This is a genomic window from Herbaspirillum sp. VT-16-41 (genome assembly GCF_001994935.1).
In the GTDB taxonomy this organism is placed as follows: Bacteria; Pseudomonadota; Gammaproteobacteria; order Burkholderiales; family Burkholderiaceae_D; genus Herbaspirillum; species Herbaspirillum frisingense.
Genome location: NZ_MUXB01000108.1, coordinates 1 through 57,671, shown reverse-complemented (window position 1 = coordinate 57,671; position 57,671 = coordinate 1). Strand labels below are relative to the sequence as shown.

General features: G+C 64.1%; 41 protein-coding genes and 1 tRNA gene (1 of these 42 running past the window's edge). 23 read left to right on the top strand and 19 right to left on the bottom strand.

Annotated features, from left to right (window positions below; translation table 11 throughout):
- The 7 genes from BTM36_RS13955 to BTM36_RS13925 form a co-directional block, all read right to left on the bottom strand.
- Positions 1-1,019, bottom strand: the 5' portion of a protein-coding gene (locus tag BTM36_RS13955) for a CTP synthase (protein ID WP_006464011.1). Its footprint begins 634 nt before the window's first position; 1,019 of the gene's 1,653 nt are visible here — the first part of the coding sequence; its start codon is at positions 1,017-1,019; the stop codon falls past the left edge of the window.
- 200 nt (positions 1,020-1,219) lie between these two features.
- Positions 1,220-2,029, bottom strand: a complete 810-nt coding sequence (locus BTM36_RS13950) for an alpha/beta fold hydrolase (protein ID WP_174616855.1) — start codon at positions 2,027-2,029, stop codon at positions 1,220-1,222.
- A gap of 98 nt (positions 2,030-2,127) precedes the next feature.
- The gene (locus BTM36_RS13945; protein ID WP_077236759.1) at positions 2,128-4,617 is read right to left on the bottom strand and encodes a DNA internalization-related competence protein ComEC/Rec2; all 2,490 of its coding nucleotides are present in this window, start codon (positions 4,615-4,617) and stop codon (positions 2,128-2,130) included.
- The gene (locus BTM36_RS13940) at positions 4,617-5,423 is read right to left on the bottom strand and encodes a TatD family hydrolase (protein WP_077236758.1); all 807 of its coding nucleotides are present in this window, start codon (positions 5,421-5,423) and stop codon (positions 4,617-4,619) included. The genes BTM36_RS13945 and BTM36_RS13940 overlap by 1 nt, the downstream gene beginning before the upstream one ends.
- Before the next feature lie 356 nt (positions 5,424-5,779).
- The gene (gene argE, locus BTM36_RS13935) at positions 5,780-6,952 is read right to left on the bottom strand and encodes an acetylornithine deacetylase (protein ID WP_077236873.1); all 1,173 of its coding nucleotides are present in this window, start codon (positions 6,950-6,952) and stop codon (positions 5,780-5,782) included.
- Positions 6,953-7,043: 91 nt separating this feature from the next.
- Positions 7,044-7,754: a lipoprotein-releasing ABC transporter ATP-binding protein LolD gene (gene lolD / locus BTM36_RS13930; protein WP_006464016.1), complete on the bottom strand. Its 711-nt coding sequence runs from the start codon at positions 7,752-7,754 to the stop codon at positions 7,044-7,046.
- Positions 7,747-9,012 carry a lipoprotein-releasing ABC transporter permease subunit gene (locus tag BTM36_RS13925; protein ID WP_077236757.1) on the bottom strand — a complete coding sequence of 422 codons (1,266 nt, stop codon included), beginning with the start codon at positions 9,010-9,012 and terminating at the stop codon, positions 7,747-7,749. The genes lolD and BTM36_RS13925 overlap by 8 nt, the downstream gene beginning before the upstream one ends.
- A gap of 333 nt (positions 9,013-9,345) precedes the next feature.
- Here BTM36_RS13925 and BTM36_RS13920 point away from each other — a divergent pair, with 333 nt between their 5' ends.
- The 4 genes from BTM36_RS13920 to BTM36_RS13905 all read left to right on the top strand — a co-directional run bounded on the left by BTM36_RS13920 (position 9,346) and on the right by BTM36_RS13905 (position 16,238).
- Complete coding sequence (locus BTM36_RS13920) at positions 9,346-11,490, top strand: ATP-dependent helicase (protein WP_006464018.1); 2,145 nt, start codon at positions 9,346-9,348, stop codon at positions 11,488-11,490.
- Between the two features lie 92 nt (positions 11,491-11,582).
- The gene (locus BTM36_RS13915; RefSeq protein WP_077236756.1) at positions 11,583-12,662 is read left to right on the top strand and encodes a hypothetical protein; all 1,080 of its coding nucleotides are present in this window, start codon (positions 11,583-11,585) and stop codon (positions 12,660-12,662) included.
- On the top strand, positions 12,659-14,353 hold the full coding sequence (gene recJ, locus BTM36_RS13910; RefSeq protein ID WP_077236755.1) for a single-stranded-DNA-specific exonuclease RecJ: 1,695 nt from the start codon (positions 12,659-12,661) through the stop codon (positions 14,351-14,353). The genes BTM36_RS13915 and recJ overlap by 4 nt, the downstream gene beginning before the upstream one ends.
- Before the next feature lie 199 nt (positions 14,354-14,552).
- Positions 14,553-16,238 carry a diguanylate cyclase gene (locus tag BTM36_RS13905; RefSeq protein WP_077236754.1) on the top strand — a complete coding sequence of 562 codons (1,686 nt, stop codon included), beginning with the start codon at positions 14,553-14,555 and terminating at the stop codon, positions 16,236-16,238.
- Here BTM36_RS13905 and BTM36_RS13900 read toward each other — a convergent pair.
- Entirely contained in the window at positions 16,180-16,905 is a 726-nt protein-coding gene (locus tag BTM36_RS13900; RefSeq protein WP_077236753.1) for a hypothetical protein, read from the bottom strand. The two genes, BTM36_RS13905 and BTM36_RS13900, sit on opposite strands and share 59 nt — an antisense overlap.
- Positions 16,906-16,989: 84 nt before the next feature.
- A complete protein-coding gene (locus BTM36_RS13895; RefSeq protein ID WP_077236752.1) occupies positions 16,990-18,945 on the bottom strand; it encodes a PhoX family phosphatase in 1,956 nt (651 codons plus the stop codon).
- A 177-nt stretch (positions 18,946-19,122) separates the two neighbouring features.
- Between BTM36_RS13895 and prfB the strand changes: the two genes are divergently transcribed.
- The 6 genes from prfB (at position 19,123) to BTM36_RS13865 (ending at position 25,458) form a co-directional block, all read left to right on the top strand.
- Positions 19,123-20,227 (top strand): peptide chain release factor 2 gene (prfB, locus tag BTM36_RS13890; protein WP_139347154.1). Its coding sequence is split into 2 segments (ribosomal slippage): positions 19,123-19,203 and positions 19,205-20,227, totalling 1,104 coding nucleotides; the frame shifts between segments, so codons are not numbered across the junction.
- 75 nt (positions 20,228-20,302) lie between these two features.
- Positions 20,303-21,844 (top strand): lysine--tRNA ligase, encoded by a 1,542-nt coding sequence (gene lysS / locus BTM36_RS13885; RefSeq protein WP_077236751.1) that lies wholly within the window; start codon positions 20,303-20,305, stop codon positions 21,842-21,844.
- Positions 21,845-22,185: 341 nt separating this feature from the next.
- Positions 22,186-22,857, top strand: a complete 672-nt coding sequence (locus tag BTM36_RS13880) for a glycine zipper 2TM domain-containing protein (RefSeq protein ID WP_077236750.1) — start codon at positions 22,186-22,188, stop codon at positions 22,855-22,857.
- A gap of 440 nt (positions 22,858-23,297) precedes the next feature.
- Positions 23,298-24,209 carry a carboxylesterase gene (locus tag BTM36_RS13875; protein WP_006464028.1) on the top strand — a complete coding sequence of 304 codons (912 nt, stop codon included), beginning with the start codon at positions 23,298-23,300 and terminating at the stop codon, positions 24,207-24,209.
- Positions 24,210-24,361: 152 nt separating this feature from the next.
- Positions 24,362-24,844 (top strand): DUF4118 domain-containing protein, encoded by a 483-nt coding sequence (locus BTM36_RS13870; protein WP_241811690.1) that lies wholly within the window; start codon positions 24,362-24,364, stop codon positions 24,842-24,844.
- A 179-nt stretch (positions 24,845-25,023) separates the two neighbouring features.
- Positions 25,024-25,458, top strand: a complete 435-nt coding sequence (locus tag BTM36_RS13865; RefSeq protein WP_077236748.1) for a histidine kinase — start codon at positions 25,024-25,026, stop codon at positions 25,456-25,458.
- Positions 25,459-25,462: 4 nt separating this feature from the next.
- On the opposite strand, the gene BTM36_RS13860 is transcribed toward BTM36_RS13865, so the two are convergent.
- Positions 25,463-26,938, bottom strand: coding sequence for a PLP-dependent aminotransferase family protein (locus BTM36_RS13860; RefSeq protein ID WP_254427004.1), 1,476 nt, complete (start codon positions 26,936-26,938; stop codon positions 25,463-25,465).
- Positions 26,939-26,988: 50 nt separating this feature from the next.
- On the opposite strand from BTM36_RS13860, the gene BTM36_RS13855 reads away from it, so the two are divergent.
- Complete coding sequence (locus BTM36_RS13855) at positions 26,989-27,819, top strand: GNAT family N-acetyltransferase (protein ID WP_254427003.1); 831 nt, start codon at positions 26,989-26,991, stop codon at positions 27,817-27,819.
- A 9-nt stretch (positions 27,820-27,828) separates the two neighbouring features.
- Here BTM36_RS13855 and BTM36_RS13850 read toward each other — a convergent pair whose 3' ends face one another.
- Entirely contained in the window at positions 27,829-28,737 is a 909-nt protein-coding gene (locus BTM36_RS13850; RefSeq protein WP_006464033.1) for a LysR family transcriptional regulator, read from the bottom strand.
- 228 nt (positions 28,738-28,965) lie between these two features.
- Between BTM36_RS13850 and argC the strand changes: the two genes are divergently transcribed.
- The gene (gene argC / locus BTM36_RS13845) at positions 28,966-29,898 is read left to right on the top strand and encodes an N-acetyl-gamma-glutamyl-phosphate reductase (protein ID WP_077236745.1); all 933 of its coding nucleotides are present in this window, start codon (positions 28,966-28,968) and stop codon (positions 29,896-29,898) included.
- A gap of 228 nt (positions 29,899-30,126) precedes the next feature.
- Positions 30,127-30,354, top strand: a complete 228-nt coding sequence (locus tag BTM36_RS13840; RefSeq protein ID WP_006464035.1) for a hypothetical protein — start codon at positions 30,127-30,129, stop codon at positions 30,352-30,354.
- Between the two features lie 95 nt (positions 30,355-30,449).
- Here BTM36_RS13840 and BTM36_RS13835 read toward each other — a convergent pair whose 3' ends face one another.
- The 6 genes from BTM36_RS13835 to BTM36_RS13810 are packed head-to-tail and all read right to left on the bottom strand — an operon-like array spanning position 30,450 to position 36,830.
- A complete protein-coding gene (locus tag BTM36_RS13835) occupies positions 30,450-31,475 on the bottom strand; it encodes a TRAP transporter substrate-binding protein (RefSeq protein WP_006464036.1) in 1,026 nt (341 codons plus the stop codon).
- A gap of 50 nt (positions 31,476-31,525) precedes the next feature.
- A complete protein-coding gene (locus BTM36_RS13830) occupies positions 31,526-32,650 on the bottom strand; it encodes a zinc-dependent alcohol dehydrogenase family protein (protein WP_077236744.1) in 1,125 nt (374 codons plus the stop codon).
- 53 nt (positions 32,651-32,703) lie between these two features.
- Complete coding sequence (locus BTM36_RS13825; protein WP_077236743.1) at positions 32,704-33,543, bottom strand: CoA ester lyase; 840 nt, start codon at positions 33,541-33,543, stop codon at positions 32,704-32,706.
- Complete coding sequence (locus BTM36_RS13820; RefSeq protein ID WP_077236742.1) at positions 33,543-34,733, bottom strand: CaiB/BaiF CoA-transferase family protein; 1,191 nt, start codon at positions 34,731-34,733, stop codon at positions 33,543-33,545. The genes BTM36_RS13825 and BTM36_RS13820 overlap by 1 nt, the downstream gene beginning before the upstream one ends.
- A gap of 40 nt (positions 34,734-34,773) precedes the next feature.
- Positions 34,774-35,940: an acyl-CoA dehydrogenase family protein gene (locus BTM36_RS13815; protein ID WP_077236741.1), complete on the bottom strand. Its 1,167-nt coding sequence runs from the start codon at positions 35,938-35,940 to the stop codon at positions 34,774-34,776.
- Positions 35,941-35,969: 29 nt separating this feature from the next.
- Positions 35,970-36,830, bottom strand: a complete 861-nt coding sequence (locus BTM36_RS13810; RefSeq protein WP_077236740.1) for a MaoC family dehydratase N-terminal domain-containing protein — start codon at positions 36,828-36,830, stop codon at positions 35,970-35,972.
- A gap of 267 nt (positions 36,831-37,097) precedes the next feature.
- Between BTM36_RS13810 and BTM36_RS13805 the strand changes: the two genes are divergently transcribed.
- On the top strand, positions 37,098-38,099 hold the full coding sequence (locus BTM36_RS13805; protein WP_077236739.1) for a LysR family transcriptional regulator: 1,002 nt from the start codon (positions 37,098-37,100) through the stop codon (positions 38,097-38,099).
- Positions 38,100-38,104: 5 nt separating this feature from the next.
- Here the strand turns inward: BTM36_RS13805 and BTM36_RS13800 are convergent, their stop codons facing one another.
- Entirely contained in the window at positions 38,105-38,869 is a 765-nt protein-coding gene (locus BTM36_RS13800; RefSeq protein WP_006464046.1) for a sulfite exporter TauE/SafE family protein, read from the bottom strand.
- A gap of 265 nt (positions 38,870-39,134) precedes the next feature.
- On the opposite strand from BTM36_RS13800, the gene BTM36_RS13795 reads away from it, so the two are divergent.
- From BTM36_RS13795 to BTM36_RS13765, 7 genes are all read left to right on the top strand, one after another.
- Positions 39,135-39,923 (top strand): SDR family oxidoreductase, encoded by a 789-nt coding sequence (locus BTM36_RS13795; RefSeq protein WP_077236737.1) that lies wholly within the window; start codon positions 39,135-39,137, stop codon positions 39,921-39,923.
- A 146-nt stretch (positions 39,924-40,069) separates the two neighbouring features.
- A tRNA-Ser gene (locus tag BTM36_RS13790) sits at positions 40,070-40,159 on the top strand.
- A gap of 667 nt (positions 40,160-40,826) precedes the next feature.
- The gene (locus tag BTM36_RS13785) at positions 40,827-43,379 is read left to right on the top strand and encodes a PD-(D/E)XK nuclease family protein (RefSeq protein ID WP_217349588.1); all 2,553 of its coding nucleotides are present in this window, start codon (positions 40,827-40,829) and stop codon (positions 43,377-43,379) included.
- Complete coding sequence (locus BTM36_RS13780; RefSeq protein ID WP_217349587.1) at positions 43,376-46,777, top strand: exodeoxyribonuclease V subunit beta; 3,402 nt, start codon at positions 43,376-43,378, stop codon at positions 46,775-46,777. The genes BTM36_RS13785 and BTM36_RS13780 overlap by 4 nt, the downstream gene beginning before the upstream one ends.
- A 4-nt stretch (positions 46,778-46,781) precedes the next feature.
- Entirely contained in the window at positions 46,782-47,960 is a 1,179-nt protein-coding gene (locus BTM36_RS13775) for a DUF6361 family protein (protein ID WP_077236734.1), read from the top strand.
- Positions 47,950-49,806: a phospholipase D family protein gene (locus BTM36_RS13770; protein WP_077236733.1), complete on the top strand. Its 1,857-nt coding sequence runs from the start codon at positions 47,950-47,952 to the stop codon at positions 49,804-49,806. Before BTM36_RS13775 ends, BTM36_RS13770 begins: the two co-directional genes overlap by 11 nt.
- Positions 49,796-52,957, top strand: coding sequence for a helicase-related protein (locus BTM36_RS13765; protein WP_077236872.1), 3,162 nt, complete (start codon positions 49,796-49,798; stop codon positions 52,955-52,957). Before BTM36_RS13770 ends, BTM36_RS13765 begins: the two co-directional genes overlap by 11 nt.
- Before the next feature lie 281 nt (positions 52,958-53,238).
- On the opposite strand, the gene BTM36_RS28750 is transcribed toward BTM36_RS13765, so the two are convergent.
- The gene (locus BTM36_RS28750; RefSeq protein ID WP_217349586.1) at positions 53,239-54,144 is read right to left on the bottom strand and encodes a hypothetical protein; all 906 of its coding nucleotides are present in this window, start codon (positions 54,142-54,144) and stop codon (positions 53,239-53,241) included.
- Positions 54,145-55,006: 862 nt separating this feature from the next.
- On the opposite strand from BTM36_RS28750, the gene BTM36_RS13745 reads away from it, so the two are divergent.
- Complete coding sequence (locus BTM36_RS13745; RefSeq protein WP_077236730.1) at positions 55,007-55,945, top strand: DUF932 domain-containing protein; 939 nt, start codon at positions 55,007-55,009, stop codon at positions 55,943-55,945.
- 67 nt (positions 55,946-56,012) lie between these two features.
- The gene (locus BTM36_RS13740) at positions 56,013-57,020 is read left to right on the top strand and encodes a YqaJ viral recombinase family protein (protein ID WP_077236729.1); all 1,008 of its coding nucleotides are present in this window, start codon (positions 56,013-56,015) and stop codon (positions 57,018-57,020) included.
- Positions 57,021-57,671: the final 651 nt, after the last annotated feature.

Here is a 57,671-nt window from a genome sequence, read left to right as displayed (position 1 = left end):
AGACCGTCGGTACCGTTGGCTTCGATCTCTTCCGAATCCAGGTACTCGATGTTGACGCGGCTGCCGGTATGGATGCCGGCGTGGCGCAGCGCTTCGGTCAGCGACTTGTAGGACTCGGTCAGGTCGACATACTTGCCGACCATGCCGATGGTGACTTCGTGCGAAGGATTGTTCTGCGCATCGATCAGCTTGTCCCACATCGACAGATCGGCCGCCTTGGGCGACAGGCCCAGCTTTTCGCAGATGATGGTATCCAGACCCTGGTCGTGCAGCATCTGCGGAATCTTATAGATGGTATCGGCATCCCAGACAGAAATGACGGCATCGGCCGGCACGTTGGAGAACAGCGAGATCTTGTCGCGTTCGTCGTCCGGGATGCGGCGGTCGGCACGGCACAGCAGTGCGTCGGGCAGGATGCCGATCTCGCGCAGCTTCTGCACGCTGTGCTGGGTGGGCTTGGTCTTGAGTTCGCCGGCCGAGGCCAGGAAGGGAACCAGCGTCAGGTGCACGAAGGCGGTGGCGTTGCGGCCCGAGCGCAGGCTCAGCTGGCGCGCCGCTTCCAGGAAGGGCAGCGATTCGATGTCACCGACGGTGCCGCCGATTTCCACCAGCGCCACGTCAAAGCCTTCGGCGCCACGATGGATGAATTCCTGGATCTCGTTGGTGATGTGCGGAATCACCTGGACGGTCTTGCCCAGGTACTCGCCACGGCGCTCCTTGCGGATCACCGATTCATACACCTGGCCGGTGGTGAAGTTGTTCACCTTCTTCATCTTGGCCGAGATGAAACGCTCGTAGTGGCCCAGGTCGAGGTCGGTCTCGGCGCCGTCGTCGGTGACGAACACTTCACCGTGTTGCAACGGGCTCATCGTGCCGGGGTCGACGTTGATGTAGGGATCGAGCTTGAGGAGGGTGACTTTGAGGCCGCGCGATTCGAGGATCGCAGCCAGGGACGCGGCGGCAATCCCTTTACCCAGGGAAGACACGACGCCGCCAGTGACAAATACAAACTTGGTCATTACAGATGAGTGCCGAACGGCACATGCGGGAAATTCAAATTATACCCCAAAATGCGCTCGTTTTTTAAGACAGCCTGCGATAAGTGTCGCCGATGTCGCGACTTCGCCAAACTTGCAGCAGGAAAACATACTTACCGGAGCGGGCCTCTTATAGGCTTCAGCCACGGTTCAGCTTCTTGACTCTGTATGTGCAGTTTGGTTCAGCCCGGCCGGCCCTGCAACAGCTCGCTTATCATGGCGTGCGTCGCCTGGGCGGCCTGTACGGGCGACTCCATCGGGAACAGATGGCCGCCGGGAATCTGGCGGAAGTGCGGCCCCACCAGCCGGCGCGTGGCCTCCAGCCCGGCCAGCCGGCATTCCACCGAATCGGTACCGCCGACGAAGCCGATCGGCACCGGATAAGGCTGGCGCAGGACACGTCCCAGATGATGGGGAATGGTGCGATAGACCGCCGTTTCGGTCTCGCGCGAGAACCGCAGGCGCACTCCCCCACCGGCGTGCGGCTCCAGGCCGTGTGCCACGTAGTCACGCAGCACCTGCTGCGGCCAGGCCGCGAACAGCGCCTTGGCCGCATAGTGCTGGTAGGCCGCCTCGATATCGGGCCAGTGCTCGCGCCGCCGTGCCGACGCCACCGAGGGCGAGTAGCGGCTCTCATACTTGAACAGCTTGGACAGGCGCAACACCTGCGCCCGCCAGCCCGCCACGATCGGCGAATCCAGCAGCACCACGCAGCGCACCAGCTGCGGGCGTTTGCGGGCCGCCATCAGTGACAGGATGCCGCCCATGGAATGGCCGACCAGGATCACCGGCGCGTGGTAGCTGCGCTCCAGCTCCTCACGCAGCTCCCGCGCCAGGGTGCGCCAGCCGTCATCGACCGGAAAGCGCGGATCATGGGCATGGATGGCCAGGGCGCGCACATCGTAATGGACGCGCAACTGGTCGAAGAACATGCCATAGGTACCCGCCGGGTAACTGTTGGCATGGGCAAAATGCAGGATGGGAAGGGGCATGGAGACCGGGATGCAAGACAATGGCGGCAGCATAGCAAAACGGCCAGGGCCGCGAGCGTGCTATTTTCCCGCATCGCGAAATGCACCTCAGTGCAGGCCTAGCGGCCGTACCAGTAGCGCGCGTGCTGCTTGCGATATTGCTCCACTTGCAACTGGTCGCCCAGGGTCATGGTCAGCGCGCCGGATTCGTCGGTCCGCAGACGGCGTATGCCCAGCCGGCCATAGCGCTCGTAGACATCCGGCCTGGGATGGTTGAAGCGATTGCGGTACCCGACCTGGAACACCGCCAGCTCCGGCCGCACCGCCCGCAGGAAGGGTTCGGTGGACGAGGTGCCGCTGCCATGATGCGGCGCCAGCAGCACCGTCGAAGGCAGGCGCTCGGCCATGCGACCGTTGACCAGTTCGTCTTCCTGCACCGCCTCGATATCTCCGGCCAGCAGCACCGACTGCCGGCCGATCTGCACCTTCAGCACGCAACTGCGCGCATTGGGACGCCATTTGTCGCTCTCATAGCTGGCTGGCGTGGGATGCAGCATGGTGAAGCCGATGCCGTCCCAGTTCCACGACTGACCCGCCTCGCAGCGCGTGGCCAGCGGTGCTACGCGCAGGATGGGGCTATCCTCCGCCAGCGACGAATACACGCTGTCCACGGCCATGTTCTTGAACAGGGACACGGCCCCGCCCGAATGATCATTGTCATTGTGCGAGATCACCACCCGATCCAGATGATCGATGCCCCGCGCGCGCAGATACGGCAGGATCACCCGGGTCGCACCGTCCGATTCGGCGCTGTAATAGGGACCGGTGTCATACAGCAGGCGATGGCCCGGGGTTTCCACCAGCACCGCCATGCCCTGCCCGACATCGAAGGCGGTCACCCGCATGGTGCCTTCGGCCGGTGCCACGGGGGCATTGAGCAGCAGCGGCAGCCAGCCGAACAAGCCCAGCCAGCGTACCGGCCAGCCGCGCGGCGCCAGCACCAGCAAGGTGCCGCCCAGGGCCAGGGCGAACACCCAGCCATTGGGCAAGGGCGTCTGCCAGACCGCCCACGGCATGGCACTGAGCGCCTGCAGGAGATCGGCCAGCCACACCAGCAGCAGGTGCGGCACCTGCAGCACGAACTGCGCCAGCACGGTCGGCAGCACGCTACCCACCAGCGCCAGCGGCGTGATCACCAATGACACCAGCGGAATGGCGATGGCATTGGCAATGGGACTGACCAGCGAATACTGCCCGAACAGCAGCATCGTCAGCGGCACCAGGCCCAGCGTGACCACGTATTGCGCGTGGCTGGCCTCCTTGATCCGCTGCACCAGCGCCGCGCCCCAGTGCTTGCTGGCCGCGGCGGCGGCCATCGCCTGCGGCGGCTGCATGCGCCCCACCGTGCCATACAGCAGCAGGGCCACCGCCCCGAACGACAGCCAGAAACCCGGCCACATCAGCGACCACGGGTCCAGCAGCACTACCAGCGCCAGCGCCAGGCACAGCACCACCGAGACCCGCACGATGCGCCCGCGCCAGAAGGCGATGCCGACCACCACCAGCATGTAGAGCGTACGCTGCGCCGGCACGCCAAACCCGGCCAGCAACACATACAGCAGGGCCACCAGCATGCCGACGATGACCGCCACCTTCTGCGCCGGCAGGCGCAGCGGCAACTGCGCGCCGGTGAAGAAGGAGCGCCGCCACAGCCAGCTGGCCAGACCGCCGCACAAGGCCGCCAGCATGGTGATGTGCAAGCCGGAGATGGCCATCAAGTGACCGATGCCGGTGCGGTTGAAGACATTCCAGTCGGCCTGGCTGATGCCGCGCTGGTCGCCCATGACCAGCGCCGCGATCACGCCCGCATAGGGCGCATCCGGCAAGGCCTGGTCGACGCGGTCGCGCAACCAGCCACGTGCGGTATCGATCACATGCCAGGGCGTCCATACGAAGGCATCGAGACGACGATTCACCGCCGAGGCAGACGCGGAAGCCGCTGCCGGCCGCCCAACCACATAGCCGGTGGCCCGCACGTCATCCTGCAGCAGCCACAATTCATAGTCGAAGCCATCCGGATTGGCATTGCCATGCGGACGCTTCAAGCGCACCTGCAGGCGCCAGCGCTCGCCCGGCTGCAGGTCCGGCAAGGCCAGCCGCGCCGGCGCAGCCTGTTCGCCATCCTCGGTGGGCGCCTGGTAGCGCTGGTTGCCATACCAGCTCAAGGCCAGCCGTGGCGGGATGGGCGGCTTCACCCCGCCCTGCAGCACCACCTGTTCGACATCGAAACGGAAACGCAGGCCCTGCCCCGTCGGCGAAGGCAGATCGGCCACGGTACCGATGACGGTGACGTCATGCCCTTCCCAGGCCGCTGGCAGCTCCTGATCCAGGTAATAGAGTGCAAACGAAGCCGCCCACAGGAAACCCAGCCAGGCCCCACAGGTCAGCAGCAGCGGCACGCGCAGGAAGGGTTGCCAGAAGCGGCGGGCGGTGAAGGCCAGCAAGCCCGCCAGCACCAGCCCGATCACATACCACTCGATGCCGGGCAACTGCGACTGCAGTTGCAGCAGGCCTGCACCCAGTGCGAAACCGATGATCAGTGCGCGCATCAGAGACCCAGCCCGGCGTGCGCCAGCCGCGGCAGCGCGGCCTGGGCATTGGCGGTGGTGGCAGCCGCGATCTCGTGCAGCGGCATCTGGCGCAGCTCGGCCAGGACCTCGCCGATGCGCGGAATCTGGTCGGGGGTATTGATGTCGGGGTGGCGCCAGGCCGGCGAGATATCGGGCGCGTCGGTCTCCAGCACGATGGACGACAACGGCAATTCGGCCGCCAGGCGACGAATCTGCAGCGAACGCGGGAAGGTCATGGCGCCGCCGAAGCCCAGGTGCAGCCCCAGTTCGACGAAGGTGCGCGCCTGCTGGTCGCTGCCGTTGAAGGCATGGGCGATGCCGCCGGGAACGCGGATGCGGCGCAGATGCTTCAAGATGATGTCCTGCGAACGCCGCACGTGCAGCAGCACCGGCAGCTGGAAGTCACGCGCCAGCTTCAGCTGTTCGGCGAAGAAGAACTCCTGCTTTTCCCGCAGCGGCGCCTCCTTCAGGGCCGGCACGAAGAAATCCAGCCCGATCTCGCCGATGCCCACGAACAGCGGGTCTTGCAGCGCACTGGCGATGGCCTCGCGCAGCACCTGCAGGTCAGCTTCCTGGGCCGTGGGCACATACAGCGGATGGATGCCCAGCGCATAGACCGCATTGCCGACTTGCCGCGCCAGGCGCCCGACCGTGTCGAAATTGACGCGCGCGATGGCCGGGATCACGATGGCCCGCACCCCGGCCTGCGCGGCCTCGTCGGCAACGGCTGGGGAACGGGCGCCGAATTCTCCGGCGTCGAGATGACAGTGCGTATCGACCCACATGGTTTGGCTGGCCTGGCGAAAAATCGGAAACCCCGCCCACGGGAGAACGCTTCCGGATGACGACACACGCCACGGGGATCGCACCCTTGCCTGTCCGGCTTGCTTCCCCCGAAGCGCATTATTATTTTTACAGCAACTCCGGGACGCCCCGGAGCCAGAGACGGCAGTTTACCGTCTAAGCCACGCTTGCAGCCATTAACAATCGTAAAGAATTACCCCGCACTTCTTCGGATACACGGGTGAAACAAGTCTGAATGCGGACGTAAAAAAGGACGCGATCATTCGCGTCCTTTCTGTCCTTTCTGTCCTTTGTGCCCTTCACGTCCTCCCCAGTCTCAATGGACGGCAAGGCCGGATCAGGCCGGCTGCAGCGACTTGCCCAGCTTGCGCAGGAACTGCTCGCAGCGCTCCATCTGGGCCAGCGTCACGAACTCGTTGGGCTTGTGGGCATTGCCGATGTCGCCAGGACCGCAGACGATGGTGGGGATGCCGATCTGCTGGAACAGCCCGGCTTCGGTGCCATAGGCCACCTTGCGGGTCTCGCGGTCTCCCGTGAGGGCGCGCACCAGTTCGGTGATGGCCGCCTGCTCCACCGCTTCCAGCGCCGGGCTGCCGGCGAAGTTGTCGATCTCGATGCGGGCCTCCGGGAATTCGCTGCGCATCTTCGGCAGCAGCACCTCGGCGACGTACTTGTCTATCTGGGCCTGGATGTCGGCCACGCTCATGCCCGGCAGGTTGCGGAATTCATAGGTGAACTCGCACAGCTCGGGGATGGTGTTGACCGCAATGCCGCCACGGATCTGGTTGGTGGTCATGGTGCTGAAAGGCACGTCGAAGAACTGGTCGTAGGGGCCATTGGCCTTGTAGCCATCGGCAAAGTCGCGGATGGCGCAGATCAGGCGAGCCGCGTGCTCGATGGCATTGCAGCCCTGTGGCGTGAGCGAGGAGTGCGCCGACTTGCCGTGCACCTTGCAGGCGAATACGTTGATGCCCTTGTGCGCTACCACCACGTTCATGCTGGTGGGTTCACCGACCACGCAGCCGTCCACCTTGATACCGCGCTTGACGATCTCTTCCAGCATCACCGGCGCGCCGATGCAGCCGATTTCCTCGTCATAGGAAAAGGCCAGGTGGATCGGCTTGGTACGCGGCATGGCCAGGAATTCCGGCACCAGGGCCAGCGAGGTGGCGATGAAACCCTTCATGTCGCAGGTGCCGCGACCGAACAGGCTGCCATCCTTCTCGGTGATCTTGAAAGGATCGGTATCCCATTTCTGGCCATCCACCGGCACCACGTCGGTGTGGCCGGAGAGCACGATGCCGCCTTCGGTGCTGCCGGCATTGGGACCGGCCGTGGCCGGCAGGGTCGCGAACAGGTTGGCCTTGGTCTGCTCCTTGTTGTGCGCCAGCCAGGAGGAGATGCCCTGCTTTTCCAGACTGTCACGCACAGTCGTGATCAGTTCCAGGTTGGAATTGCGGCTGGTGGTATCGAAGGCGACCAGGGTCTCTAGCCATTGGCGGGTATTCATGTTCACTGACTCCATGTTCCATCTGTTCAAAAGCACACCGCCGTCTTTCATGGAGACGGCGGCGGAAAACTGCAAGCTTACCCGGATTGCGTCAGCCCTGCTGCGTCACCGCACGCAGACCCAACTCCGACAGGCGCAGCACGCGCCCGCAGCGACCGGCCAGTTCGCCGTCGTGGGTGACGATGACGAAGGCCGTGCCCAGCGTGCGCGAGAGTTCGATCATCAGTTCGAAGGTGCGGTCGGCCGTGCTGCGGTCCAGGTTGCCGGTCGGCTCATCGGCCAGCACGCAGGCCGGTCGCGTGACCAGCGCGCGCGCCAGCGCCACGCGCTGACGCTCGCCACCCGAGAGCTCGCCCGGCACGTGGGTCACGCGCTGGGCCAGGCCCACCTTCTCCAGCATCTCGCGGGCCTGCTCCTGCGCCTGGGCGCGCTTGACGCGGCGGATCATCAGCGGCATGGCCACGTTGTCCAGCGCCGAGAATTCCGGCAGCAGGTGGTGGAACTGGTAGACAAAGCCCAGCGACTGGTTGCGCAACGCGCCGCGCTCGCTCTCGCCCAGGCTGGCAAAGTCCTTGCCCTGCAGGCTGACGGTACCGGCGCTGGGGGTATCGAGCCCGCCCAGCAGATGCAGCAGGGTCGACTTGCCGGAGCCGGAAGCGCCAACGATGGCGACCTGCTCACCGTGGTAGACATCGATATCCACATTGCCCAGCACCTTCACCGAATACTTTCCCTGGGTGAAGGTCTTGCCCAGGCCGCGTGCAGACAGCACCGCCTGGCGGTTCAGGATCGAATCATTCATAGCGCAGCGCCTCCGCCGGTTTGACGCGGGCTGCCGACCAGCTCGGGTACAGCGTGGCCAGGAAAGCCAGTACCACGGCCACGCCGCCGATGATATAGACGTCCGACCAGATGAGGTCGGAGGGCAATTCGGAAATCACATAAATACTCTTGGGCAGGAACTGCACATGGAAGGCGTGCTCGATGGCCGGCACCAGCACATCGATGTTCAGTGCCACCGCCCCCCCCAGGGCGACCCCGGCAGCGGTCCCGATCAGGCCCACCAGCGCGCCCTGGATCACGAAGATCTTCATGATGGAACCGGGCGACGCCCCCAGCGTGCGCAGGATGGCGATGTCGGCCTGCTTGTCGGTGACCGTCATCACCAGCGTGGAGACCAGATTGAAGGCCGCCACCGCGATGATCAGGGTGAGGATGATGAACATCATGCGTTTCTCGGTCTTGACGGCGGCGAACCAGTTGCTGTTCTGCTGCGACCAGTCGCGCAGGTAGAGGTCACCGCTGAGGGTGCGCGCCAGCTCCTGGGTCACCTCCGGCGCCTGCAACATGTCGCGGATGCGCAGGCGCACCCCGGTGGGCGCATCCATGCGGAACAGGGTCTCGGCGTCCTGCAGGTGGATGAAGGCCAGCGAGGAATCGAACTCGTAATGGCCGGCCTCGAAGATGCCGGTCACGGTGAACTGCTTCAGGCGCGGCAGCACTCCGGCCGGGGTCACCTGCCCTTGCGGCACGATCACGGTGATCTTGTCGCCCAGGCCGACGCGCATGCCGCGCGCCAGCTCGCTGCCGAGGACGATGTCGAATGCCCCCGGCTTCAGGGAATCGAAGCTGCCCTGCTTGATCTGGCGCGCCACGTCCGAGACCTTGGGTTCTTCTTCCGGCAGCACGCCGCGCACCAGCACGCCGCGCAGGTTGTCGTCGCGCGTCATCATGGCCTGGCCGGACACATAGGGCGCCGCACCCAGCACTTCCTTGTTCTGGAAGGTCTGCTTGGCCACGCTCTGCCAGTCCTTCATGGAGCCGGAGGCGTCGAACACCTCGATATGCGCCAGCACCGAGAGCATGCGGTCACGGACTTCCTTCTGGAAACCGTTCATCACCGACAGCACCACGATCAGCGCGGCCACGCCCAGGCCGATTCCGGCCATGGAAATGAGGGAAATAAAGGAAATGAAACTGTTGCGACCGCTGCGCTTGCCGGCCCGCGTGTAGCGGATACCGACCAGCCATTCGAACGGCAGGTTTTTAATCAGACTCAAAATTGCTCCGGGAGAGGGCCTGCAAAATGTGCCGGCGAAATCCCGTCGAAACCGGACCCGCCGCACGCCAACACGGGCGAAGACAAAGCGCGAAGTTTGCCACAGAATGGACAGCCGGCCCATCCCTGGCCCCTGTCCTTCACTTGCGCACGTTCCCGCGTGCAGGCTATAGATTCACTTCTACGGCAGAGGTTCGCGGCTTGCTGTGCAAACTGTTTCATCTCCATTGCACACCGGCTGTTGCATCATGAACTGGTTATATATACAGTATCCACCTGTGCCCGCCCCTCAAAGGCGGCCCTGCACGGTCTCCACCTGAACTGCCCCTCACCCATGCTGCCAGACCTCACCCGGGAAGCGCCCGCGTCCACTGCCCCGCAGACCGCCTCTGCCGACGACCCTGCACAGGAGCGCGATCCCTTCGCCCGGCTCAATGCCGAACAGCGCGCCGCCGTCGAGCACGGTAGCGGCCTGCCGCCATCGCAGCAGACGCCGCTGTTGATCGTGGCCGGCGCCGGTTCGGGCAAGACCAATACCCTGGCGCACCGGGTAGCGCGGCTGGTGCTGGAGGGCGCCGATCCGCAACGCATCCTGCTGCTGACCTTTTCGCGCCGCGCGGCCGGCGACATGGGCCGCCGGGTGGGCCAGGTGATCCGCCAGGTACTGGGCCTGGCCGCTGGCGATGCCCCGCCGCAACTGCCCTGGTCCGGCACCTTCCACGCCATCGGCGCGCGCCTGCTGCGCGACTACGCCAGCGTGATCGGCCTGGAAGACGACTTCACCATCCAGGATCGGGGTGACTCGGAAGACCTGATGGGCCTGCTGCGCCACGAGATGGGTCTGTCTTCCACCGACAAGCGCTTCCCGCTCAAGGCCACCTGCCTGGCGATCTATTCGCGGGCCGTCAACACCCGCCAGGACCTGGCCCAGGTGCTGCAGGTCCATTTCCCCTGGTGCCGCGAGTGGGAGCGGCCACTGGGCGAACTCTTCGCCCGCTATGTGGATGCCAAGGAAGCCCAGCACGTGCTGGATTACGACGATCTGTTGCTGTTCTGGGCCGACATGCTGTCCGACCCGGAAATCGCGCAATCCGTCAGCGCCCGCTTCGACCACGTGCTGGTCGATGAATACCAGGACACCAACCGCCTGCAGGCCGAGATCCTGCAGCGCATGAAGCCCGATGGCGCCGGTGTGACCGCCGTCGGCGACGACGCCCAATCGATCTATTCCTTCCGCGGCGCCACGGTGCGCAACATCCTCGACCTGCCTTCGCTGTTCACCCAGCCGGCGCGGCTGCTGACGCTGGAACAGAACTACCGCTCCACCCAGCCTATCCTGCAGGCGTCCAATGCGGTCATCGCCGATGCCCCGGAACGTCACTTCAAGAACCTGTGGAGTGACAAACCCTCCTCGCAGAAACCGCAGCTGGTGGTCATCCCCGATGAAGCCGAACAGGCGCGCTGGGTCGCCAACCGCATCCTGGCGCATCGCGAAGAAGGGCTGACGCTCAAGTCCCAGGCAGTGCTGTTCCGCACCGCCACCCACAGCGCCGCGCTGGAGCTGGAACTGGTCCGCCGCAACATCCCCTTCGTGAAGTTCGGCGGGCTCAAGTTCCTGGAGAGCACCCACATCAAGGACCTGCTGTCCCTGCTGCGGCTGGCCCACAACCCCAGCGGGCGGATGGCCGGCCTGCGTGCCCTGCAACTGATTCCCGGGGTCGGCCCGGCCACCGCCCGCAAGGTGCTGGACCTGATGGCCGGCGCCGCCGACCCGGCCGATGCCCTGCTCAACTTCGGCGCCCCGGCCAATATCGCCCTGCAGTGGCAGGCCTTCGCCGATACCTATGCCCTGATGCGGCGCGCCAGCGCGGCCTGGCCGACCGACATCAACGCCGCCCGCGACTGGTATCTGCCGCAGTTGGAACAACGCTACGAGGACGCTGACGCCCGCGCCGCCGACATCGAGCAACTGGCCGCGCTGGCCCGGGGCTATGCCTCGCGCGAGAAATTCCTCACCGAGCTGACGCTGGATCCGCCCGAATCCAGCAGCGACTTTTCGGCGCCGCCCTATCGCGACGAGGATTACCTGACGCTCTCCACCATCCACTCCGCCAAGGGCCAGGAATGGCGCTCGGTGCATGTGCTGAACGTGGTGGACGGCTGCATCCCCTCCGACCTGGCCACCGGCAGCGAGGCCGAGATCGCCGAAGAGCGCCGCCTGCTCTATGTGGCCATGACCCGGGCCAAGGAATATCTGCACCTGATCGTGCCGCAACGTTTCTACATCACCCAGCAGACGGCCCAGGGCGACCGCCACGTGAACGCCATCCGCAGCCGCTTCATCACCCCGCGCATGCTGCCCCATTTCGAAGACAGCCTGTGGCTGTCGGCCGAGACCAATGGCGCCCGCACACCCATGCCCGAGAGCGTGCGCATGCTGGTGCGCCAGCGCGCCAAACAGGCCTGGAACAAGTCTTGAGCGGTTTTTTAAGGGCCTTAAGTCAGATAAGTGAAGCTTTGTGCAGGGGACGCCCAGGCCAAGCGGCCCGCCAGCCGCTAAAATAGCGCCCCATGAATCAACTCGACATCCTCGTTCCCTTCGCCCTGCCCCCGGCCGAGCTGGCCCGCGACCTGCTGCGCCAGAGCAAGGCCCCCGCCCTGGCCATGCTGCTGGGCCGTGGCAAGGCGACACCGCTGCAGTCGCACGACCCGTTTTCGCGGGCGCTGCCGCATGAACACTGGCTGGCCCGCCGCTTCGGCTTGCCGCCGGCCCCGCAGGATTCCAGCCCCGCTGCGGCCGCCGCATTGATGCAGGGCCTGGGCCACGCACCGGCCGCCGGTCACTGGTTCGTACTGCACCCGGCGCACATCCACGTGGCCCGCGACCATCTGGTGCTGACCGACATCGGCCAGCTGCAGCTGGAAGAGGAAGAATCGCAACGCCTGTTCGCCGCCGCCCTGCCGCTGTTTACCGAGATCGGCCATGAACTGGTGTATGGCGACGCCCGCACCTGGTTCATCCGCGCCGACGCCTGGGCTGGCCTGCGCACCTCCACACCGAGCGCCGCCAGCGGCCGCAATGTCGACATCTGGATGCCGGAAGGCCCGGGTGAACTGGCCTGGCGCAAGCTGCAGAACGAAGTGCAGATGCAGTGGTTCGCCGAGGCGCTCAACGAACAGCGCGAAATGCGTGGCCAGAAGGCCATCAACTCCATCTGGATCTGGGGCGGCGCCGATGCCGGTGCCCGCGCGCAGCATAGCTATGGCGCCCGCTTCGGCCTGCGCGGCTGGATGCGCGCCTTCGGCGATGGCGCGCAGGCCGACCAGGCCCATGCCAATGCGCATGCCCATACCAATGCGAGCCAGGTGAACGACATCCTGCGCGGGGACGGACACCGCCTGCTGGTACTGGATGCCCTGGTCGAAGCGGCCCTGGCCGAGGAATGGGGCCTGTGGCTGCAGCACCTGGAACACCTGGACCGCGAATGGCTGGCGCCGCTGCTGGTGGCGCTGCGGGCCGACACGCTGGGAGCCGTCAACCTGGTCCTGACCGGGTCTGACCGCCTGGTCGAGGTTGCGGTCACCCGTGGCGCCTTGCGGCGCTTCTGGCGCAAGCCCTCACTGGCGCTGCTGGCGGAGCGTTGCGCATGATCCGCGTCGCCACCCGCCCCTATCACCCTGGCCAGGCCGACCAACTCATCGCCGAAGGCGTCCACCCGGTCCTGGCGCGGGTCTACGCGGCACGCGGCCTGTCCACCGCGCGCGAACTGGCCAGCGAACTCAATGCGCTGTTCCCGCCCGCCGGCCTGCTCCATATCGACGCTGCCGCCAGCTACCTGGCCGACGCCATTGCCGCCGGCAAGAAGCTGGTGATCGTGGCCGACTATGACTGCGACGGCGCCACTGCCTGCGCGGTCGGCCTGCGCGGGCTGCGCCTGCTGGGCGCGCAGGTGGACTACATCGTGCCGAACCGCTTCGAATACGGTTACGGGCTCACCCCCGAGATCGTCGAACTGACGGTGCGCGAAAAGAATCCCGACATCATCGTCACCGTCGACAACGGCATCGCCAGCATCGACGGCGTGGCCGAGGCCAAGCGGCGCGGCATCGACGTGGTGGTGACCGATCACCACCTGCCCGGCGATGCCCTGCCGGAGGCGCGCGTGATCGTCAATCCGAACCAGCCGCAATGCGGCTTCCCCAGCAAGAACCTGGCTGGCGTGGGCGTGATGTTCTACGTGCTGCTGGCGCTGCGCGCCGAGATGCGCAAACGCGGCCTCTTCGACGCCCAGACCCAGCCACGCCTGGACACCCTGCTGGACCTGGTAGCCCTGGGCACGGTGGCCGACGTGGTCAAGCTGGACGCCAACAACCGCATCCTGGTGGCGCAAGGCTTGAAGCGCATGCGCAGCGGCAAGATGCATCCGGGCATTGCCGCACTGTTTCGTGCGGCCGGGCGCGAAGCCCGCCGCGCCACCCCCTTCGACCTCGGCTTTGCCGTGGGGCCGCGCCTGAATGCGGCAGGTCGCCTGGCCGACATGGCACTGGGCATCGAATGCCTGACCACCGACGACGAAGGCCGGGCCTGGGCGATCGCCCAGCAACTGGACGCCATCAACCGCGAGCGGCGCGACATCGAAGCCGGCATGCAGGACACCGCCCTCTTGCTGCTGGACGACTTCAACCCGGCCGATCGCCGCACCATTGCTGTTTTCGATGCCTCCTGGCACCAGGGCGTGATCGGCATCGTGGCCTCGCGCCTGAAGGACAAGTTCTATCGACCCACCATCACCTTCGCGCCCGGCGACGAAGGTTTCATCAAGGGCTCGGGCCGGTCGATTGCGGGCTTCCACCTGCGCGACGCGCTGGACCTGGTGTCCAAGCACGCACCTTCGGTGATGACCAAGTTCGGCGGCCACGCCATGGCGGCCGGGCTGACCATCCATGCCGAGGCCTTCGACGCCTTTGCCGAAGCCTTCGAGGCCGTGGGCCGCGACTGGCTCACGCAGAACCAGCTGGAGCGCGTCATCGAGACCGATGGGGTGCTGGAGGATGCCTATTATTCGGTGGAATTCATCAGCCTGATGGACCAGCAGGTCTGGGGCCAGGGCTTTGCGCCGCCGGTCTTCTGCGATCACTTCCGGGTGCTCAGCCAGCGCATCCTCAAGGAGAAGCACCTCAAGCTGCAACTGGAGAAAAACGGCCGCAAGTACGACGCCATCTGGTTCGGCCACACCGACGCTTTGCCCGACCACGCCCAGGTGGCGTTCCGGCTGGATGCCAACGAGTACAACGGCAAGACCACCGTGCAACTGATGGTCGAACACGCCGAGCCAGCCTGATCGTCCCGCCTCTGCCCCAATGGGCGCAAAGCCTTGCCCCGCAAGGATTGCAGCAGGGAAACAGGACATCAAGAAGGGAACAAAAAAAAGCCAACATTGTGGCGTTGCAGTGGCACAATGTTGGCTTGGAGCGACTTTCAGCCTGCCAAACTGAAGGCAGCTAGAGACCGCTCCAGACAATAACAACAAGACCAACCCGATGATGATCAAGCGCATTCACTGCAGCCTGGTGACCCGTCTCACCCTGTTCGGACTCTTGCTGATTCTGGTGAGTGCGGTCTTGCGCTACAACATCCTGATCGGCTTCCTCGAAAAGGAGCAGGCCCAGGTCGCCGCCGACCAGCAAAGCACCATTGCCAGCTACCTGGCGCAGGACATCGGCTATCGCGTGCAGGAGCGTGCCAGCTATCTGGAACGCCTGGCCAGCCACTTTCCCAGCGCACTGTTGGGCGACCGCGCCGCCATGCGCAGCTGGCTGCAGGATCACCAGCAACTGCTTCCGCTGTTCGCACAGGGCCTGTTCGTGGCCGACGGCAATGGCACCATCGTGGTCGACTACCCGACCCTGGATGGCCGGCGCGCGCTATCCCTGACCAACTACCCCGATTACGAGCGCGTGCTGCAGGGTGCGACCGTTCTGTGTCCGCCCCTGAACAGCCCTGCCAGCGGCAAACCCATCATCGCCATTCTCACGCCGCTGCGCGACGCCAGCGGCCGCATCGTGGGCGTGCTGGGCGGTAGCAGCGAACTCAATGCACCGGGCTTCCTGGACCATCTGCAACAGGCACGGCTGGGACCGACCGGCAGTTTCCTGCTGGTGTCGCCGCAGCAGAGGATGATCATCGCCTCCAGCGACGAGGCCCTGGTATTGACTCAGCTGCCGTCGGCCGGCCGGGACGAATTGATGGACCAGGCCCTGGCGGGCTACCGGGGCAATGGCGTGGGCATCGCGGCCAATGGTGTCAACGAGATCAAGGCCTTTGCCTCGGTGCCGGGCACGCCCTGGCTGGTGGCGGTGACCATGCCGCTGGCCGCAGCCTTGCCCACGGTAGAGCGCACCCGCGCCCTGATTGCGCGCGGTGGCGTGATACAGGGGGTCATGGTCGTGTTGCTGCTGGTGCTGGCTTACCTGTGGTTCTTCCGCCCGCTGCGACGGGCCGCCGCCCTGGCCGATCGCATGACGCGCGGCGAGCTGCCACTGTCGCCGCTGCCGGTCGAACGGCGCGATGAGGTAGGCCACCTGACCATGGCCTTCAACGGCCTGCTCTCGCGGCTCAAGCTGCACCAGGCCGAACTCCAGCATCAGGCCCACCACGATGTACTCACTGGCTTGCCCAACCGCATGATGCTGGCCGAGCGCATGGAAGCCGCGCTCACCCATGCCTGCCGCGAACGCAACGGCGTGGCCCTGCTGTTCCTGGATCTGGACGGCTTCAAACCGATCAACGACACCCTCGGCCACAAGGCCGGCGACCTGGTGCTGCAGGAGGTCACCCGGCGCCTGCACCAGGTGGCAAGGCACGGCGATACGCTGGCGCGGGTGGGGGGCGATGAATTCGTGCTGCTGATCACCGATCTCGGCGAGCCGTATGAACATGGCGCGCAGGTGCTGGCCGAAAAGTGCATCAAGGCAGTCTCCGAACCGCTGCACCTGGCGCAGGGCGAGTACCGGCTCGGCGTATCGGTAGGGATCGCGGTCTGCGACGGCAGTTGCGACGCCGACAGCCTGCTGCAGGCCGCCGACAAGGCCATGTATGCCGCCAAGGGCAATGGGCGCGGCTGCTACGTGATCGCGCCGGCGCGCGCGATCGGCCCGGAGACGGACCTCAGCGCACCGGGAGGAACTGCAGGAACGACCCGCCCAGCAGGTTCTGCACATAGCTGATGCCGGCCCGGCGGTAACGCTCGGTGCTGAATTCGGCCATCAGGTCCAGGCGCCCGACGATCTTGCCGAACTCCCGCTCGAAACTGAGGTTGCGCACTTCCCCGCCGATTTCGTCGGAGAGCAGCAACGGCGCACCGCTAGCGTTGCGCCGGCTGGCGAGCACCCAGGCGGCGATTTCGACGTTGCGGGCGGCGTTGTAGAGATGCTGGGCATCCAGCCCGTCGACCAGGAAGAACTCGATCTTGTTGCCATGGGCGACGATGATCATGTCAGCGGTGGCATCGATGAAGGCCGCCACCCTATCCCCCTTGAAGTCCGGCGCCAAGGCCAGCGTCATGGCAGCGATGTCGCGTTTGCCCTGCAGTTCCGGCCAGGGCTGGCGCTGTTCGATGGCGTCACGCACCTTCTTTTCGGCCTCTTCCCGGGTGGTCGCGGTCTTCTTCCATTCGGCCGGGTTGCGCCGATACAGCTTGGACATCAGCAGATACAGGCTATCCAGATTGGCGCGCATGGCCAGGGTGGCCACGCGATTGCTGTCGGACTGGCCCATCTCGCGCGAGCTGGCCTCGGCCCCCTTGACCTGGCCGTGCGGCGCGGGAGAGCTGGCGCAGGCCGCCAGCAAGGCGGCACAGGGAAGCAACAGGGGAAGCAGCGTTGTTCTTGTCATCGGCGGGCAGGACGAAACGAGCTGATAGGACCGATCCTAGCAGATTGCGTTCCGTGCCGGCCCGCCGCGACGGCGGACCCGGCCTCAGCTCCTGGCCGAGTACGGCAGACCGGTCAGGTAACCGACAGTGGCGCCGAAGCGGTCCTTGTAGTTGGCCCGCACCAGCGCATCGAGCTTGTCCTTGACCTTGTCGTGCAAGCCCTTCTCCCAGTCACCGGCGTGCTGGAAGTTGCTCATGACATAGGTCCAGCCGTTGATTTCATCGACCGCATGCAGGCCGGTCGATTCGGCCCCAGCCGGGCAGGACAACACGCGGGTGAGCGCCTTGGTATCGACGTTGTAGGCCCACAGGAAGTTGTTGACGTGCATGCCGCTGTCTTCGCCGATGAAGAGCGTGCGCAGCTTCTCGGAGAACTTGATGTTGTCGGGATTGGCGATGTGTTCCTGATCGGCCAGGTTGCCCAGGGCATCCGGGGTCTTCAGGTCCACGCCCACCAGCGCGGCCGGCGGGGCCATGTCGATGGCCACCCATTCGCTGTCGATCACATTGCCGCCGGCATCGCGCTGGCCGCCGCGCAGGTTCAGCGCATACACGGCGCCGGCCTTGGGGCCTTCGACCTTGATGTGGCCGGAGCCGTTGAGCATCGAGGTCTGGACATAGGACATGGCCGAATAGGCGATCTTGTCGCGGGCATTGACGGTGGTGCCTTCCATCTTGGTGAACCCCAGGCTGCCACCGGCCAGGGCGGCGTAGCGGTGGGTTTCCAGGAAGGCGGCAGCCTTCTGCATGCCCGGCTTGACGCGCACCCAGTTGAACTTGCCGTTGAAGGGAATCCTGGAGAAGGAGCCATCAGCCGGGTCGGTGGTGCGGATATCCATGATGTCGGAAGCCTTGTAGCGCTCCGCCATGGCCTTGACTTCGGCGCTGGTGGCGCTGCCCAGGCGTACCCAGGACAGCTTGCCGGCACCCGGACCGACACCCGAGACCTGCTCCCAGCGCGCCACATAGAGCGTACCGGAGGACAGGTCGGCGGCGCGATCGGCGATGAACATGAACAGACCGCCATTGGTGGCATCGTCGCCCATCAGGACGGTGCGCTGGTCCGGCATGACCTGCACCAGTTCGTGCGAGATGCGCCCCAGGCAGTAGTGTTTCTTGATGGAACCGGTGCCGTCGGGGTTGACCGTCACTTCCGGCAGATGGCCGTAGTGGTAGGGATTGGCGCGGTTTTCATCACCGTACAGATTCTTGCTGAAGGCCTTGAATTGCGGGTTGGAGGCAATGGCCGATGCGTCCGGTTCATATTCTTCCGACGACAGGTGCGTGTTCCAGGGCGACAGGCTGGCGCCGCAGGTGATCCACAGGCCATTGACCTGGGAGGTGTCGACGTTGTGGTATTGCACCAGCGACAGCTTGCCCGAGGACGGGTCCTGGTCCAGCGTGAGCACGGCGATGGGCGAAGGCAACTGGCCATACATGGCGGCCTGCTTCTGGTCGCGGGTGGTGTATTCGAATTGCACCACGGCAAACACCGCGTTGCCCTTTACGCCGGGCACCTTGGCGCCCGGCACGGTCAACAGCGAAGAGCCGTCCGGGCAGTCCGAGAAGAACTGGCGTTCACGGCCGGGCAGCGAGCGGTCGATGATGGGCTGGTTGTTGATGTCCAGATAACCGCCGGCCAGGATGCTGCCACCACGGCCGTCCGGCACCATGTCGCCGGTCATGAAGAAGGGCTGGTAGGCCAGCTCGTAGCTTTGCTTGCTGCCATCGGCAAACGTTACCTCCAGCGCCGAACCAACGGTGGTGGAGGCCATGGCGGCCGGATTGTCCAGAGTGGGAGCCGGCATGCCGGTAAAACGCGCCGAGGCGAAGGGCTTGCCGGCACCGGGCGTGGCGCAGGCCGCCAGCAGGGCACTGGCCGACAGGCCACCGGCCAGCGGCAGCAGCGGCGCGGCTGTCATGGCCTTCAACAGGCTGCGGCGACCGGCTTGCGGCTGGTCGACGGTGGAAGGGAGGGACGTGGCGGCAGGCTGTCTCATCGAAGATTCTCCGGTAGGGGCTGGCAGGTATCGGGCAGCGCCGTGCGCCACCGTCAGGTTTTTGTCAGTAAAACAAGCGCGCCGATGGTAGCGAGCGAAAATGACAGGCGCGTGACGGAGATGAAACTCCCCTGCTCCTCTTGTATAATGTGAGGTTTGATCGCAAAAGAACCCATCATGGAAGCAGAACGCCTCAATTCCCTCCAATCCCTGCTCGACGACCTGGCCACCCGCGCCACCGAGCTACGGAGGTATCTTTGACTTCGATGTGAAGTCGGAGAAACTCGAGCAAGTCAACGCCGAACTGGAAGACCCCAACGTCTGGAACGACCAGAAGCGGGCCCAGGACCTCGGCAAGGAAAAGAAATCGCTGGAAGCGATCGTCCATACCCTCATCAAGATCGACAGTGAACTCACCGATGCCCGCGACCTCTTCGAGATGGCACGCGAGGAAAAGGACGAGGACACCATCGTCGCCATCGAGGCCGATGCCGAGAACCTGAAGAAGCTGGTGGAAGAGATGGAATTCCGCCGCATGTTCAGCGGCCCCATGGACGCCAACAACTGCTTCATCGACATCCAGGCCGGCGCCGGCGGTACCGAAGCCCAGGACTGGGCCTCCATGCTGTTGCGCCAGTATCTGCGCTATTGCGAGCGCAAGGGCTTCAAGGCCGAGATCATGGAACAGTCCGACGGTGAAGTGGCCGGCATCAAGACCGCCACCATCAAGGTCGAGGGCGACTATGCCTATGGCTTCCTGCGTACCGAGACCGGCGTACACCGCCTGGTGCGCAAGTCGCCGTTCGACTCGTCCAATGGCCGCCATACCTCGTTCTCGAGCCTCTTCGTCTACCCTGAGGTGGATGATTCCTTCGAGATCGAGATCAACCCGGCCGACGTGCGCGTCGATACCTACCGCGCCTCCGGCGCCGGTGGTCAGCACATCAACAAGACCGACTCCGCCGTGCGCCTGACGCACGCCCCGTCGGGCATCGTCGTGCAATGCCAGAACGACCGCAGCCAGCACCGCAACCGTGCCGAAGCCTGGGACATGCTGCGCGCCAAGCTGTTCGAACTGGAACTGCGCAAGCGCATGAGCGAGCAGCAGAAGCTGGAAGACTCCAAGACCGACGTCGGCTGGGGCCACCAGATCCGCTCCTATGTGCTGGACCAGTCCCGCATCAAGGACCTGCGCACCAACTTCGAAACCGGCAACACCAAGGCCGTGCTCGATGGCGACATCGACGACTTCATCGCAGCCTCGCTGAAACAGGGCGTCTGATCCACGCCGGCCGCGCAGTCCTTGCGCGGCCGGTTTGCCGACTGAGCTACCGTTCAAACCTCAAGAATTCCAACCATGACCACGCAAAACACCCCCGCCGCCCAGCCGGCAGCCGACGAGAACAGCATCATCGCCGAGCGCCGCGCCAAGCTGGCCGCCATCCGCGAGCAGGGCGTCGCCTTCCCCAACGATTTCCGCCCGGCCAACAATGCCGCGGACCTGCACGCGCAATACGACGGCTTCGAGAACGAAGCGCTGGAAGCCGAACCGGTGACCGTCACCGTGGCCGGCCGCATGATGTTGAAGCGGGTCATGGGCAAGGCGGCCTTCGCCACCCTGCAGGATGCCTCTGGCCTGCGCGCCGATGGCCGCATCCAGCTCTACGTGACCCGTGACGTCACCGGCGAAGAAGCCATGTCCGCCTTCAAGCACTACGACCTGGGCGACATCCTGGGTGCCGAGGGCACGCTGTTCAAGACCAAGACCGGTGAACTGTCGGTCAAGGTCACCAAGCTCAAGCTGATCACCAAGTCGCTGCGCCCACTGCCCGACAAGTTCCACGGCCTGGCCGACCAGGAAATGAAGTACCGCCAGCGCTACGTCGACCTGATCATGAGCGAGGAAACCCGCCGCACCTTCAAGGCCCGTACCGCCGCAATGTCGTCGATCCGCCGCTTCATGGAAACCAACGGTTTCATGGAAGTGGAAACCCCGATGCTGCACCCGATCCCGGGCGGCGCCGCGGCCAAGCCCTTCATCACCCACCACAATGCGCTGGACATGCAGATGTTCATGCGCATCGCCCCCGAGCTGTACTTGAAGCGCCTGGTGGTGGGCGGTTTCGAGCGCGTCTTCGAGATCAACCGCAACTTCCGCAACGAAGGCGTCTCGCCGCGTCACAACCCTGAATTCACGATGATGGAGTTCTACGCCGCCTACGTGGATTACCAGTGGCTGATGGGCTTCACCGAACAGGTGATCCGCCAGGCCGCCATCGACGCCCACGGCACCGCCGTGCTGACCTACCAGGGCCGCGAGCTGGACCTGTCCAAGCCCTTTGACCGCCTGACCATCACCGGTGCCATCCTCAAGTACGCCCCCAACTACACCGCCGAGCAACTGGCCGACATCGAGTTCCTGCGCACCGAACTGAAGAAGTTCGGCGTCAAGACCGACCAGGCCCCGCTGGCCGGCGCCGGCATCGGCGCGCTGCAACTGGCGCTGTTCGAAGAAACCGCCGAGTCGCAGCTGTGGAACCCGACCTACATCATCGACTACCCGGTCGAAGTCTCGCCGCTGGCGCGCGCATCGGACACGGTGGCCGGCATTACCGAGCGCTTCGAACTGTTCATCACCGGCCGTGAAATTGCGAACGGTTTTTCCGAGTTGAACGACGCCGAAGATCAGGCCGCCCGCTTCCAGGCCCAGGTGGCCGCCAAGGATGCCGGCGACGAGGAAGCCATGTACTACGACGCCGACTACATCCGCGCCCTGGAATACGGCATGCCCCCGGCCGGCGGTTGCGGCATCGGCATCGACCGCCTGATGATGCTGATCACCGATTCGCCCAATATCCGTGACGTGATCCTGTTCCCGCACCTGCGTCGCGAAGACTGATCGCCGAGGATTGAAGCCTGTCGGCTGACACCCCGCATTGACGTCCAGGGGACGGCGACATCGCCGTCCCCTTTCCATTTCTGCCTCGCAGACAGCCTGCCCACCTGTTGCTGCCGTACTCCCCCCGGCTTGCTCCCCTCCCCGCGCCAATCTTCCCTTTCCGCTGCGCTCCTGCGTGGCGCAAAGACTGTTGTCATCCCGCAAACCCGCCTCCCGGGCCGTTTTTGCCACATTACAAGTTTTTACAACTGACACAGAATCGGGATTTTTTTTGGCCGATGACCACTCCATAATCCAGTCATCCAATCTTCAACGACAACAGAACAACTAGAGAGGTCATCATGGAAACCAACAACACACAACCCCTGAATACCGGCAACAACGCCGTCGCCAAGACATCCTCCGGCCGCCTGCATCCGCTGATGGCCGGCGCTGCCGTGGCCGTGATCCTGGTCAGCCTCATCGGCGTGGCCGCCATGACCGGCCTGCTGCCCAACTCCAAGAGCGAGAATTCCCCGCAGCAGCTGGCGGCGCTGGATCAGAACGCGCAAGTCCCGGGCGCACCCGCCAATACCCTGAGCGCACAGCAGCAAGCCCAGCGCGCCCCGTCCTATCAACCGCAGCAATCGGCCTATCCGACCCAGGCTGCAGCGCCCGCAGTACAGCGCGCCCCGGCGATCTGCAATAGCTGCGGTGAAGTGGTCGGCGTGCGCGCCGTGCGCCATGCCGCCCCCACCAGCGGCGTCGGCATCGCCGGTGGTGCCGTGGTCGGCGGCCTGCTGGGTAATCAGATCGGCGGCGGTACCGGTCGTACCCTGGCCACCATCGCCGGCGCGGTCGGCGGTGGCTATGCCGGCAATGAAGTGGAAAAGAACGTGCGCGCCACCACCAGCTATGTGGTCGACGTGCGCATGGAAAACGGCAAGACCCGCAGCTTCCCCCAGAGCAATGAAAACTGGCGCGTCGGCGACCAGGTACGCGTGGTCAACGGCCATCTGGAAGGTCGCGGCTGATCCGACTCCCCTGATCACTCCGTCTCATCAGCCAGCCCTTCGCACTCCGGTGCGAGGGGCTTTTTCTTGTCGGTCAAAAACCTGCACCTTCGTACATTTGCCAACCATTGTTGCCCATTGGAAAATAATAGTGAACCAAAAGGCAAGTGTTGTGCACCAACAGCAGTGTTATGACGTTAACGTGTCATGATTCGGAAATATTCCTGCCGGTTGGCAAGACCTGCCTCCCCTCAGCCGGCACAGTAAGAATGTTCTTGATAAACGCTGGAAACATTTGGCGCCGGCAGTTAGACTTCCGCAAAAACTTACCGCCAGGATGGCAGCGGAATTGGTACTCGGGAAACAGAACGCGACAAGCGTCGGCCCGCTTACTCGTATTGAACGGGGGGCGAACGATTCGCCAAGACGCGCCAGACCGGCGCGAATGCGTTTGAAGATTTATGGACTCACAGTCATCCACCGACAGCAGCACGCTGGTCTCCGAGGCCCGCAACGATGACCGCCACGGCGGTCCCCACAAGGATCATGCGGTCATCCTGCTGCATGGCCTGTGCGGTTCCCAGCTCGAAATGGGCTCGATCCCCAAGCAGCTCAAGAAAGCCGGCTGCACCGTCATCCCGCTGACCATCGACAACTACTCCGCCGCGCTCACCAATCCGCGCGTCTCACCCGACTGGGAAGCCTGGTGCGCCGTGGTCGAAAGCCGCGTGGCCCGGCTCAAGGAAGAATTCAGGACCGTCTCGCTGTGTGGCCTTTCCATGGGCGCCACGCTGGCCCTGGCGGTGGCCGCCCGCAGCAAGGACCTGCTTTCCGTGGTGCTGCTCTCGCCGGTGCTGCAATACGACGGCTGGTCGGTGCCCTGGTACTGGAAACTGTTGACCGTGGTCTATGAGATGGGCTTTCGCAACTGGTCCTACAAGGAAAGCGAACCCTACGGTATCAAGAACTACGAAATGCGCCGCCGCGTCGCCGCTGCCCTGGAAAAGGATGGCGTGGCCGCCGTCGGCGCCGCCTCCATCCCGGCCCGCCACCTGCGCGCCGCCCTGCGCATGATCGCCTTCGTGCGCAAATCGCTGCCGCTGGTGCGTACCGACACCCTGATCATCCATTCCATCGACGACGAAACCGCTTCCCCGCGCAATGCCGAGGTGATCCTGCAACACATCAATGCCGAGGTCCGCAAGGTGATCTGGCTGGGCGATTGCTATCACATCATCACCGTGGACAATGAGCGCGAAATCGTTACCAACGAGACCGTGATGTTCATCAAGCGCAGCATCGAGATCCACGGCAACGAACTGAGCCGCAAGTACCTGGGCCATTCCTCGCCGCTCAAGGATCGCCGTCACTAGGGCCTGCTGCGCCGATACAACAGGGCCGACCTTGCCTTGAAAAAACGAGCCTGGTCAGCCTTTTGAAAGACTGGATTCTTAACATGAGCATATTGCGCGACCGCGCAATGTAAACGAAGATGGACACGACGCACCACCCTGCCAAAGCCCTCATGAGCCTGATCAAACTGAAGAACGCCAAGAGCTGGCGTCCGCAAGGCTTCCGCCCGCTGTATGTCAGCGCGTTCGGATTCGTTGCGGCCTTCGGCTTGCGCTATGCACTGGCGCCCTTCGTGGACGAGGCGCTGTCGATGGTGTTCTTCGCCGTCAACTGCATCGTCATGAGCTACCTGTTCGGCTGTGTGTATTCGCTGGGGTTGCTGGCCATCAGCATCCCCACGGCCATGTTCTTCTTCCGCAAGCCCTTCTATACGATGGATGGCCTCAACGACAAGGACGTCTTCATGATCCTGGTCTACACCATCATCGTGGTGACCGCCTCGGTGATCATCGAATGGCTGCAGCGCGAGCGTTATGCGGCCGTGCTGCAACGGCGCGTGTCGGAAACCCGCTACCGCCTGCTGATCGAATCCGACCAGGCACGGCGTGCCGAATATAGCCGCCAGTTCGAGAGCAGCGCCAGCGAACAGGCCTGAGTGACAGCTCCATCGACCTGATCATCCCGGCCTGATCAACCTTCAGGCCAGTCCTCCCCCACAGGCCTCGCGCATCCAGGCTATCCACGCAAGCCGGCATCAGGAAGCCCCTGATACCCACGGTCGCCGGCCCCTCCTAAGATGAGCCCATACCAGCACATCTCGCCAAGGAGGCCGCCATGTCCCTGACCCATCACCTGCCCCGCATCCTCGTCATCGATGCCGACCTCGATGCCATCGAAATGGCCCGCTTCACGCTCTGGCGCAACCAGCTGCCCTGCCAGTTCGAATGGTTCGACGATGCCGAACTGGCCAATGCCTCCCTGCTTACGCAAGCCCTGTGCCGCGCCCGCGACCTGCCTACGCTGATCCTGCTGGACCCGCGCAGTTTCCCCGGCACCGAAGGCTACGAGCTGCTGCGCACGCTGTGCGTGTACCAGACGCTGGCGCACATCCCCCTGGTCTTGTTTACCGCCGCGCCCCTGTCCAGCGATTTCGCCCGCGAACAGGACGGCCGCATCTGGTACGCCGCCAAACCGCAACGTGCCACCGATTACATGGAACTGGTCACCCAGTGCGTGCAGCAACGTCTGCATCAGCCAGAACCGTTCTGACCACCTATCCCTTGCCGGCACGGCGCAACACCTGCGCCAGGCGCCGGATCAGCGGCGCAAACTGCTCCGAAGAAGTATTGCCATACCCGATCACCAGGCCATTGCTGGCAGCCTGGCGCGGCAGTGCCGAAAACGACGACAAGGCCCCCACATTCATCCCCGCCGCCCGCGCCGCCGTGCTGACGACGGTATCCTGCCAGTCCAGCGGTAAGCGCACCGTCAGGTGCAGACCGCTATCGCCTCCCCATACCTCAACCCCGGGCAGATGTGCCTGCAAGGCCTCGCGCAGCGCCTGCTGGCGTTCGCGATAGAGGCGCCGCATGCGGCCCAGATGACGCGCGAACTGGCCGCCGGCCATGAATTCGGCCAACGCCAGCTGCTCCAGCCGATGCCCACCGCGCAGCAACTCCGCCAGTGCCGGCCAGGCCCCCGTACCCGCCGATTGCGGCAGCACCAGGAAACCGATGCGCAGCCCCGGGAACAAGGTCTTGCTGAAGGTGCCCACATACAACACGGGTGAATCCGGCACCAGCCCCTGCATGGCCGGCACCGGGTGGCCGCGGTGCCGGAACTCGCTGTCGTAGTCGTCCTCGATGATCCAGGCCCCGCACTCGCGCGCCCGCGCGATCAGTTCCAGCCGGCGCTGCAAGGACAGCACCGCGCCGGTCGGATATTGATGCGATGGCGTCACATGCACCAATCGCGGCGGGCTGCGCCAGGCGCGCGCAGGGATGACGATGCCCTCGCCATCGACCGGCATCGACCGGATCTTCAGGTCGCCGGCATGGAAGGCAGCGCGTACGCCGCCATAGCCCGGGTCTTCCAGCCAGGCGCGCTCGCCGGGGTTGGCGAACAAACGCACACACAAGGACAAGGCCCCCTGCGCGCCCTCGGTCAGCACCACCTGGGCCGCCTCGCAGCGCACACCCCGCGCCACCCGCAGATATTGCGCAATGGCCTCGCGCAGGGCCGGCTCGCCCAGCGGATCGCCATACGCCAGCGCCATCGGCCCGGCCCGCTTCAGGGCCCGCTCCTGGGCGCGCAGCCAGGCATTGAGCGGAAAACGGTTCAGCGCCGGCATACCCGGCGTGAGCGGCAGGGTCCGGTCCCCGGCGTCGCGCGTGGGCGTCATGGTCGACACGCGGTGCGACTGGCGTGTGCTGTCCGGGCGAGATGGCTGGACGAACCGGGTCGCCGCCCCCGCCAGCGCGGCCACACGGGTCCCCTGGCGATCGGCGCGGGCATAGCCTTCGGCCACCAGTTGTTCGTACACCGCCAGCACGGTATTGCGCGCTACCTGCAACTCCGCGCACAGGCTGCGGGTGGCGGGCAGGCGACTGCCCGGCGGCAGTTGTCCATCGAGGATGGCGTGCTTGAAGCGGGCCAGCAGCTGCTGCTGGCGTGAGCCCGCGGCAGCGTCCGAATCCAATGGCGTGCTTAGCAGGGAAACGGAAGATGTCGTCACAGTCATTGCAGTCATCACGGCCAGGTTTCGTGGCCCCATCAAATGTGTGGTCTTTGGCACTTCTGATGATGCCACGAAAGCGCTATCTTGGAGCTTCTCTCGCCCACCTGGATGCCAACGTGAACCACTCCACCGCCACCCGCCGCAACGAATACCAGCAGGACATCGGCCCCGCCCTGCCCGACTGGCAGGCGCGTCCTCGGCCGTCCGTACAGACCCTGCAGGGACGCTACTGCCGGCTGGAGCGTATCGATGTCGCCCGCCACGGGGCAGCACTGTATGCCGCCTTCGCCGAGGCCACCGATGGCCGCGACTGGACCTACATGATGAGCGGCCCCTTCCCGGATGAAGCCAGCTACCTGCACCAGGCCGAACTGATGCAGGCCAGCCAGGACCCGCTGCATTACGTAGTGATCGACCAGGCCACTGGACGGGCCCTCGGCAGCATGGCCCTGATGCGCATCGAACCGGCACACGGCGTGATCGAAGTCGGCCACATCGCCTTCTCGCCGCGGCTCAAGCGCAGCCGCGTGGCCACCGAGTCGCATTACCTGCTGATGCGCCATGTCTTCGAAGACCTCGGTTATCGCCGCTACGAATGGAAGTGCGACAGCCTCAATGGGCCTTCGCGCCGGGCGGCGCAGCGGCTGGGCTTCTGTTTCGAGGGCATCTTCCGGCAAGCGGTGGTGTATCGCGGTCGCAGTCGCGATACCGCATGGTTCTCCATCATCGATGGCCAATGGCCGCAGCTGCGCCAGGCTTTCCACTGCTGGCTGCAGCCCGACAATTTCGATAGCGAGGGCCGGCAACGGCAGGCATTGTCGACACTGACTGCACCAGCTACACCAGCTACACCCGCTACACCGACCACACCCACCGCCCCCTCGGGGGACTGACACCACCCATCAGGAGCGCGCACTGAGCTGCTTGAGCTCCCACAGCGCCTCCAGTACGTGGCGCGTAGCTGGTTCCGGCGGGCCGGCGCGATGGGCGATGCCCAACGGCCGCCATAGCGCCGGGCGCAGCGGGCGCATCACGATGCGCGGGTCCGGCGGCACAGCACGGCCCTGGGCACCGGCTTCGTGCGGCAGCAGGGTGGCGCCATAACCGGCCGCCACCAGGCTCTTGATGGCATCGTTGAAATTGAGTTCGATGCGCGGCAAAGGATGCTCCCCGCCGCTGGCGAACCATTCCGTGGTCAGGCGCGAGAGCCGCGTCTCGGGCGCATTCAGGATCAGCGGCTGCGCCGCCAGCCAGGACGGCGTCACCACCCTTGGCACCTGCCACGCCGCCGGCAGGAAGGCCATCACCGGGTCGCGCCGCCAGGGCTTGACCGTCAGGCCGCCCACCGGGGCCTGCGGCAGGGCCACCAGGCCGATGTCCAGCGTCCCTTCCACCAGTTGCGCCAGCGTCTCCTGCGAGGTCAGGATGCGCACCTGCACATCGATGCCCGGATGTTGCTGCCCCAGACGTTCCAGCACCTGCGGCAACAGATAGGCAATGGCGCCGGTGGAGGCTCCCAGGCGCACCCGTCCGGCCAGGCCCTGCACCTGCCGCTGCACTTCTTCCAGCGCCTGATCGGCCGCCGCCAGCAACTGCCGCGCCCGCGCCACCAGCGTGGCGCCGATGCCCGATGGCCGCACCTGGCTGCGCTGGCGCAGCAGCAAGGGCGCGCCGATGCGCGCTTCCAGTTCGCTGATGTGCAGGCTCACCGTGGGCGGTGCCAGGTTCAGGGTGCGCGCCGCAGCGGCGAAGGAACCCAGGTCGGCGATGGCGACCAGGGTACGCAGACGATCCAGGTTGAGTTCACGCATGGAATGGCTCCGGCATCAGCAACGACAGTGGAAACAGCAACAGGAACGAACACCGCACCTTCAGTAAAACTGAACGATCTCTTTGCGATATTCAACTTTTCCAATTATACGTTTTGTCGCACCATGCAAGGCATCGGCATTCCCGCGCCATGCCAGGGCCAGGGCGAAGTCCCTCGCCACCGCTTCCATCCGGGCGCGCCCACTGCTTGCAGCTGACCGGAGTACACCATGAGCAACCCTCCTCTGATCTTCATCGACGGCGACCAAGGCACCACCGGTCTCCTGATCCACGAACGCCTGCGCGACCGCAAGGACCTGCGCATCCTGACCCTGCCGGCAGCCGAGCGCAAGGATGCGCAGCGGCGCGCCGAAGCCATCAACAGCGCCGACATCGCCCTGCTGTGCCTGCCCGACGCTGCGGCCCGCGAAGCGGTGGCGCTGATCGAGAACCCTCGCGTGCGCGTCATCGATGCCAGCTCGGCCCATCGCACCAGCCCGGGCTGGGTCTATGGCTTCCCCGAGATGACGCCGGAACAGCCCCAGGCCATTGCCAACGCCCACCGCATCAGCAACCCCGGTTGCTATCCGACCGGCGCCATCGCGCTGCTGCGCCCGCTGGTACAAGCCGGACTGGTACCGGCCGACTACCCGCTGAGCATCCACGCCGTCTCCGGTTACTCCGGTGGCGGTCGGCCGCAGGTAGAGCAATACGAAGGACCGGAAGCCGCCAGCGCCGCGCCCTTCGTGCTGTACGGCCTGGGCCTGCAGCACAAGCATCCACCGGAAATGCAGCTGCACGCCGGATTGACGCAACGGCCGATCTTCCTGCCCGCCTATGGCGCTTTCCGCCAGGGCATCGTGCTCTCCATCGCACTGCAGACCCGCCTGCTACCGGCCGGTGCCGGCCTGGAGTCGCTGCGCGCCGCACTGCAGCGCCACTACGCCGGGGCGCGCCACGTCAAGGTACTGGATGCCGAACAGAGTGCCGCCACGGCCCAGCTTGATCCGACCCGCCACAACGGCAGCAATGACATGACCCTAGGCGTATTCGGCAACCCGGCCGAAGGCCACATCCTGCTGTGCGCAGTCTTCGACAACCTGGGCAAGGGGGCATCGGGTGCCGCCGTACAGAACCTGGACCTGCTGCTGGCAGCCACCTGACTCGCGTATTGATGCGGCGTCCCGTCCCGGCCAACAAGGCCGGAGGTGGGGCGTGACTGACCACGAACGTCCTGCCCTCGCCGCATCACTCGTAAAACGGTTTAAAGGCCTGCTCTGCTGCACGGCAGGAATGGTCAGGCTGTGGCATCATTCGTGACTTGATTCGCCACCACAAACTGCAGGCGTCGGCTCCCCCTTGATTCGGCTGCCGCCCCGCTTCAAAGCAAGATGTCCACCACTCTAGGCGCAATAGCGTGCAAGTATCTCGACGCCACCATCAAGCTGACCCCGGTATTACGTACTGACGGCAAGTGGACGGCGTTCGTCCATATCGACTTCCCGGATCGCACCACCCACGAATTCGGCGACTTCAAGCCAGGCAACTCCAAGATGGAAGCCTTGCAGAATGCCGTCACGGCTGCCGAGAACTACGTCGTCAATCGCAAGAAGAAATAGACTGGCCGGAATCACCGTCCCCCAAGCAAAACGGCCTGCATTGCTGCAGGCCGCCCGGTGCGCAGGTCCATCCCGAACGGGATGGGGCAATGCAATCAGTTCATCTTGACGCCGGCAGCTTCGCTTTCCTTGTAGATCGCATCAATCAGGTCCTGCCCCACCCGTGAGGCCATGCTCTTGTGCACCGGCAGCAGTGCGCGGCGCCACTCGGCCTTCTCCTGTTCGGAAAGGGTGTAGACCTTGGTCTTGCCGCTGGCCTTGATGGCGGCCAGGGCATCGTCATTTTCCTTCTGGGCGATGGTATTGGCGTAGACCGTGGCTTCCTTCATGGCCCCTTCGAGCTGGCCGCGCACATCGGCCGGCAAGGCCTCCCAGAACTTCTTGTTGACGATCACGGCGTAACCGATATATCCATGATCGGACACGGTCAGGTTGGACTGCACCTCATGCATCTTCTGCGTGTAGACATTGGAGGGCGTGTTCTCGCTGCCATCCACCACCCCGGTCTGCATGGCCTGGTACACCTCGGAAAACGCCAGCACCTGCGGATTGGCCTTCAATGCCCGGAACTGCTCGTCCAACACCTTGGAGGACTGGATGCGCATCTTCAGCGCCCGGAAGTCCGCCACCTTGTGCAGCGGCCGGTTGGCCGTCATCACCTTCATGCCGTTATCCCAGTAGGCCAGGCCCTTGATACCCTTGCCTTCCAGCTTCTGGAACAGGCCCTGCCCGATCGGCCCCTCGGTCACGCGCTTCAACACTTCCTTGTTGGGAAAGATATAGGGCAGGTCGAACACCTCGAACTCCTTGGCCCCCAGCGGCCCGAACTTGGCCAGGGACGGCGCCAGCATCTGCACCGAACCCAGCTGCAGCGCCTCCAGCTCTTCCTTGTCCTTGTAGAGGGTGCTGTTGGGATAGACCTCGACCTTGACACGGCCGTTGGTCGCCTTCTCGGCCAGTTCCTTGAAGCGTTCCGCGCCCTTGCCCTTGGGCGTGTCGTTGGCCACCACGTGACTGAACTTGATGACGATGGGCTGTTGCGCCAGTGCTGCCGTGGTCGACAGGCTCAGCGTGGCGAAGGCGCAGGCGGTCAGTGCCGCCCGCATTGTGATGATGGTCATGCGTGTCTCCTCCGGGTGAAGCCGGGGGCCGATGACCTCGGCCCCCGGCGTTAAAAGACGATCAGGTCGCGCAGCCCCTCCCCGCTATGCAGGCGGTCGAAACCGTGGTTGATGTCGGCCAGCGCCAGGCGCTCGCCCATGAGCTTGTCCACCGGCAGGCGGCCGGCCTGGTACAGGCCGATGTAGCGCGGGATATCGCGCACCGGCACGCAGGAGCCGATATAGCTGCCCTTGACGGTGCGTTCCTCGGCCACCAGGCTGACCTGCTGCAGCGCCCAGTTCTGGTTCGGCGCCGGCAGGCCGGCCGTGACCGTCATGCCGCCACGGCGGGTCATGCGGTAGGCCGCTTCCATGGCCTGCACCGAGCCGGCCATCTCGAAGGCGTAATCGACACCGCCCTTGGTGAGTTCCTTGACCTTAGCCACCGCATCCGGGTCACGGGCATTCACGGTGGCCGTGGCGCCCAGAGCACGCGCCACTTCCAGCTTGCTGTCGTGCAGGTCCACCGCGATCACCTCGCGTGCGCCTGAGGCCAGCGCGCCCAGCATCGCGCACAAGCCCACGCCGCCCAGCCCCAGCACCGCCGCCGTAGTACCGGCCTTGACCTCGGCGGTATTGACCGCTGCGCCCACGCCGGTCAGCACCGCGCACCCGAACAGGGCCGCCTCGACCGGATCGATATCAGCCTCGATCTTCACGCAGGAGCGGCGCGAGACCACCGCATGATCGGCAAAGGCCGACACCCCGAGGTGGTGATGCACCGCCTGGGCCTTGTCACGCAGACGGCGCTGGCCCGACAGCAGCTCACCCAGGGTATTGGTGGCGGCGCCCGGCTCGCACAGCGCCGGCCGCCCTTCCATGCAGGGCAGGCAGTGGCCGCAACTGGGCACGAAGACCAGCACCACCAGATCACCGGCACGCAGGTCGGTCACGCCACTGCCTACCTCCACCACTTCCGCCGAAGCCTCGTGGCCCAGCGCCATGGGCACCGGACGCGGACGCACACCGGTGATCACCGACAGGTCCGAATGGCACAGGCCGGCGGCCTTCATCTTCACCAGCACCTCGCCGGGGCCGGGCGGGTCAAGATCGAGTTCTTCGATCTTCAGCGGCTGGCTCACGGCAAACGGATGCGCATCGGTCATCTCGCGCAATACGGCGGCCTGGATTTTCATGTGGTCGTCTCCCTCTGGTTGGAAAACGTCTAGGTTACACGAGCCGCAGTGCCTCAATCGGACAACAGGCCGGCCTGGTGCAGGAATTTCTCGGCCTGCAGGATCACCGGCTTGTCGATCATCTTGCCTTCAAGCGAAATGGCACCGCCATCGCTGGCGCGCACCGCCGCCATCACGGCCCCCGCCCAGGCCAGCTCCTGCTCGCTGGGCATGAAGCCACGCCGCACACCTTCTACCTGGCGCGGATGGATGCACAGCTTGGCGCCAAAACCCAGCCGGCGCGCGCGCTGCACCATGCGTGCCAGAAAGGCGTCGTCATTGAAATCGGTGGTCACGCCATCGATGGGCGGGGCAATGCCCCCCAGGCGCGAGGCCATCACCATCTCGATGCGGAAGTGCGTCAACTCCTCCTCTTCAGGACCGCACTGCATGCCCAGATCGACCTGCGCATCGATGGAGCCGAAGGCCAGCCGCTGCACGCCCGGCACCGCCGCAATCTCGCGCGTGGCCGCCAGACCGGCGGCACTCTCGATGAGCGCGATCAGGCCGCGCCCGGGACCCAGCCGACGGGCAATCGCCGACAGGCTCTTGGGATCTTCCGCCTTGGGCAATACGATGCCGGCCATGGACAGTCCCGAAAACGTCATCAGGTCCTCGCCATGCCAGACCGTATCGGCGGCATTGATGCGCACCCACAGGCGTGGCTGCGGCCCCTGTTCGCGCAGCCAGCGCGCCAGGGTCTCGCGGGCCTGCTCCTTCTGCGGCAGGGCCACGGCATCTTCCAGATCGACGATGACGGCATCGGCACCACTGTCCAGGGCCTTGACATAGCGCTCCGGCCGATTGGCCGGCACAAACAGGAAACTGCTGGCCGTGGCAATCTGCGGCGCCATCACACGGCTCCCCGTGCGCGCAGCGTGGCGATGGCCGCCGCGTCATAACCCAAGCCGCCGAGAATGGCGTCGGTATGCTCCCCAAGCGCCGGGATGGGGTCCATACGGTAGTCATAGCTATCGTTGGCGCCTGGCGGCAGCAGCGCAGCCACCTTGCCGGCCGGCGTATCGACCTCGGCCCAGCGCTGGCGCGCCGCCAGTTGCGGATGCTGCCACAGGTCGTCCATGCCATTGACGCGGGCATTGGCGATCTGCGCCCGGTCCAACCGCGCCACCACCTGCTCGGCGGTCATGCCGGCGAACATGTCCAGGATCAGCTGGCGCAGCACATCGCGATGTTCGTGGCGGCGCGAGTTGCTGGAGAAGCGCGCATCGCCGGCCAGCGCAGCATCCTCCAGCACCACCTCGCAGAAGACCTTCCATTCGCGCTCGTTCTGCAGACCCAGCATCACGGTCTTGCCATCGCCCGCCGCAAAGGGGCCATAGGGATAGATGGTGGCGTGCTCGGCGCCGGAGCGCTGCGGCGCCCCCGCACCCTGATAGGCATAGTAGAGCGGGAAACTCATCCACTCGGTCAGCGCCTCCAGCATGGACAGGTCGATGTGACTGCCGCGTCCATCGCGCCCGCGCTTGATCAGCGCGGCCAGGATGTTGGAATAGGCATACATGCCAGCGGCGATGTCGGCAATCGAGCAACCGGCCTTGACCACCTCATCACGAGTCCCCGTCACCGAGAGAAAACCAGCCTCGCTCTGGATCAGCAGGTCATAGGCCTTCTTGTCGCGATAGGGGCCATCCTCGCCGTAACCGGAAATATCGCAGACGATCAGGCGCGGATGTTTCTCCTGCAGCACCGCGGCCGACAGGCCCAGCCCGGCCGCCGCCCCCGGCGCCAGGTTTTGCACCAACACGTCGGCCTCCTGCAGCAACTGGTCGATGATGCGCTTGCCCTCTTCGTCCTTGAGATTCAAGCTGAGGCTTTCCTTGGAACGATTGGTCCAGACGAAGTGCGACGACAGACCATGCACACGGGTGTCGTACCCCCGCGCAAAATCGCCCACCCCGGGCCGTTCGATCTTGATCACCCGGGCCCCCAGGTCGGCCAGCTGGCGCGTGCAGAACGGCGCGGCAATGGCATGCTCCAGGCTGACCACGGTAATACCCTCCAGCGGGCGGTTGGCTTGTGACATGGCGCTTCCTCGGTCGATGGGCAAGTGCAGAAAAACAGGTTCAGAACGAGCGCGGCAAGCCCAGGATGTGCTCGGCCACGTAGGAGAAGATCAGGTTGGTCGAGATCGGCGCCACCTGGTACAGGCGCGTTTCGCGGAACTTGCGCTCGACGTCGTATTCGCAGGCGAAGCCAAAGCCACCGTGGGTCTGCAGGCAGACATTGGCCGCCTCCCACGAGGCCTTGGCCGCCAGGTACTTGGCCATGTTGGCCTGGGCACCGCAGGCCTGGCGCGCATCGAACAGCTCACAGGCCTTGTAGCGCATCAGGTTGGCGGCCTCGATCTCGATGTAGGCATCGGCAATGGGGAACTGCACGCCCTGGTTCTTGCCGATCGGACGGTCGAACACCACACGCTCATTGGCGTATTGCGTGGCCTTGTCGATGAACCAGTAGCCATCGCCGATGCATTCGGCCGCGATCAGGGTGCGCTCGGCATTGAGGCCGTCGAGGATGTACTTGAAGCCCATCCCTTCCTCGCCGATCAGGTTCTCGGCCGGGATTTCCAGGTTGTCGAAGAAGAGTTCATTGGTCTCGTGGTTGACCATGTTGAGGATGGGCCGCACTTCCATGCCATGGCCGATGGCCTCCTTGAGATCGACGATGAAGATGGACATGCCCTCGGACTTCTTCTTCACCTGGTCCAGCGGCGTGGTTCGCGCCAGCAGGATCATCAGGTCCGAATGCTGGATGCGCGAGATCCACACCTTCTGCCCGTTGACCACGTAGCGGTCGCCCTTCTTCACCGCCACCGTCTTGATGCGCGTGGTATCGGTGCCGGTGGTGGGCTCGGTCACGCCCATGGACTGCAGGCGCAATTCGCCGGTGGCGATCCGGGGCAGGTAGAGCTGCTTCTGCGCCTCGGAGCCATGCCGCAAGAGCGTGCCCATGTTGTACATCTGCCCGTGGCAGGCACCGGAATTGCCACCGGTGCGGTTGATCTCTTCCATGATGACCGAGGCCTCGGTCAGGCCCAGGCCGGAACCGCCATACTCCTGCGGGATCAGCGCGGCCATCCAGCCGGCACGGGTCAGGGCATCGACGAACTGCTCCGGATAGCCGCGCGCTTCATCGACCTTGCGCCAGTATTCCGGGGGGAAGGTATTGCACAGATCGCGCACGGCATCGCGCAGATCGCCATAAGCGTCATTAGGCGCCTGATAGGACATGGATGGGTCTCCGAAAAAAGTATCTGTCGTCAGGCCAGGATGGCCTCGGCCTGCATGGCCAGTTCACCGCGTTCGTTCTGTGCCCAGAGTTCGGCGCTGCGACCATCGGCGGCCAGCCGGCCGCACAGCGTGAAGGGCTCGGTATCGAACAGGCTGCCCACGGCGCGGAAATTGAACTCGCGCAATACCGCCTGCGGCATCTCACGCGCCAGCAGATCGGCCAGCAGCGTAGCGATCAGCGGCCCGTGCACAATGAGGCCCGGATAGCCCTCCACCCCGGTCACGTAACTGCGGTCATAGTGGATGCGATGACCGTTGAAGGTCAGCGCCGAATAGCGGAACAGCAGTACCGGATCGGGCAGCACCCGGCGACGCCATTGCGCCCCCTCCGGTGCGCTCTTGGGAACCACGGCCACCGCGCCCGGCTGGGGCAGATCACGATAGACGATGTCGTGTTCCTCGCTCAGGCAGAGCCGGCCTTCGTGGCTGATCTCGTGACGCACGGTCACGAAGGCCAGCGCGCCGGTGCGGCCCTGCTTGACATCGATGCTGGCAATGCGCGAGCGCTTCTGCGCCGTCACGCCGATAGGCAGTGGTGCCGCGAACTGCAGTCGCCCGCCGGCCCACATGCGGCGCGGCAAAGGCACAGGTGGCAGGAAGCCGCCCCGCTGCGGATGACCATCGGCGCCCACTTCGGACTGGCGGCAGATGCTCCAGAAATAGATCCAGTGCCATAGCGGCGGCAAGGCATCGCCGGCACGCGGCTGGCGCGGACCATCAAGGGTCGCCGCCAGGGCCGCAGCGCTCACCGGGTTGATGAGGTCTTGATGGGTTTCGGTCTTGTCCAGCCACTGCCGTAACAGGGTGAGATCGAGATCAGGGTGGGCCATGTCTCCTCGCGTGTTCTGCATTCGTGTTTTGCATTTATTGGCCGCAAGTCTGTCGTGCCAGGAAGACAAGAACAATCTCTCATTTTGGAAGGGGGGCTTTCGTAAAACTGAAGTCAGCGCTGCAGCCGGCACAGGACCGGACATGTGGCGGCGCAACAAGCAAAGCCCGCCAGCGTCACTGCAAATCGGCGTAACATGAAGACTCACGTGCCACGCCTACGTGTGTGTAAGGGTGCGCCCTCCCCTCAATGACCGCCGGAAACTGCCATGCTTTTCGACCTGACCGATCTGCGCCTGTTCATCCTTATCGCCGAGCTCAATAGCTTGACCCGCAGCGCCGAGCGCATGAACCTCTCGCTGGCCGCCACCAGCAACCGCATCAAGGAACTGGAGTCGCGCTTCGGCACCCGGCTGCTCTATCGCGAAAGCAAGGGCGTGCAACTCACGCCCGCCGGCCACACCCTGCTGCACCATGCGCAACTGTTCATGCAGCAGGTCGAGCACCTCAAGAGCGACATGCAGCAGTACAACAACGGCATCAAGGGTTACATCCGCATCTTCGCCAACACCACCGCCGTGACCGAGTTCATGCCGGAGATCCTGGGCAAGTTCCTGGCCATCCATCCGCAGGTCAACGTGGCGCTGGAAGAACGACTGAACCACGACATCCTGCGTGGCATCCAGGAAGGCACGGCCGACATCGGCATCGTCGCCGGCCCGGTGCAGGGCGAGGGATTGCAGATACTGAATTTCTCCACCGACCGCCTGGTCCTGGCCACCGCCCTGGAACACCCGCTGGCCGGCGCCGGCAGCATCCCCTTCCTCGATACGCTGGAGTACGAACACATCGGCCTGCACGAGGGCAGCACCCTGCACCACTTCCTCAACAAGATCGTCTCCGAACATGGCCAGCGATTGAAGCTGCGCATCCAGGTACGCAGCTTCGAAGCCATGTGCCGCATGATAGAAACCAATGTCGGCATCGGCATCGTCCCGCGCTCGGCGGCACAACGGCATCAGCAGACCATGCAATTGGCGGTGGTGGAATTGAGCGATCCATGGAGCGTGCGCGAGCGCAGCATGGTGTTCCAGAACATCGACACGCTCTCACCGCATGCGCGCAATCTGGTCGACTTCATCCGCGAGCAGATGAGCCAGGGCACGGACGACGACAAGGTCGTCCTCCTGAACACCGAAAAGGCCGAAAAGACCGAAAAGACCGAAAGTACCGAAAAGAAATCCGCCGCGCGCCAGAAGAAGACAGCCTGACCAGATCAGCCGGCGATCATCATCCACAGCGACAGCAGCAGCAAGGCGCCGCAGAACAGGATGCGCAGGCGCCGCTCCGGCAGATGGTGCGCCAGCGCCACGCCCCAGGAAATACTGAGCACGCCGCCCAGCGCCATGGGGATACCCACCGTCCAGTCCACATGACCGGCGTGCGCATAGGTCCACAGCGCCACCAGGGTCCCGGGCGTGACCATGGCCAGCCCCAGCCCCTGCGCAGCAGTCTGCGTGGCCCCGAAGAAGGCCGTCAGCAGCGGCACCGCAACGATCGCCCCACCCACGCTGAAGAAGCCCGCCGACGCTCCCGCCGACAACCCCACCAGCGGAATATAGCGACGCCCCAGCCGCAGCGAAGTCTGCATCTCGCGCTTGCCGCGCAACAGCGTCCACAGGTAATACAGCGCCAGCAGTCCCATGAAGAGCGCAAAGCAGAAATGCAGCTTGCGCGCATCCATCACCGTAGCCAGCCGCGCCGAGAAATACGTCGCCACCACCGCCGGCCCGCACATCATCGCCGCCGCACTCCACTCGATCCGGTTGCGCTGCTTGTAGCGCCAGAAGGCGATGACCACGTTGGGCACGATCATCACCAGCGCCGTCCCCTGCGCCAGCTGCTGGTCCATCCCGTACAGATAACCCAGCACCGGAATGGCGATGAGCCCGCCACCGATCCCGAACAGACCGCCCATGGCACCCAGCACACCGCCGAGCAGAAAGTTGACTACGCACGAGAAAAACAAGGAAGCCGTCATCGGTGTAAAGTGATGCCTCTGCCGCCGGGCTGCAATCAGTAGCGAAAGCAGCGGCAGCATCGAAAGATAAAAAAGGAGACTGACATGAGCGGCGTCATCGTGTTTGCGCTGGAGATGGGCGTAGTCGCCATCATTGCGCTGGCCATCTACATGGTGATGAAGAAATAGCGCCCCTGATCAGGTCCGACAGTGTAGCGCGGCCCGCCCCCGCTGTCCCGGCGGGCCTGCGCCCTACCATGCCAACCCCTCAGCAAAGGAAGAAACGATGGATTTGAAACTCAAAGGCAAGACCGCGCTGGTATGCGCATCCAGCAAAGGCCTGGGCCGCGCCTGCGCGCTGTCGCTGGCGCGTGAAGGCGTACACGTGACCATGCTGGCACGCGGAAGCGAAGCGCTGGAAGCCGCCGCCGCCGAGATCCGTGCCGAAGTCGCCGCCACCGGCGCGACCATCACCACCGTGGCCTGCGACATCACCACCCCCGAAGGCCGCGCCCTGGCCCTGGCCGCCTGCCCGGCACCGGACATCCTGGTCACCAACGCCGGCGGCCCCAAGCCAGGCGACTTCCGCGACTGGACCCGGGACGACTGGATCGCCGCCGTGGACGCCAACATGCTCACCCCCATCGAGCTCATCAAGGCGACCGTCGACGGCATGATCGCCCGCCGCTTCGGCCGCATCGTCAACATCACCTCCAGCGCGGTGCGCGCACCGATCGACATCCTGGGCCTCTCCAACGGCGCCCGCTCCGGCCTGACCGGTTTTGTCGCCGGCCTGTCCCGCAAGACCGTGGCCCACAACGTCACGATCAACAACCTCCTGCCCGGCCCCTTCGAAACCGACCGCCTGCGCTCCACCGCCACTGTCGCCGCGCAGGAGAGCGGCCGCACCGTGGACGAAGTCCTGGCCGAACGTCGCAAGCTCAACCCGTCGGGGCGCTTTGGTGACCCGGCCGAGTTTGGTGACGCCTGCGCCTACCTCTGCAGCGCCCAGGCCGGTTTCATTACCGGTCAGAACCTGTTGATGGATGGCGGGGCTTATCCGGGAACGTTCTGATTGGGCTTGCTGCCTATGGGCTGGCGGCCGCAACAGCGCCAGATGAGCGGCATCTGCTTGCGTCGCGGAAAGAGGTGGATGCAAAGAAATTGATGTGATGTATAATGCGGCCCTCGTGCGACAGGCAACGCCCTGTCGCATCGCAAGGAGGTTTGGGTGAGCGGTTTAAACCAGCAGTCTTGAAAACTGCCGACGGGGTGACCCGTCCGTGAGTTCGAATCTCACAGCCTCCGCCAAGAACACAGGAAATACGGGCCTCTCAGCGCGATATTTTCATAAATCCCACATAAAAACCCACATAAAATGGCATCCACCTCCTGGTTGGAATGGGCCAGTTCATTTTAAATCGTTGCAACTCGCAAATGGAGTGAGCCCCTCGGACTGGGCCAGGGTTGATCAGGAAATTAGCCGCTTTGACCTGCTCCCTCCCGGCAGACCCAGCCTCGTAAATCTGAAGGCCCCACATCAGAGCACCAGAGCACGATAGCGTTGGAGTCGTCTAGCCCGGCAATAGTCGCCCCGCTCCTATCCCTCTCGTTGAACTTTCATCGCTATTGCGATCTGGATTTTTCCTTGCCGGAATTTCTTACAACTGAGCTAATATCTCGCATTATAGTAACTGAGTGCAATGCGCACTACGACAGGGCACTACGGGGATTCCACGCAAGAGACGCAGACGCAAGGTTCAGCCAGCGCAGCGGCATTGCAGATTGGCGTTACCCAGATCGTCCCCAAAGAAGCAACCAAATGGACAGGCTGGCAGATCCTAAGACCAGATAGCGTACCCGGGAGCAAATGGCCATGACAATCTCGTATAGGTTTACACAGGTCGTTCACGGGCGCCTCGCCATGCGAGAGAGCCGCCTAGCGGCGAGCCGTGGCAGTCGTCACGGTCTCCAGATCATGTCTTTCGAGCAGGCCGCCGTCCGACTGGCGGGCGGCTTCGCCCGCCCTATCGACGACGAGAGCCTTCGCTCAGCCATCCAGGCGGCCTTGCCTGCCACGCCGATGGGGGAGCTGGAGAGTATCAAGGCTCTCCCTGGGATGATCGATGCAGTGGCCGACACGCTCCATAAGGCCTGGCGCGTGGGCATCGATCTTGCCGCACGCGCGACCGATCATCCGCGTCTCGCCGCTATGGCACGGGTTGAAGCCGCCGTCCTCGACCAGCTTCCACCCGGTATGATGCGACCTCTTGACATCGTCGCCGCCGCAACCGCCCGTATCGGTCATGCAGCGGCGGTCCTCGGCCCGTTGGAGATCGTCGGCCTGACGGAACTTTCGCCCTGCTGGCGGCCGCTGCTCCGGGCCCTCACTGAACATATCCCCGTGCAGTGGACGGCCGGCCCAAGGAACGTTCCCGCATGGCTGGACGGCACCACCGTCACGGTCGCGCGCGCACCAGCCCATGCGCCGGGAATCAGCGCCACCAGCGCGGCGACGGCCTATCACGAGTCCGTTGAGGCGATGCGCTGGGCGCGCAGCCTGCTCGCCTCGGGCGTCCCGGCTTCGGAGATCGCTATCGCGACCGCCTCGCCCGCCGACTATGACGATCATTTCCTGGCCCTGCGCGCCGACGCCAACATCGACCTGCACTTCGTTCACGGCATCCGCACCGTCGCCACCCGCGAGGGACAGGCGGCTGCGGCGCTGGCCGACATCGTAGTTCGCGGCCTGTCGCAGTCGCGGCTGCGCCGCCTCGCGGCGCTCTGCCGGGACAGCGGGCCTTTCGAGACCCTGCCCGAAGGCTGGCTGCGGGTGCTGCCGACCGATGCGCCGCTCTCGACGCCAGGCGCCTGGAACCGCCTGCTGGCCCGGCTGACGCCAAAAGACTGGCCTGACGGCGCCGACCACATTGCGGCGCTACGCACGTCGGTGAAGACCCTTGTGAAAGGATCGGCGGCCGCCAGCGAGATTGGAGAAGCCTTCCTCAAAGGCCGCGCGCTGGCGATCTGGCGCAAGGCTCTGCTCGCCGGCCCAGCCTCCTCGATCGACACCACGCTGGAAACCCTGAAGCAGGACGACGGACTGGAAGCGTGCGTCTGCGTCGCCTGGATGCCGGCCAGCGCGCTCGCGGCATCGCCCCGACGCTTCGTGCGACTCCTCGGGCTTAATTCCTCGCGCTGGCCGCGCGGGATCGCCGAGGACCGACTGATCCCGGGCCATATCATCCCGACCCAGGAGCTCGACCCGCTGCCGGTCAACCTCGCCGACCGCCGCGACTTCGAGACGATCCTCGCCACGACGGCAGACACCGTCGTTCTGTCGCGCGCCCGGCGCGACAGCGACGGGCGTCTCTTGGGTCGCAGCCCTCTGCTCGCCGGGCGTGGCGACGAAACATATCTGCGCCGCAACGCGACACCGGCGCACGCCTTCAGCGAAACAGACCGCCTCATGGCCCGGCCCCAAGAGTTCGCAGTTGATCCGCAAGCGGTCGGTGCACAGGGCTGCTGGCGCGACTGGCGACAGGCCGAGATTACTCCCCATGACGGGCTCGTGCGGGCAGATCATCCGCTCGTTCTCGCCATCCTCGGCCGCACCCAGTCGGCCAGCTCGCTGCGCCGCCTGCTGCGCAATCCGCTGAGTTTCGTGTGGGTCTACGCGTTCGGATGGCGTGAACCGCAGAGCAGCACCGAACCGCTCGTGCTCGACGCGCTCGGGATCGGCGAACTCGTTCACTTGGTTCTCGACCGCGCCTTGCGCGACCTCGAAACCGGAGACGGTCTTGCCTCTGCCGACGCCGAAGCCATCGAAGCAGCGGTGGCGCGGGCCGCGCAAGCCGTAGCCGCTGATTGGGAAAGCGAGCGTCCGGTTCCGCCGGCCGTCATCTGGAGCCGCACGCTCGACGACGCCCGTGTGATGGCGGGCCGCGCCTTGTCCTACGGTGATGACATCCTGCCGGACGCACGCTCCTACGGAGAGGTGCCCTTCGGCGGCTTGGAGCCGAAATCCGACGCGGAAACGCCCTGGGATGCGAGCGCGCCGGTCGCGATTCCCGAAACGGGCTTCAACATCGCCGGCTATATCGACCGGCTCGACATCTCGGGCGACGGCAAGCGCGCCCTCGTGCGCGACTATAAGACCGGACGGCCGCCGCGCGGCGACATCCGCCTCAATGGCGGACGAGAGCTTCAGCGCTGTCTCTATGCCTTCGCGGTGAAGGCGCTCCTCGGCGACGATGTCGCCGTCAGCGCCTCGCTGCTCTATCCGCGCGAGCCCGTCGATCTCCAGCTCGACGATCCCGAGGCCGTGCTCGAGGAGATCACGGGCTATCTGCGCGCGGCACGGTCGAATCTTGCCGGAGGCGCGGCCCTGCCTGGCCCGGATACCGGCGGCGACTATGACGACCTCGTTTTCGCCCTGCCGGCCAACGCCAGCGCCACCTATTGCAAACGCAAAATGCCGGCCGCCACGGAGCGGCTTGGCGAAGTCGCTCAGGTCTGGGAGGCGGAATGATGAGCAGCGTGTCCAAGGAGTTGAAGGACGACGGTGCGCGCCGCGATGCGATCAGCCTCCATGATCGCTCGATCCTGGTCGAGGCCGGCGCGGGCTCAGGCAAGACCGCCGTCATGGCCGGCCGCATCGCCGCCATGCTGGCCGAGGGCGTCGCGCCGCGCTCCATCGCCGCCGTCACCTTCACCGAACTCGCCGCGAGCGAGCTGCTATCGCGTGTCCGCGAATTCGTTGCCGATCTCTCGGCCGGCACGATCGCGACCGAGCTGCGCGTGGCGCTGCCCGATGGGCTATCCCAGACCCATCGCGACAATCTCGCCGCCGCCAGCGCCGCGATCGACGAAATCACCTGCTCGACCATCCACGGCTTCTGCCAGCGCCTGATCAAGCCCTATCCGGCGGAGGCCGACATCGACCCCGGCGCCGGCGTCATGGATCGCAACCAGGCCGACCTCACCTTCCTTGAGATTGTCGATGGCTGGCTGCGCGAACGCCTGTCCGGCGGTCAGGGCGGTATCCTGGCCGAGCTGGTGCTGCACAACCCCGGCGAGACCGTGGCGCTCATCCATAAGATCGCCGAGAATATGCGCCGTCGCCCCACGCTCACGGCCCCGCCCGTCTCTCCACTTGGCGGCCACCTAACGGCGTTCCGGCAGGCCACGGCGGATTTCGCGAACTTCATGGATGGCACGGCGGCGGCCGAGCCGGAAACAGTGACGATCGTCGAGCGGCTGGCCGAAATGACGACCGCCGTGGCGAACTGTCCCGATCCCGCGACGCCCGCGGGCCTCGTTTGGCTCCTGACCGCGCGGCCCCACCCGGATCTTTGCACCAAGACCGGCACTTTCGCCTCCTACCGCAAGAAGGGCAAATGGGCCGCCGCGGCCAAACAGACCGGTCTCTCCAAAGCCGATGGCGACCGGCTGAACGACGCCGCCGAGACCCACTACACCGCCTGTTGCGACGCGTGGGTCGCGCTGGCGCAGGCCGTCGCCGGCCATTCCCTGGCCGCGCTGATCGACGAAGCACGCCCGATCCTACAAGGCTATCGCGACCACAAGCGCGCCAGCGCCCAGCTCGATTTCGACGATCTGATTTTCGCCGCGCGCGACTTGCTGCGCGACCACGACGCCGTGCGCCAGGCGCTGGGACAGCGTTTCGCCTATGTCCTCGTCGACGAGTTTCAGGACACCGATCCCCTGCAAACCGAAATCTTCTGGCGGCTGTGTGGCGAGCCGGTCGATGGCGATGACGATTGGACCCGCTTCCAAATCCGGCCGGGCGCGCTCTTCCTGGTCGGCGACCCGAAGCAGGCGATCTATCGCTTCCGGGGCGCCGACGTCGGCGCCTATGTGCAGGCGCGCGACGCCTTCCGCGCCCAGGACCCCGACAGCCTTCTGTCGATCTCCACCAACTTCCGCTCCTGCGCCTCGATCCTCACCTTCGTCAACGAGCGCTTCGAGGCCGTGCTCTCGGCCGACGGCCAGCCGGGCTTCACCGCTCTCGACTCATTCCATGACGATCGGGGCGGCCGGTGCGTGGCGGCTCTCGACATCGCCGTGGCCGACGAAAACGGCAAGGCCAGCGCCGAACAGCAGCGCGATGCCGAAGCCGACGCCATCGCCGAGCTGTGCGCCCGGCTGATCGAAAACCACCCCATCATCGACCGTCGCAGCGGCGCCGGGCGCCCCTGCCAGCCGGGTGACATCGCCTTGCTGGCGCCAACCGGCGCGGAGCTGTGGCGCTATGAGGAAGCCCTGGAACGCCGCGGCATCCCCGTGGCGACACAAGCCGGCAAGGGGCTGTTCCGCCGCCAGGAGGTGCAGGATCTGATCGCGCTGACCCGCGTTCTGGCCGACCGCCGCGACACGCTGGCGCTCGGCGCGCTGCTGCGCGGCCCTCTGGTCGGACTCACCGAAGAAGACCTGCTGGACAGCATCTGGGGGCTTCCGCGTACGGAGGAACAGCCGGATCAGATTCCGCGTCTTGATCTCAGCACCGATCCCGCCGTCATCGCGCACCCGCTCGCGCGCGACGTCATCGAGCGGCTGCAATCGCTCTCCCGGCGCGGCAACAGCACGACCCCGCACGAGCTGCTCTCGCAGGCCGTGGATGTGTTGCGCGTCCGTCCGCTCCTCCTCGAGCGCCATCGCGGCCAGGCCGAGCGTGCGCTCGCCAATGTCGATCTCTATCTCAGCCTGTCGACCGGCTACGCCGTGCGCGGTTTGCGCGCCTTCGCCGAGGCGATGACAGCGGCGTGGTCCGACGAGGCCCGCGCCGTCGAGGGACGGCCCGACGCCCAGGAGGAAGCGGTCGCGCTCTTCACTATGCACGCGGCCAAGGGGCTGGAATGGCCGATCGTCATTCCGGTCAACACCATGACCGGCGTAATGGCGCCCGAGAGCGCCGTGATCGACCGCCAGACCGAGACCTTCTATTGCCCGGTCCTGGGCGTCGTGCCCGAGGGCTACGAAACCGCGCGCCAGGCGGAGAAGGCGGAGCTGGACCGCGAACGCATCCGGCTCTGGTATGTCGCGGCCACCCGCGCCCGCGAACTCCTCGTCTTGCCCCGGCTCGACGCCACGCCGTCGAAATCGGCCTGGATCGGTCTCGTCGATCTGTCTCTCGCCAACCTGCCCGGCCTGGACGTCTCTCACCTGCCTGCAGGTCTCGCGGCCGCAGGCGCGGGCGCAGGCAACACCCAGACGCGCGCGAGCTTCGCCGCCGAAGCCGAAGCCATCGCGGCCACGCAGACGCGGTTGACCTGGCTCGCGCCCAGCCGTGACGAAAACGCCGCCGGGACCATGATACGGCAAGAAGAGGTGGCCCTCTGGACAGGGTCGGGCGACGACCAGCCTCCCGAGCTCGATACCGTCGCCACGGTGCAGGGCGGCCGCGAGCGCGGGCTGATCCTCCACAAGCTCATGGAAGAGGTGCTGACCGGCGAAACCCAGGAGGAGGAAGCCGCCTTGACCGAACGGGCTGGCCACCTCATCCGCGCCCTCGGCCAGTCTCCGGTCGCCAACCCGGCGACTGGGCTGTCGGCGCAGGAATTGGCGGCCTGTGTGGCCCGTGCCTTGGCTCTGCCTGACATCGCGGCCTTGCGGCCGGGTCTTCTCGCCGAATTTCCCGTCTATTGCGCACAGGCGGCCAACGGCGTGGAAACCGCAACGGCCGGGATCGCTGATGCCGTGACCCTGACTGCCGAGGGCCGCCCCGCCGTCGTCGTGGACTGGAAAAGCGATGTGACGCCGGAGCCGGGTACGCTCGATCATTATCGCGCGCAGGTGCGGGCCTATCTCGACATGACCGGCGCGGAGCGCGGCCTGATCGTAATGATGACCTCCGGCACCGTCATTCCCGTCCTGCCGACGAAGCCGACCGAGAGCGAGGCGGCCTGAGCCCATGTCGTCTCTTGCCTGGATCGATTTCGATGAATCCGAGCGGCAGCGCGCGCAGCGCATCATGGCGCTCTTTCAGGAGCGCGAGACCCGCGACGAGCTGGGGCTGGGGGCGATCCGCGATTCCATCGCCGATCATCTCTTTCCGGGCACAAGCACGATCCACACGCGCCTACGATACATGCTGTTCATTCCCTGGCTCTATCAGGCGCTGGAAAAGCGCGAAGTCCCTGAAGCGCAGCTCCGCACCGAAGCGCGGGACGCCGAAATACGGCTTGCCGACGCCCTGAAAGCCGGAGGTGAGTCCAACGGCATCATTGGCCGGGATGCAGGACCACGTCTCCAGCGGTTGCCGAGTTCCGTCTATTGGGCTGGCCTCGGCGCGTGGGGCATCCGGGTCTTTCCGGGCTCGCTCGACAGTCTGTTCGTAGCCTTGCGGGGCCGTGGCCGGTCGCGCGGCGCATCCAGCCGCGAAGACGGTCTGGCCAGCGCCCAAAGGCCCGGCATCTGGAATCCAGCCTTGCCCCAGATGCCCGGCGATCTGCTTGAGCACGCCGTCTTCCGCCTGACCGCTGATGAGGCGCAATTCCTCATCGACCGCCTGATCGCCAGTCAGCCCACCGCACTGCTCACGATGCTGGCGCGCGAAGGAATCGACGCAGGCTGCGACTATATCTGGACGCACCCCCATCTGTCGGCGTTTCCATCCGCAGCACGCCGCCTCGTCCAGCATGGGGAAATCTTCTCCCATGTGATGCACGGCGCTGCGCTGCTCTATAACCTAGCGCTCAGCGAGCTGCGCCAACGCGACGACTGGACTGAGGACTATCGCGCTCGGCTTGAAGCCTGGCATACCGAACTCGATACTGGCGCCGTCCGCGCATGGTCGATCAACGATTTCTGGAATGTCGTGGAGCACCCGGCGCACACCGTCAGACCGGCCGCCAGGCGGTTCGTGAGCGAGTGGCGCGATCTGGTTCTGGCCGGGACGCAGCAGGTAATCTCGGCGCCCGCGGCGCGGCGCCTCGTCGAGGAGCGCGAACGCCGGCTCAAGACCAGTCAATCACGTTACGCCAATCACGCTGTTCGCGACCGTTGGACCGGCGCATCGGGCGCAGACCGCCTCAGTTTTCGCTGGGAGCGGGCCAAATCCCACCTGCGGGATCTCGCCCATGCTGAATAGGCGTAGCCTCGATCCCGAACAGCGAACGCTCTACGGCGCCAATCTTCAGCCGCCGGCGGGCTATGTCTTCGACGCGGCGGTCGCCACGACCTTCTCCCTCGACTTCGAGACAGCGCTCGCCGTGCCGGTCAGTCTGGCGCTCTTCGCCGCCGAGAACCGCGACGACATCCTCTCTCATCCTCTGGCTCTGCTGGAAGGCGCCGAGCGCATCGCCGGCCGCCTCGTCGTCTTCACCGACGCCGGCCATATCCAGGCGAGCGCCCGGCCGCATTCCCGCCTTTGCTCGCTGCTAGAACGCATCATCGTCGAGGTCGCCGCTCCTCAAGGCGGAGCCTTCCACCCCAAGATGTGGGCGCTCCGCTTCACTCCGTTGCGGCCCGAAGACCCCGTCCGCCTGCGACTGCTCATTCTCTCCCGAAACCTGACGCGCGACCGCTCGTGGGACATTGCGGCCACCCTCGATGGCGTGATCACCAAGCAGCCTAAAGCGATCAATCGCCCGGTCGCCGACTTCCTTCGTCTGCTCCCCGACCTCGCGACTGTGGGCGTTCCCGACGGAACGAAGACGCTTGTCGATGACCTAGCCAAAGACATGCGCTGCGTCGAATGGAGCCTGCCCGAACCGTTCCAGAGCGTCTCCTTCGCCGTCAACGGCCTCGGCGGAAAGCCATGGCGCCCGGAACCCTGCGCTCGGCTGGGAGTCGTATCGCCCTTCTGTGATGATCAAACCTTGTCGATGCTCGCCGGCCTAGCCAGCGCCGAAAAGTCCATCTTCATTGGGCGATCCGACGAACTCGCCCAGGTGCCAGGCGCCACGCTCGATGGTTTTGCCCGCGTGGCCGTGCTCGACGAAATGGCGGCCTCGGAGGATGGCGAAGAAGAGGACGCAGCGACCCTGCACGGGCTCCATGCCAAGGCGTTCATCACCGAACGCGGCTGGGACACTTCGATAACGGTCGGCTCGGGGAATGCCACGCGGCCGGCGCTGCTGACCGGCAGCAATGTCGAGATCTTCACCACCTTGACCGGAAAGCGGTCACAGGTCGGCAGCGTCGAGGAAATCCTCGGCGACAAGGGGTTTGGCCGGCTGACGCGGCCGTTCGTCCGAGACGAGATGGGAGCCGCCGATGCCGCGCAACGAGCCGCCGAGGCTCGCTTGGATCGGGCCAGGCGCGAGATTTGCCGCAGCGGCCTCACGCTCCGTTGCGAGCGTGGTGAGCACAGCGCGGATGGCGCGCCGGTCTGGCGGGTCAGGCTGATCCCGTCCGAGCCGCTACCCCTTACCGGGCTCGGTGCGCTGCGAGTTTGGCCGATCACGCGGGGCGAAGGACATGCGCGCGATGTGCTGGAGCAGCTACGGCGGGGACAGCCCGCAGACCTTGGCGCGATGCCTTTGCTTGACCTTACCCGGTTCCTCGCCTGTCACCTGACGGACGAAACGGAAGATATCTCGATCCTGTTCAGCACCGGGCTCATGATGGAAGGGCTGCCCGCAGAGCGCCACGCCGCCATCCTGCGCTGGGTGATCAACAGCAAGGATGCGTTCTTCCGCTATCTCCGCCTCCTTCTCTCAGAATTGGGCGATCCCTTCGCCGCCGCCCTCGCGGCGCAGGACGGTTCAGGTCAAGGTGCCTGGCGCTCGGCAAGCGACGACGCGCCCATCCTCGAGGAGATGGTTCGGGCCTTCTGCCGGGGCGGGGAGCAGCTTCGCGCTATCGAACGGCTGATCGCACGCTTAGAAACCGGCGACGGTGACGATACCGATCCGATTCCGGCCGAGTTCCGCGCACTCTGGAACACATTCCGAATTGCGCTCGCCACACAGGATGCCGCGCATGCCGAATGATCGATTTCGCGCCGACACGGCGCTCGCTCCCCTCAAGGTCTTCCAGCGCCGCACCGTCGATTACGTCTTCGATCGGCTCTACGGCCAGGACGATCCTGTCCGCCAATTCCTTGTCGCCGACGAAGTCGGCCTCGGCAAAACGATGGTGGCGCGCGGGGTCATCGCCCGCATGATCGAACACCTTTGGGAGAGCACCAAGCGGATCGACATTCTTTACATCTGCTCGAATCAGGCGATCGCCGGCCAGAACCTCAACCGGCTGAACGTCCTCGGGCGGCGCGAGCTGGCCCTTCCAACCCGCATGACGCTGGTTCCCCTGCAACTGCGCGACCAGGCAGGCCTCGACGCCAACAAGGTGAATTTCATCAGCCTGACGCCGGGCACGACCTTCGATCTGCGCTCCGCCACGGGTGTAACGCAGGAACGCGCCTTGCTTTTCCATCTCCTGCGCGACCTCGTTACGCGCCCGCGTGGCCTGTACAACCTGTTGCAGGTCACGGCCGGCGTCGAGGGTTGGAGCCGCACCGTGGATAACCTCACCCTCGAAGGCGTCGACAAGCGCATCATTGAGCGTTTTCGCCGCGACGTGCGGGCGGATCGCGACCTCTTCGAGGAACTCAAACGGGTTTGCGACCTCTTCCCTCGCCGCCGGGACAGCTATCCAGCAGAAATGACACAGCTCCGCAACAGCCTGGTCGCCCGGCTCCGCGCCAAGCTGTCCCACGCCTGCGTGGATGCGCTGCAACCGGACCTCATCATCATGGACGAGTTCCAGCGGTTCCGGGATCTGCTGCATGGCGACAGCGACGCGGCGCTCCTCGCGCGCGAACTGTTCGACTACTCCGGAGGCGACGGGCACGCCGCCCGCACCTTGCTCCTCTCCGCCACACCCTACCGGATGCTCACGCTCGCCGGTGACGAGCCCGACGAAGGCGACCACTATCAGGACTTCCTTGAGACCCTGAGTTTCCTCTACGGCCGGCAAAAGGGGCCGGAGGTGGCAGCCACGCTGGCGCGTGAAATGCGTGCCTTCCGCGGCCTCTTGCATGCCCTGCCACAGTCACATGCCTCAGCCGTCGAGGCCCGCCAGACCATCGAACGGCGCCTGCGCCATGTGATCGCCCGCACCGAGCGGGTCGCATCCACGGTCGAGCGCAATTCCATGATGAGCGAGCCTCCCATCACGATCTCGATCGCACCCGCCGACCTTGCGCAAGCATCCGCTGTTTCGCAGGTGGCGCGCACTCTCGATGCGCCGGAGATCATCGAATACTGGAAGTCTTCTCCCTATCTGCTGAACTTCATGCGCCACTACAGCCTGAAGCGGCTGCTCGAAGAGCAAGTCGACGCCCCTTCGGCCATGCTCCGCACTGCAATCCAGGCGGCTCGACCGACCATGCTCGATCCCGACGCCATCGACGCATATGCGCCGCTGGACCCAGCCAACGGCCGCATGCGCGCGATCATGGACGACATCTTCGGCCAGCATCTGGAACAAAACCTCTGGATACCCGCCGCCATGCCCTATTACGGCGAGGCGCGAGCCGGGGTGCCGCTGACCAAGGCGCTGATATTTTCGTCCTGGTCCATGGTGCCCGATGCGATCGCAGCGCTGCTGTCCTACGAAGCCGAACGGCGCATGGGCGTCGGCGAATCCGGCCGGCGCTATTTCGAGCAGCATCGCCCGCGTCCCTTGCAGTTCCGGCAGGATCACGGCCGGCTCGCGGGTCTGCGCACGCTACTGTTGATCTATCCCTCACCTGCGCTGGCCGAGCTGGCCGATCCGCTGGCGGTGTTCAGCGAGACGGGGGGCGCCTTGTCGCTGGAGGGAATGCGCTCCGCCGTGGGCAATCGCATCAAGCCCGCCCTCGGTGCATTGAAGGAAGGCGCGGTGTCGCACCAGGACGCGCACAGCGCCGAGTGGGCTGCCCCAGCCGTAATCGATGACCTGCTGGGCGCGCGATCCCGCGCCTGGTTGGAAGCGCCCCACGGCATGCGTGCCCTGGCGAGCGAAGACGCCTTCCACGATCATATCGCCGAACTGACGGCAGCGGTGAAGACGCACAACATCGGCGCTCTGTCTGACGATCTTTCGGACCTGCTGGTTGACGTCGCCCTCGGCAGTCCAGCCATCTGCGCACTTCGCGCCCTCAAGCGAATCGCGCCCGAGCTGGCGTGGGATGACCCACACTTGCTCAGCGCTGCCGCTGAAGTCGCCTGGTCGTTCCGGGCGCTATTCAATCAGCATGACGCAGTCGCCTTGCTGCGACGGGATGCCGACGATCACTACTGGCGCCTCGTGCTGGCCTATTGCGCCCAGCACAACCTGCAAGCTGTCCTGGACGAGTACGCACATTACCTCGTCGATGCAGAAGGTCTCGGCGCCCGCCCAGCCGAAGACCGCGCAATCGGTGTCGCTCGCGCCATGGCCCAGGCCCTGGCTATCCGCCCGTCGCAGATCGACGTCGATGACGTGCGTGTCGATGGAGAGTCCCTCGCCATCAGCAAGTTCCAGATGCGCGGGCGCTTCGCGATGCGGCTCGCGGATTACAAGGACGAAGACGGTGCCGTCGCGCGGCTCGGAGGCGTGCGTGACGCCTTCAACTCACCGTTCCGGCCATTCGTTCTCGCAACCACGTCGGTCGGCCAGGAAGGTCTGGACTTCCATCCGTATTGCTATCGCGTCTATCACTGGAACTTGCCGGGCAACCCGGTGGACCTTGAGCAGCGCGAAGGCCGCGTCCACCGCTTCAAGAGCCATGCCGTGCGCCTCAATCTGGCCGAGCGCCAGGCCGCTGTCGTCAGCGGCCGTGGGCAGACTCCTCACGATCCGTGGAAGCTGATGTTCGAGCATGCAAGATCCGAGGCCACAGTCGACACCGATCTTATCCCCTATTGGATCTACGAAGGCTCCGTTCGGGTCGAACGGCGCGTGCCAATGTTGCCGTTCAGTCGGGAAGTCACGCGGCTCGCTTGGCTTAAACGCAGCCTAACCATATATCGCCTTGCATTCGGGCAACCAAGACAAGACGAGCTATTGGACTACTTCCATACACTCATGGAAGCGGGCTTGGAGGTAGCAGCACTTGAGAGCCTACAGATCCGGCTGGAACCTGCGCCCACTTCCTGGCCGAGTTCTGCTGCAATTTGAAGCGCCTCCATCCATGCCAAGTAGACGCAGAGTGCCGTTTTCCCTTTAGCACGGCAACTACGATAAAGCCTGCTCAAATACGCTGGAACCCGCCAGCTCAGCCATTTCCTCATCCAAGAACAAACAAGCGTCCAAGCTTGCGCGCTGAAGCGAGGACATGTCCGAATTTTTGTGTAAAGGGTAATTCGTAGAGATACGTTCCGTTACCACGGTCCAAATTATTCCGCATCTCGATAAAAATGTTGTGCTGCGACCGAGGTGGGCTTGCTACCAAGCACTAGCTATTTTCTTGGCGGATACCTTATCTCATCGACAAGTGCGCAAATCAAACGGTGGTCATGAACATGGAAAAGAGTAGGATCAGCGGCGTCTTGATCGCCAATAAAGAAAACATATCCCTTTTTCTCCTTATGGCCAGCCTTCGTCTCCTTGATTGACTCCTCACGCGCAATCTCCAACTCGCTATTGACAGCAGTACGACGACCAGGCCCCCAATCGGCCCATTCGATGCGTACTCTGTACGGTTGCTTTAAACGATTATCTGCCGCCGCACCCGCACTAAGCGTGATTTGCAAATAGTGCTCATTCTCTTCCGGGCGGCCCCACTGAATAGGCGCATAAAAGATTCGTTTGCCGGAAAATACCTCAATTGGCTCCCACTTGAACCTCTTGAACACCGTCATATAGATCTTTTGCTCGATGCCGGGTACATGAAGTGGCAGATCTCGATCATGAGGGTAACGGATGAAGGTGCGACAAATAGGGCGAATCGTTCCTGCTGAACGCGGGCAATTCTTGATAGATGGCGCCCCTCCTCGGCCACCGGAAGGCCAACCATGGGGGCCTCCGACGGGAAGGTTCGCCCCATCTTCCAGCCCAACCACATTGCGGTAGTCGCGAAGTATCAAACGGTCCGGGTAGGAGCCTGGAAAGCCGTCCCGGGTACGTAAGCGTTGTTTCTTACCCTTGGCAACGAGTTTGAGCTCAGCCTCAACATCACAGTCTTCCTGATGCTCATCATGCACTTTGAAATAAGGCCTGACCTTATTTTCCGGACGATACGCGGACGGTATCACGCGGGCTGCGCACCCCCGACAGATATAGCCTTCCTGATCTACATGTTCTAAAGCCAACAATTCTTCAGCATCAACGATTTCCAGCGTATGTCGATCACGCGCACTATCCATTACCCCTCCGCAATGTTCTCGCAAAAACAATAATGGGATAAGGTATTTCGTTTTGCAATAGCTGTCACTAGAAAGCTGTTGATGTGCAATGAAAACTGACCCACGTTTGGAGTGAACCCTCGGGCTGGAGCAAGCTTCTCAGGCGGAGAGCTTCATGAAACGTTCACGGTCAAAGAGGCCTGTCTGGCCGGTTATAGAAATTCGACATTGACCATATTCAGCAGCCCCCAGATGCAACTACTGCATATCCCGCCCCTTCTAAAGCGCCTCCACTAATCTTCGCTACTGCAATCAATTTTTCATTCAACGATTCTGAAAAATCAAGCTAGAACTTTTCATTCATATATCACCGACATGAACTGAGCCCCTTGTGCTTGTTCTGCCTGTTGCAAAACAGGCATTTTAAAATTCAGGAGCCGTATATGTCATCAATCGTAAGTTGCCCCAACTGCCAATCTCCCCGAATCATTACTCGTAACTATGCACGCAGGACTGGTAGTGCCATCGGTGCTGCAGCAGGCGCTGCGGGTAGCGCCGCTGCCATCTGGGGTAGCGCAAAAGCTGGCGCAACCTTGGGCATGATCGCAGGCCCCGTTGGTTCAGTACTTGGTGGTCTGGCCGGCGCACTAATGGGCGCTATCGTTGGTGGCGCGGCAGGATCTGTCGCTGGTGCGACTGCCGGCGAAGCAATCGATAACAACGTTTTCGACAATCACGAATGCGTCGACTGCGGTCACACCTTTGGCCGTCCGTAGGCTGCCGCCCCTCCCTCTACCGTAATTCTCCATTATTCACATTAATGCCTACGGCCTGGCGGCCGTGGGCGTTTTTGTGTGCACGCCTTCTTCAATAGGAATTCCAAATGCATCTGATCGAAACCATGGCCTATGCCAGCGAAACACCTTGGCACGGTCTCGGAAACAAGCTGTCAGCCAAGTCCACGATTTCTGTTTGGGCCAAACAGGCAGGCATGGAGTGGACTATTCAGGAATCCCCTGTTTACTTCCAGGCCGGCGAGGATTCAAGCCACACTGTGTTCAACGAGCAGAAAGTACTTTACCGCTCCGATACTGGCGCAGCACTATCCGTCGTATCCCAGCGCTTCCAGGTCGTGCAGCCGCGCGACGTGCTTGAGTTTTACCGCGACCTCACCAAGGCCCACGGCTTCACACTCGAAACGGCCGGCGTTCTGAAAGGTGGCCGTAAGGTGTGGGCGCTCGCCAAGACAAACATGTCCGCCAACATCAAGGGCAACGATACCCTGAATGGCTACCTGCTTCTGGCAACCGGCTGCGACGGCACCCTGGCTACGACAGCGCAGTTCACCAGCATCCGCGTGGTCTGTAACAACACGCTCGCCATCTCACTGAAACACGGCGTAGCGGCAGTCAAGGTCCCGCACTCGACGACATTCGATCCAAAGGCTGTCAAGCAGCAACTGGGCCTGTCTTCGGCGTCCTGGACGGATTTCATCTACCAGATGAAAAAGCTGTCGGAACGCAAGGTCAAAAGCAACGAGGCAGAGGTCTTCGTCTCGTCCCTTCTGACCGATCCTGCCGCCAAATTTACCAATGAGCGTGCGGTTAAGAAGATCTTGGAACTGTACGACGGACATGGTCGTGGTGCCGACCTGGCGTCCTCCAAGGGCACGGCATTCGGGCTCCTCAACGCCGTCACCGAATTCGTCGACCATGAGCGCCGTGCCCGCAGCACTGACTACCGCCTGGACTCGGCCTGGTTTGGCACGGGCGCCAATCTCAAGCACGATGCCCTGGATCAGGCAATTGCACTGATCGCATGAACCTCGCGTCGACGGCATAGCGCCCGGGCCTTATGCCCGGGGCTTTTCATTTATAGAAAGGATTTCCATGACTATCATGACCTCTTCGCCGGTCCGACGTGTTGGAAGGCCGGCACTTCGCCTGGTGAAAACCCAAGCACTCTCTCGAGAAGAATGGCTGTCTGTTCGCCGCCGCGGCATCGGCAGCTCCGATGCTGCAGCTGCCCTGGGCCTGAATCCACATCAATCGATGCTGGAGCTGTGGATGATTAAGACGGGGCGAACCCACATGCTCCATCTGACTGATCCTAGTGAACGTACTACGCCAACCTACTGGGGCAGTCTCCTAGAGCCGATCGTCGCGGCGCACTACACGTACCAGACTGGCAACAAGGTACGCAAGGTCAACGCGGTACTGCAACATCCAGATCCGGACAAAACCTGGATGCTGGCCAATATTGACCGAGAGATCCTGAGCGCACCAGACGTACAGATCCTCGAATGCAAGACGGCGGGGGAATATGGCGCCCGCGCCTGGCGAGAAGGTGTGCCCGAATATGTTCAATGCCAGGTCCAGCATCAACTCGCCGTTACCGGGAAGGCTGCGGCCGATGTTTGCGTCCTTATCTGCGGGCAGGAGATCCAAATTCACCGGGTAGAGCGTGATACTGAGCTGATCGACGGCTTGATCAAGCTGGAGCGCGAGTTCTGGCATTACGTCGAGACTGATACACAACCGCCAGCGGACGGATCGGATTCGGCAGATCGTGCTTTGCGATCGCTTTATCCACATGACTACGGGGATGTGGCCGATTTTCGAGATAACCGCGCAATGTCCGCAGCGTTTTCTGATTTGCAGGCCATTCGGGAGGATATCTCTACTAGAGAGCAAGTCGAGCGACAACTGAAGCAGTCCATCCAGCAGATGATGGGAAGCTCCAGCCGGGCGCTGTTCGAAACAGGTACAGCCAGCTGGAAGCGTAGCAAAGATAGCGCTCAGTTGAATGTTGAGCGGCTGAAGGCTGAGCATCCCGCTCTATTCGATTCCTACCTTTCTCCTAAGAGCGGCAGTCGTCGCTTCCTCATCCAATCCTGAACTATCGGGCGTCTTCATACTCCCGAGACTCAACTGGAGACTCTCATGATCAAAGGCTTATGCATTACGCCACCCATTCTTGGTCGGATTGGGTTTCAATACTGATGTTCAAGCTGCCGACTACAAGAACACGCGCGCCTACAAGGATGCTTTCGCGTGTGGCAAAGAGTCCCTGGAATCTGATCCATCCGGAAATTCGACGGTGTCCTACTGCCTCGGCAATTCGCGCGACCCGTCCAAGGTTGAATTGCAAGCATTCAAAGACGCCGTCGCCGCCGAGAAAAGCAGCAAGTCGAAAAAAAACAAGTAAGTAACGGGAGATTTAGCTAAGCTCGCTTCGCCATTCATCATTCACTTCGGATACCGCCCAGCGGTATCCGGCTGTGTATGTCTTGAAGGCTTAAGCATCCATCTGTCTAAGGCAACTATATTTTTTATTCTTTATTACTTTCACGGGTGGTTTCGGCGGACCGTAGTCTTCGACTTACAAGGTGTACACGAGGAAAGAATCAGATAAACGAGGAATCACTTCCTAAGCCAATTCTTATAAACAAGGCGGCATCGTATTAATTTCTGTAGTTGCCCCCGCAATTCAGGACACTCAGACATCGTTAAGTTACTGATGCTGCAGCCCGTCTGAACTCGCGAGGC

Bases quoted from the DNA above. Each gene is read 5' to 3' on its own strand.
- BTM36_RS13950 (WP_174616855.1), bottom strand. From the start codon at position 2,029: ATGCCCCTTCCCATCCTGCATTTTGCCCATGCCAACAGTTACCCGGCG.
- BTM36_RS13945 (WP_077236759.1), bottom strand. From the start codon at position 4,617: ATGCGCGCACTGATCATCGGTTTCGCACTGGGTGCAGGCCTGCTGCAA.
- BTM36_RS13940 (WP_077236758.1), bottom strand. From the start codon at position 5,423: ATGTGGGTCGATACGCACTGTCATCTCGACGCCGGAGAATTCGGCGCC.
- argE (WP_077236873.1), bottom strand. From the start codon at position 6,952: ATGAATACCCGCCAATGGCTAGAGACCCTGGTCGCCTTCGATACCACC.
- lolD (WP_006464016.1), bottom strand. From the start codon at position 7,754: ATGAATGATTCGATCCTGAACCGCCAGGCGGTGCTGTCTGCACGCGGC.
- BTM36_RS13920 (WP_006464018.1), top strand. From the start codon at position 9,346: ATGCTGCCAGACCTCACCCGGGAAGCGCCCGCGTCCACTGCCCCGCAG.
- BTM36_RS13915 (WP_077236756.1), top strand. From the start codon at position 11,583: ATGAATCAACTCGACATCCTCGTTCCCTTCGCCCTGCCCCCGGCCGAG.
- recJ (WP_077236755.1), top strand. From the start codon at position 12,659: ATGATCCGCGTCGCCACCCGCCCCTATCACCCTGGCCAGGCCGACCAA.
- BTM36_RS13905 (WP_077236754.1), top strand. From the start codon at position 14,553: ATGATGATCAAGCGCATTCACTGCAGCCTGGTGACCCGTCTCACCCTG.
- BTM36_RS13900 (WP_077236753.1), bottom strand. From the start codon at position 16,905: ATGACAAGAACAACGCTGCTTCCCCTGTTGCTTCCCTGTGCCGCCTTG.
- BTM36_RS13895 (WP_077236752.1), bottom strand. From the start codon at position 18,945: ATGAGACAGCCTGCCGCCACGTCCCTCCCTTCCACCGTCGACCAGCCG.
- lysS (WP_077236751.1), top strand. From the start codon at position 20,303: ATGACCACGCAAAACACCCCCGCCGCCCAGCCGGCAGCCGACGAGAAC.
- BTM36_RS13880 (WP_077236750.1), top strand. From the start codon at position 22,186: ATGGAAACCAACAACACACAACCCCTGAATACCGGCAACAACGCCGTC.
- BTM36_RS13875 (WP_006464028.1), top strand. From the start codon at position 23,298: ATGGACTCACAGTCATCCACCGACAGCAGCACGCTGGTCTCCGAGGCC.
- BTM36_RS13870 (WP_241811690.1), top strand. From the start codon at position 24,362: ATGAGCCTGATCAAACTGAAGAACGCCAAGAGCTGGCGTCCGCAAGGC.
- BTM36_RS13865 (WP_077236748.1), top strand. From the start codon at position 25,024: ATGTCCCTGACCCATCACCTGCCCCGCATCCTCGTCATCGATGCCGAC.
- BTM36_RS13860 (WP_254427004.1), bottom strand. From the start codon at position 26,938: ATGACTGCAATGACTGTGACGACATCTTCCGTTTCCCTGCTAAGCACG.
- BTM36_RS13855 (WP_254427003.1), top strand. From the start codon at position 26,989: ATGATGCCACGAAAGCGCTATCTTGGAGCTTCTCTCGCCCACCTGGAT.
- BTM36_RS13850 (WP_006464033.1), bottom strand. From the start codon at position 28,737: ATGCGTGAACTCAACCTGGATCGTCTGCGTACCCTGGTCGCCATCGCC.
- argC (WP_077236745.1), top strand. From the start codon at position 28,966: ATGAGCAACCCTCCTCTGATCTTCATCGACGGCGACCAAGGCACCACC.
- BTM36_RS13840 (WP_006464035.1), top strand. From the start codon at position 30,127: ATGTCCACCACTCTAGGCGCAATAGCGTGCAAGTATCTCGACGCCACC.
- BTM36_RS13835 (WP_006464036.1), bottom strand. From the start codon at position 31,475: ATGACCATCATCACAATGCGGGCGGCACTGACCGCCTGCGCCTTCGCC.
- BTM36_RS13830 (WP_077236744.1), bottom strand. From the start codon at position 32,650: ATGAAAATCCAGGCCGCCGTATTGCGCGAGATGACCGATGCGCATCCG.
- BTM36_RS13825 (WP_077236743.1), bottom strand. From the start codon at position 33,543: ATGGCGCCGCAGATTGCCACGGCCAGCAGTTTCCTGTTTGTGCCGGCC.
- BTM36_RS13820 (WP_077236742.1), bottom strand. From the start codon at position 34,733: ATGTCACAAGCCAACCGCCCGCTGGAGGGTATTACCGTGGTCAGCCTG.
- BTM36_RS13815 (WP_077236741.1), bottom strand. From the start codon at position 35,940: ATGTCCTATCAGGCGCCTAATGACGCTTATGGCGATCTGCGCGATGCC.
- BTM36_RS13810 (WP_077236740.1), bottom strand. From the start codon at position 36,830: ATGGCCCACCCTGATCTCGATCTCACCCTGTTACGGCAGTGGCTGGAC.
- BTM36_RS13805 (WP_077236739.1), top strand. From the start codon at position 37,098: ATGCTTTTCGACCTGACCGATCTGCGCCTGTTCATCCTTATCGCCGAG.
- BTM36_RS13800 (WP_006464046.1), bottom strand. From the start codon at position 38,869: ATGACGGCTTCCTTGTTTTTCTCGTGCGTAGTCAACTTTCTGCTCGGC.
- BTM36_RS13795 (WP_077236737.1), top strand. From the start codon at position 39,135: ATGGATTTGAAACTCAAAGGCAAGACCGCGCTGGTATGCGCATCCAGC.
- BTM36_RS13785 (WP_217349588.1), top strand. From the start codon at position 40,827: ATGTCTTTCGAGCAGGCCGCCGTCCGACTGGCGGGCGGCTTCGCCCGC.
- BTM36_RS13780 (WP_217349587.1), top strand. From the start codon at position 43,376: ATGATGAGCAGCGTGTCCAAGGAGTTGAAGGACGACGGTGCGCGCCGC.
- BTM36_RS13775 (WP_077236734.1), top strand. From the start codon at position 46,782: ATGTCGTCTCTTGCCTGGATCGATTTCGATGAATCCGAGCGGCAGCGC.
- BTM36_RS13770 (WP_077236733.1), top strand. From the start codon at position 47,950: ATGCTGAATAGGCGTAGCCTCGATCCCGAACAGCGAACGCTCTACGGC.
- BTM36_RS13765 (WP_077236872.1), top strand. From the start codon at position 49,796: ATGCCGAATGATCGATTTCGCGCCGACACGGCGCTCGCTCCCCTCAAG.
- BTM36_RS28750 (WP_217349586.1), bottom strand. From the start codon at position 54,144: ATGGATAGTGCGCGTGATCGACATACGCTGGAAATCGTTGATGCTGAA.
- BTM36_RS13745 (WP_077236730.1), top strand. From the start codon at position 55,007: ATGCATCTGATCGAAACCATGGCCTATGCCAGCGAAACACCTTGGCAC.
- BTM36_RS13740 (WP_077236729.1), top strand. From the start codon at position 56,013: ATGACTATCATGACCTCTTCGCCGGTCCGACGTGTTGGAAGGCCGGCA.